The sequence below is a fragment of the Pantoea sp. C8B4 genome (assembly GCF_051336905.1).
Classification (GTDB): Bacteria; Pseudomonadota; Gammaproteobacteria; order Enterobacterales; family Enterobacteriaceae; genus Pantoea; species Pantoea rwandensis_B.
In genome coordinates this window covers 173,015-230,168 of sequence record NZ_JBGMNK010000002.1, presented here as the reverse complement: position 1 = coordinate 230,168, position 57,154 = coordinate 173,015, and the positions used below count along the sequence as shown (strand labels likewise).

The 57,154-nt window shown below is 54.6% G+C and carries 55 protein-coding genes (1 of these 55 only partly in view); 31 read left to right on the top strand and 24 right to left on the bottom strand.

Annotated features, from left to right (window positions below):
* Window positions 1–171: 171 nt before the first annotated feature.
* Window positions 172–1,125: a hypothetical protein gene (locus tag ACCW76_RS03840; RefSeq protein ID WP_436337800.1), complete on the top strand. Its 954-nt coding sequence runs from the start codon at window positions 172–174 to the stop codon at window positions 1,123–1,125.
* Here ACCW76_RS03840 and ACCW76_RS03835 read toward each other — a convergent pair.
* The 17 genes from ACCW76_RS03835 to ACCW76_RS03755 form a co-directional block, all read right to left on the bottom strand.
* The gene (locus tag ACCW76_RS03835) at window positions 1,117–1,440 is read right to left on the bottom strand and encodes a gamma-glutamylcyclotransferase family protein (protein ID WP_038644788.1); all 324 of its coding nucleotides are present in this window, start codon (window positions 1,438–1,440) and stop codon (window positions 1,117–1,119) included. The genes ACCW76_RS03840 and ACCW76_RS03835 overlap by 9 nt on opposite strands.
* 118 nt (window positions 1,441–1,558) lie before the next feature.
* The gene (locus ACCW76_RS03830) at window positions 1,559–2,098 is read right to left on the bottom strand and encodes a fimbrial protein (RefSeq protein ID WP_436337799.1); all 540 of its coding nucleotides are present in this window, start codon (window positions 2,096–2,098) and stop codon (window positions 1,559–1,561) included.
* Between the two features lie 8 nt (window positions 2,099–2,106).
* Entirely contained in the window at window positions 2,107–2,592 is a 486-nt protein-coding gene (locus tag ACCW76_RS03825) for a fimbrial protein (RefSeq protein ID WP_045814757.1), read from the bottom strand.
* A 9-nt stretch (window positions 2,593–2,601) separates the two neighbouring features.
* Window positions 2,602–3,120 carry a fimbrial protein gene (locus ACCW76_RS03820; RefSeq protein ID WP_052059356.1) on the bottom strand — a complete coding sequence of 173 codons (519 nt, stop codon included), beginning with the start codon at window positions 3,118–3,120 and terminating at the stop codon, window positions 2,602–2,604.
* On the bottom strand, window positions 3,113–3,733 hold the full coding sequence (locus ACCW76_RS03815) for a fimbrial protein (RefSeq protein WP_436337798.1): 621 nt from the start codon (window positions 3,731–3,733) through the stop codon (window positions 3,113–3,115). Before ACCW76_RS03815 ends, ACCW76_RS03820 begins: the two co-directional genes overlap by 8 nt.
* 16 nt (window positions 3,734–3,749) lie before the next feature.
* Window positions 3,750–4,526 carry a fimbria/pilus periplasmic chaperone gene (locus ACCW76_RS03810; RefSeq protein ID WP_436337898.1) on the bottom strand — a complete coding sequence of 259 codons (777 nt, stop codon included), beginning with the start codon at window positions 4,524–4,526 and terminating at the stop codon, window positions 3,750–3,752.
* A gap of 38 nt (window positions 4,527–4,564) precedes the next feature.
* Window positions 4,565–7,087, bottom strand: a complete 2,523-nt coding sequence (locus ACCW76_RS03805) for an outer membrane usher protein (protein WP_436337797.1) — start codon at window positions 7,085–7,087, stop codon at window positions 4,565–4,567.
* A 14-nt stretch (window positions 7,088–7,101) separates the two neighbouring features.
* Complete coding sequence (locus tag ACCW76_RS03800; protein ID WP_436337796.1) at window positions 7,102–7,653, bottom strand: fimbrial protein; 552 nt, start codon at window positions 7,651–7,653, stop codon at window positions 7,102–7,104.
* Between the two features lie 76 nt (window positions 7,654–7,729).
* Window positions 7,730–8,269, bottom strand: a complete 540-nt coding sequence (locus ACCW76_RS03795) for a fimbrial protein (protein ID WP_436337795.1) — start codon at window positions 8,267–8,269, stop codon at window positions 7,730–7,732.
* 532 nt (window positions 8,270–8,801) lie between these two features.
* Window positions 8,802–10,196, bottom strand: a complete 1,395-nt coding sequence (locus tag ACCW76_RS03790; RefSeq protein WP_436337794.1) for an MFS transporter — start codon at window positions 10,194–10,196, stop codon at window positions 8,802–8,804.
* Between the two features lie 284 nt (window positions 10,197–10,480).
* On the bottom strand, window positions 10,481–11,134 hold the full coding sequence (locus ACCW76_RS03785; protein WP_436337793.1) for a hypothetical protein: 654 nt from the start codon (window positions 11,132–11,134) through the stop codon (window positions 10,481–10,483).
* 319 nt (window positions 11,135–11,453) lie between these two features.
* On the bottom strand, window positions 11,454–12,722 hold the full coding sequence (locus ACCW76_RS03780; RefSeq protein WP_436337792.1) for a c-type cytochrome: 1,269 nt from the start codon (window positions 12,720–12,722) through the stop codon (window positions 11,454–11,456).
* Between the two features lie 10 nt (window positions 12,723–12,732).
* Complete coding sequence (locus tag ACCW76_RS03775; protein ID WP_436337791.1) at window positions 12,733–14,502, bottom strand: GMC family oxidoreductase; 1,770 nt, start codon at window positions 14,500–14,502, stop codon at window positions 12,733–12,735.
* A gap of 18 nt (window positions 14,503–14,520) precedes the next feature.
* A complete protein-coding gene (locus ACCW76_RS03770) occupies window positions 14,521–15,249 on the bottom strand; it encodes a gluconate 2-dehydrogenase subunit 3 family protein (RefSeq protein ID WP_045814749.1) in 729 nt (242 codons plus the stop codon).
* Window positions 15,250–15,843: 594 nt separating this feature from the next.
* Window positions 15,844–17,103: a glycerate kinase type-2 family protein gene (locus ACCW76_RS03765; protein WP_436337790.1), complete on the bottom strand. Its 1,260-nt coding sequence runs from the start codon at window positions 17,101–17,103 to the stop codon at window positions 15,844–15,846.
* 2 nt (window positions 17,104–17,105) lie between these two features.
* Window positions 17,106–18,194, bottom strand: a complete 1,089-nt coding sequence (locus ACCW76_RS03760; RefSeq protein WP_436337789.1) for a tartrate dehydrogenase — start codon at window positions 18,192–18,194, stop codon at window positions 17,106–17,108.
* Window positions 18,195–18,208: 14 nt separating this feature from the next.
* Entirely contained in the window at window positions 18,209–19,519 is a 1,311-nt protein-coding gene (locus ACCW76_RS03755; protein WP_200679810.1) for an MFS transporter, read from the bottom strand.
* Between the two features lie 130 nt (window positions 19,520–19,649).
* Here ACCW76_RS03755 and ACCW76_RS03750 point away from each other — a divergent pair, with 130 nt between their 5' ends.
* Window positions 19,650–20,558: a LysR family transcriptional regulator gene (locus ACCW76_RS03750; RefSeq protein ID WP_045814745.1), complete on the top strand. Its 909-nt coding sequence runs from the start codon at window positions 19,650–19,652 to the stop codon at window positions 20,556–20,558.
* A 7-nt stretch (window positions 20,559–20,565) separates the two neighbouring features.
* Here the strand turns inward: ACCW76_RS03750 and ACCW76_RS03745 are convergent, their stop codons facing one another.
* Entirely contained in the window at window positions 20,566–21,609 is a 1,044-nt protein-coding gene (locus ACCW76_RS03745; protein WP_038644805.1) for a LacI family DNA-binding transcriptional regulator, read from the bottom strand.
* A gap of 240 nt (window positions 21,610–21,849) precedes the next feature.
* Here ACCW76_RS03745 and iolG point away from each other — a divergent pair, with 240 nt between their 5' ends.
* The 15 genes from iolG (at window position 21,850) to fabF (ending at window position 36,412) form a co-directional block, all read left to right on the top strand.
* Window positions 21,850–22,881, top strand: coding sequence for an inositol 2-dehydrogenase (iolG, locus tag ACCW76_RS03740; protein WP_045814743.1), 1,032 nt, complete (start codon window positions 21,850–21,852; stop codon window positions 22,879–22,881).
* Window positions 22,874–23,668 (top strand): SDR family oxidoreductase, encoded by a 795-nt coding sequence (locus ACCW76_RS03735; RefSeq protein WP_436337788.1) that lies wholly within the window; start codon window positions 22,874–22,876, stop codon window positions 23,666–23,668. The genes iolG and ACCW76_RS03735 overlap by 8 nt, the downstream gene beginning before the upstream one ends.
* Window positions 23,669–23,716: 48 nt before the next feature.
* Window positions 23,717–24,646, top strand: a complete 930-nt coding sequence (locus ACCW76_RS03730; protein ID WP_045814741.1) for a sugar ABC transporter substrate-binding protein — start codon at window positions 23,717–23,719, stop codon at window positions 24,644–24,646.
* Window positions 24,647–24,849: 203 nt separating this feature from the next.
* The gene (locus tag ACCW76_RS03725) at window positions 24,850–25,812 is read left to right on the top strand and encodes a LysR family transcriptional regulator (protein WP_436337787.1); all 963 of its coding nucleotides are present in this window, start codon (window positions 24,850–24,852) and stop codon (window positions 25,810–25,812) included.
* Window positions 25,813–26,223: 411 nt separating this feature from the next.
* Window positions 26,224–27,678, top strand: coding sequence for an NAD(P)-binding domain-containing protein (locus ACCW76_RS03720; protein WP_436337786.1), 1,455 nt, complete (start codon window positions 26,224–26,226; stop codon window positions 27,676–27,678).
* Window positions 27,675–28,157 carry a CMD domain-containing protein gene (locus tag ACCW76_RS03715; protein ID WP_436337785.1) on the top strand — a complete coding sequence of 161 codons (483 nt, stop codon included), beginning with the start codon at window positions 27,675–27,677 and terminating at the stop codon, window positions 28,155–28,157. Before ACCW76_RS03720 ends, ACCW76_RS03715 begins: the two co-directional genes overlap by 4 nt.
* Window positions 28,154–28,720, top strand: a complete 567-nt coding sequence (locus ACCW76_RS03710) for a peroxidase-related enzyme (protein ID WP_045814738.1) — start codon at window positions 28,154–28,156, stop codon at window positions 28,718–28,720. Before ACCW76_RS03715 ends, ACCW76_RS03710 begins: the two co-directional genes overlap by 4 nt.
* Before the next feature lie 12 nt (window positions 28,721–28,732).
* Window positions 28,733–29,470, top strand: coding sequence for an amino acid ABC transporter ATP-binding protein (locus ACCW76_RS03705; RefSeq protein WP_436337784.1), 738 nt, complete (start codon window positions 28,733–28,735; stop codon window positions 29,468–29,470).
* A 20-nt stretch (window positions 29,471–29,490) separates the two neighbouring features.
* The gene (locus ACCW76_RS03700) at window positions 29,491–30,306 is read left to right on the top strand and encodes a transporter substrate-binding domain-containing protein (RefSeq protein ID WP_034823325.1); all 816 of its coding nucleotides are present in this window, start codon (window positions 29,491–29,493) and stop codon (window positions 30,304–30,306) included.
* Window positions 30,307–30,385: 79 nt separating this feature from the next.
* Window positions 30,386–31,075, top strand: a complete 690-nt coding sequence (locus tag ACCW76_RS03695; RefSeq protein WP_436337897.1) for an amino acid ABC transporter permease — start codon at window positions 30,386–30,388, stop codon at window positions 31,073–31,075.
* A 16-nt stretch (window positions 31,076–31,091) separates the two neighbouring features.
* Window positions 31,092–31,784: an amino acid ABC transporter permease gene (locus ACCW76_RS03690; protein WP_038644824.1), complete on the top strand. Its 693-nt coding sequence runs from the start codon at window positions 31,092–31,094 to the stop codon at window positions 31,782–31,784.
* 210 nt (window positions 31,785–31,994) lie between these two features.
* The gene (locus ACCW76_RS03685; protein WP_038644826.1) at window positions 31,995–32,540 is read left to right on the top strand and encodes a winged helix-turn-helix transcriptional regulator; all 546 of its coding nucleotides are present in this window, start codon (window positions 31,995–31,997) and stop codon (window positions 32,538–32,540) included.
* Window positions 32,537–33,577, top strand: coding sequence for an HlyD family secretion protein (locus ACCW76_RS03680; protein WP_200536705.1), 1,041 nt, complete (start codon window positions 32,537–32,539; stop codon window positions 33,575–33,577). The genes ACCW76_RS03685 and ACCW76_RS03680 overlap by 4 nt, the downstream gene beginning before the upstream one ends.
* Window positions 33,574–35,127, top strand: coding sequence for a DHA2 family efflux MFS transporter permease subunit (locus tag ACCW76_RS03675; RefSeq protein WP_436337783.1), 1,554 nt, complete (start codon window positions 33,574–33,576; stop codon window positions 35,125–35,127). The genes ACCW76_RS03680 and ACCW76_RS03675 overlap by 4 nt, the downstream gene beginning before the upstream one ends.
* Window positions 35,128–35,137: 10 nt before the next feature.
* Window positions 35,138–36,412, top strand: coding sequence for a beta-ketoacyl-ACP synthase II (fabF, locus tag ACCW76_RS03670; protein ID WP_436337782.1), 1,275 nt, complete (start codon window positions 35,138–35,140; stop codon window positions 36,410–36,412).
* Window positions 36,413–36,478: 66 nt separating this feature from the next.
* On the opposite strand, the gene uxuA is transcribed toward fabF, so the two are convergent.
* Window positions 36,479–37,543, bottom strand: a complete 1,065-nt coding sequence (gene uxuA, locus ACCW76_RS03665) for a mannonate dehydratase (protein WP_436337781.1) — start codon at window positions 37,541–37,543, stop codon at window positions 36,479–36,481.
* A gap of 294 nt (window positions 37,544–37,837) precedes the next feature.
* On the opposite strand from uxuA, the gene ACCW76_RS03660 reads away from it, so the two are divergent.
* The 8 genes from ACCW76_RS03660 (at window position 37,838) to ACCW76_RS03625 (ending at window position 44,542) form a co-directional block, all read left to right on the top strand.
* On the top strand, window positions 37,838–38,584 hold the full coding sequence (locus ACCW76_RS03660; RefSeq protein WP_160868822.1) for a GntR family transcriptional regulator: 747 nt from the start codon (window positions 37,838–37,840) through the stop codon (window positions 38,582–38,584).
* A 1-nt stretch (window position 38,585) separates the two neighbouring features.
* Window positions 38,586–39,452 carry a class II aldolase gene (locus ACCW76_RS03655; protein WP_436337779.1) on the top strand — a complete coding sequence of 289 codons (867 nt, stop codon included), beginning with the start codon at window positions 38,586–38,588 and terminating at the stop codon, window positions 39,450–39,452.
* The gene (locus tag ACCW76_RS03650) at window positions 39,433–39,906 is read left to right on the top strand and encodes a PTS sugar transporter subunit IIA (RefSeq protein WP_436337778.1); all 474 of its coding nucleotides are present in this window, start codon (window positions 39,433–39,435) and stop codon (window positions 39,904–39,906) included. Before ACCW76_RS03655 ends, ACCW76_RS03650 begins: the two co-directional genes overlap by 20 nt.
* Window positions 39,903–40,187 (top strand): PTS sugar transporter subunit IIB, encoded by a 285-nt coding sequence (locus tag ACCW76_RS03645; protein WP_436337777.1) that lies wholly within the window; start codon window positions 39,903–39,905, stop codon window positions 40,185–40,187. The genes ACCW76_RS03650 and ACCW76_RS03645 overlap by 4 nt, the downstream gene beginning before the upstream one ends.
* A gap of 78 nt (window positions 40,188–40,265) precedes the next feature.
* A complete protein-coding gene (locus tag ACCW76_RS03640) occupies window positions 40,266–41,624 on the top strand; it encodes a PTS galactitol transporter subunit IIC (RefSeq protein ID WP_436337776.1) in 1,359 nt (452 codons plus the stop codon).
* Window positions 41,617–43,146 (top strand): FGGY family carbohydrate kinase, encoded by a 1,530-nt coding sequence (locus ACCW76_RS03635; RefSeq protein ID WP_436337775.1) that lies wholly within the window; start codon window positions 41,617–41,619, stop codon window positions 43,144–43,146. The genes ACCW76_RS03640 and ACCW76_RS03635 overlap by 8 nt, the downstream gene beginning before the upstream one ends.
* Window positions 43,115–43,384, top strand: a complete 270-nt coding sequence (locus tag ACCW76_RS03630) for an HPr family phosphocarrier protein (RefSeq protein ID WP_166933587.1) — start codon at window positions 43,115–43,117, stop codon at window positions 43,382–43,384. The genes ACCW76_RS03635 and ACCW76_RS03630 overlap by 32 nt, the downstream gene beginning before the upstream one ends.
* A 210-nt stretch (window positions 43,385–43,594) precedes the next feature.
* The gene (locus ACCW76_RS03625) at window positions 43,595–44,542 is read left to right on the top strand and encodes a diguanylate cyclase domain-containing protein (protein ID WP_436337774.1); all 948 of its coding nucleotides are present in this window, start codon (window positions 43,595–43,597) and stop codon (window positions 44,540–44,542) included.
* Window positions 44,543–44,644: 102 nt separating this feature from the next.
* Here ACCW76_RS03625 and ACCW76_RS03620 read toward each other — a convergent pair whose 3' ends face one another.
* Window positions 44,645–46,513 carry an amidohydrolase gene (locus ACCW76_RS03620; protein ID WP_436337772.1) on the bottom strand — a complete coding sequence of 623 codons (1,869 nt, stop codon included), beginning with the start codon at window positions 46,511–46,513 and terminating at the stop codon, window positions 44,645–44,647.
* 19 nt (window positions 46,514–46,532) lie between these two features.
* Window positions 46,533–47,093: an antibiotic biosynthesis monooxygenase gene (locus ACCW76_RS03615; RefSeq protein ID WP_045831758.1), complete on the bottom strand. Its 561-nt coding sequence runs from the start codon at window positions 47,091–47,093 to the stop codon at window positions 46,533–46,535.
* A 129-nt stretch (window positions 47,094–47,222) separates the two neighbouring features.
* Between ACCW76_RS03615 and ACCW76_RS03610 the strand changes: the two genes are divergently transcribed.
* Window positions 47,223–48,131 (top strand): LysR family transcriptional regulator, encoded by a 909-nt coding sequence (locus ACCW76_RS03610; RefSeq protein ID WP_436337771.1) that lies wholly within the window; start codon window positions 47,223–47,225, stop codon window positions 48,129–48,131.
* A 7-nt stretch (window positions 48,132–48,138) separates the two neighbouring features.
* Here the strand turns inward: ACCW76_RS03610 and ACCW76_RS03605 are convergent, their stop codons facing one another.
* On the bottom strand, window positions 48,139–49,728 hold the full coding sequence (locus ACCW76_RS03605; RefSeq protein ID WP_436337896.1) for an MFS transporter: 1,590 nt from the start codon (window positions 49,726–49,728) through the stop codon (window positions 48,139–48,141).
* A gap of 216 nt (window positions 49,729–49,944) precedes the next feature.
* Here ACCW76_RS03605 and ACCW76_RS03600 point away from each other — a divergent pair, with 216 nt between their 5' ends.
* Entirely contained in the window at window positions 49,945–50,769 is an 825-nt protein-coding gene (locus tag ACCW76_RS03600) for an alpha/beta fold hydrolase (RefSeq protein WP_045814726.1), read from the top strand.
* Between the two features lie 122 nt (window positions 50,770–50,891).
* Here ACCW76_RS03600 and treF read toward each other — a convergent pair whose 3' ends face one another.
* The gene (treF, locus tag ACCW76_RS03595; protein ID WP_436337895.1) at window positions 50,892–52,550 is read right to left on the bottom strand and encodes an alpha,alpha-trehalase TreF; all 1,659 of its coding nucleotides are present in this window, start codon (window positions 52,548–52,550) and stop codon (window positions 50,892–50,894) included.
* A 317-nt stretch (window positions 52,551–52,867) separates the two neighbouring features.
* A complete protein-coding gene (locus ACCW76_RS03590; protein ID WP_436337770.1) occupies window positions 52,868–53,722 on the bottom strand; it encodes an SDR family oxidoreductase in 855 nt (284 codons plus the stop codon).
* 101 nt (window positions 53,723–53,823) lie between these two features.
* On the opposite strand from ACCW76_RS03590, the gene ACCW76_RS03585 reads away from it, so the two are divergent.
* From ACCW76_RS03585 to ACCW76_RS03570, 4 genes are all read left to right on the top strand, one after another.
* Window positions 53,824–54,195: a winged helix-turn-helix transcriptional regulator gene (locus tag ACCW76_RS03585; protein WP_038644852.1), complete on the top strand. Its 372-nt coding sequence runs from the start codon at window positions 53,824–53,826 to the stop codon at window positions 54,193–54,195.
* A 259-nt stretch (window positions 54,196–54,454) separates the two neighbouring features.
* Entirely contained in the window at window positions 54,455–55,807 is a 1,353-nt protein-coding gene (locus ACCW76_RS03580) for an MFS transporter (protein WP_286191942.1), read from the top strand.
* A complete protein-coding gene (locus ACCW76_RS03575; protein ID WP_038644856.1) occupies window positions 55,807–56,502 on the top strand; it encodes a GntR family transcriptional regulator in 696 nt (231 codons plus the stop codon). Before ACCW76_RS03580 ends, ACCW76_RS03575 begins: the two co-directional genes overlap by 1 nt.
* A gap of 11 nt (window positions 56,503–56,513) precedes the next feature.
* A protein-coding gene (locus ACCW76_RS03570; RefSeq protein WP_436337769.1) for an alkaline phosphatase family protein crosses the window boundary here: on the top strand, window positions 56,514–57,154 show its 5' portion. Its footprint extends 1,135 nt past the window's final position; 641 of the gene's 1,776 nt are visible here — the first part of the coding sequence; its start codon is at window positions 56,514–56,516; the stop codon falls past the right edge of the window.

Sequence of the window (57,154 nt, the reverse complement as noted above, 5' to 3'; positions counted from 1 at the left end):
CATGATGATTGTTTGTGAAAATATTTTTCACGACTGTGATCGGTGCTGTAATTTATCGTTAACATAAGTGGGATTTGACCCTTACAGCGGTGAAATCGCTGAAAAAAAACTCACACTGAAAAATATTTTCATGCATGATGAGTGTTCGCAACGAGAGGATGTGGTGAGCGGATGGATATTGTCTGGCAACTGCGGCAGCAGTCGGCACGCGCGGATGCGCCTGAATCTAAGCTGGCGCGTTTTATTCTGGAAAACCTGCATGTCAGCACGCAGGCGACAATGGAAAGTCTGGCAACGCAGGCAGGGGTGAGTCCTGAAGTCCTGCGCCGCTTTGCGGTATCGGCAGGTTGTCGCGATTTGGATGATTTTCTACATCAGGTGCGCAAAGCAGGGCAGCAGGAAGGGGCATTTATCGATGTCATTCGGCAGCGCCAGTCATCGCTGAGTCAGCAGGAAAATCGTGTTGCAGTGGCGATCCTCAACGATATTGCATTTGCTGCTTCGGCCACCATCGAGCAACTAGCCGGGCGCGCTGAGGTCAGTGCTGCCACCATCACCCGTTTTGCCCGTTCTGTGGGTTGTGAAGATATTCGGGAATTGCGTATGCGGCTGGCGCGTGCCAGTTCTGTGGCTTCGATCCCAACCGCGCAGGGTATTCCGCAGCTGGAGGCGATACATCAGGCGCTGGCACAGCAGTGGTCATTGGCGGAAACGGCCACCTGGGAGCGGGCAGCACGGGCGTTACGCCAGGCGCGTAGCGTGCTGTTGATTGGTGCGGCAGGACAAAACACGCCGCTGGTGGCTGAAGTGCACCAGCGATTAACGGCGACGGGTCTGGCACTGGCATGGATTCAGGATGATAACCTGCTACGTATGACGTTGAGCCGATTACAGCCGGATGATTTGCTGCTGATCCTCGCGCCGGATGCGGTGAACAGCAGCGTGCTCAGTGCCGTACATCACGCACATATCCAAAAAACGGCGGTCATTGCGATCTGCCCAACCAGGCTGGATCTGGCGAGTCAGGCCGACATTTGGTTGCCGCTGCCGGATGATCCACAGGCGCGCAGCTATGGCACTCTCTGCGCGTTGGATCGGCTGGAAATGGCGCTTACGTCATTTTAGCGCGTAGATTTCTGACATCAGCGTGCTGCCATCTTGCAGCACCACTTCAACGGGTACACGCTGATAGCCTTCGCCTTCAAACTCATCAAGCATTGACCAGTTTGCCGGAAGATTTTCCGAACTGAAGACAAAGCCGTTGACCTGCGTGCCTTCAGCAGAGAGTTCAATACCTGGAAAACCCATCGCTGCGCCCCAGCCTGCTTCACGCAAATTGCCGAGCACATAACCTGGCTGCCAGCTTCCGCCGATATTTTCCATAATATGTGCATTAGGACGGCCGGGACCGAGCGTGCCGTAAACGAAGAGACTATGCATTAACTACCTCAGCAATAAGGGAAAGGCTTTGAATCTATCGCGGGAGGCGAGGTAAGCCAATGGCGTGTAACGTCTGCCCGTTTGTTGTTGAGTAAAGCAGACGTTACAGTCACTTGATTTACAGGTAATTCAGTATGAAGGTGGCGGTCGCCGTGAATTGTCCATGTCCAATTCGTCGGTTAAGGATGGCATCGGGCTCTCCCTGCACATAGGCCTGGAATGCCAGCACCATATTGCCTGCTTGTAATGCTTTTGCCGGGGCAGGTTTATTAATTTTCACGGCAGATCCATCTAAACCCTCAATGCCGATGGCAACACCACGTGCTGTGCTACCCGCATCAAGGCGCAATAATCCAGGTAACGAGAAATTCTCTGTGCCTTGAAACGTTACTTCGACTTCTTTAAATACGCTGACATCGCAGTCTTCTAAATGAATAAGCAACGGACGACTGGGGGTGCGGGTGTAGCGATAAAGAAACTTATCAATGACCTCTTCAAAATCAAGTTTAATTAAGTCGTCACCCGGCCGTATAAAACAAGGTGCATCGACAAGGCTGCCACGCATAATGAGGTTTTCCGCGGCCTTGACCGCAGAGGATGTGAGCATTCCACAGCTTAACGTGAATAGGATGCTTAACAATGTGATGATTCGCTTCATGGTTAATCCTATTGGTAATCTGCAATGATTGTGGCTCGCGACGTAAAGTCACCGGCATCGGGCAACGCTGCTGGATTAGCAACAGGAACAACCGTTAAGGTGGGGGGGCGCAAAAGGTTGATGGCAATATATTGGTTTATACGCAGCGGAGAACCATTCTGCTCAACCCTTATTCCCAAACCACTTTTGTTAGTCACAACGGCGGTGTTATCAAAGCTTGCTGGCGTTCCTTGCACGCTTAAACGAACGCTTCCGGTACCCGTGCAGGCCACTGAATAAGGCACGGGACGACGGTATTTATCGCCATCGATACCACGAATAATTAAGGTGTCGAAATCGATGGTAATCGTTCCGCCGCTATTTATTTCGCAGGGAATAGATTCCACAAGTGTGCCCTTAAAGGTGACATCTGTTGCTTGTGCTGATGGAAGCGCCATATATAAACAAGCCAATAACATTGCCTGCTGTCCTTTAAGGCATTTGACGTATCTCATTGTTCTTCCCTATTGATACTCAACCAGCAGCGTTGACGTCGCGGTAAATGTCCCACCTGTGACAGCACCGCTGCGATTTTTGACTAATACCGCGCTAAGTAACGGTCTTGCGGGGTCGGTGAAGTTATGCCAACTGTTAACCGCCATCTTGGTACCGTTGCTTTTTAATTCAATCGCAAGATTGGCTTTACTGGTACCCAGGACGGTGGTGTCGAATGAGGCACCGCCTCCGCGTAATTGCATTTTTAGCGCTTTTGAAGTGGCTGCTGAGCAATCAAGTACATAAGGTATTGAGCGTTCATAAATCCGGCTATCAATTCGCGAAATAATAATGTCATTGCCAAAGTCGATCGGTATATCCCGATTACCATTAACGATACAGGGCGGCGCTAATACTTTGACCTTCACCGTGGCGGTGGTTGAAAATGCTTGCACAGAACCGGTCAAAGGAATAAAGGCGAGTGATATCGCCAACGCGCTGCTTAAAAGCAGCGCATTTGTTCTTTTGTTTGAACGTGAATTAATCATAATTCAACCTAAAATTCACATTGGCGGAATAACTGCCGGCGCGCAGATTATCGCGTGTGCGCTCTGGAGCAATGTAATAGATCACTACGTTGCTGGCCGGTTTCAATGTTAGCGGTTTACCCTTTTGCCCAAGCACGACGTTTTGGCGAAACGCATCTTTCAAGCGCAATCCCATGCCGTCCACGCCCTGTGCTTTTATCAGTTGCGGGTTCGCATCATCTTCAATTCCGGTAAACGTAAAGGATGCTGCGGGCTGTGAGGCACTCCAGACTAAGTTTCCTCTCACATCACGGTTTGCCGATGACGTGCGCAGGCAGTCATGCAAATAGAGTGCAACGGGGACTAAGTTGCCATTATCACCCGGAAGCTTTAGCTTGCCCGTGGCAATATTACCTAAGTCAACAGACTGATCGGCTGAACGCATATCCAGCCGGCAGGCGCTTTCGGTTAAAGTGCCGTGAGCACGAATAACACCGTAGTTGCCATCCACCAGGCCATCATCGAAACCTGCCTGCGCCATTGAAGAAAATAGCAATGCGCAGGACAGCAATGCGGATCCCTGAATCTTTCTACATCCCGTTACTGAATGTGCAGCGATGATTATCTTTCGCATCTGATCACTTCCCTGATTATTTTGGCGTTGCGCGTTTGCTGGTATCAACAGTGCAAACATTACCGCTGCATTTAAAAGTCAATGCGGTTTGTCCGCCGTAATCATTGACGTAAACCAATACCGGCGTTGGGCCTAACGCTGCGGCGCTCCCGCCTAATTCCGCCTGACTCTTTGGTGAAACCATCAATGCATCAAATCCTTTAATAACATCGCCTTCCTTTTTCGCGCTGGCACCAATCAACGTGACGTAATAAGGCGTCGGATTGATAACGGTATATTTATCACCACTTTTACTTAGCGTGATTTTTTCCTGGAATGGCGACGCATGTTGTGCCGCCGCCGCTTCTGCTAATGCAGCAGGGCGATAAAACATTTTGATGCGTGTTTGCAGGGCGATTTGTAATACATTGGGCTTATCACTTTTTGGTGGTATCTCTCGCAGGTTGAAATAAAACAGTGATTCCCGATCTTGTGGCAGTTTTTTAAAGGCTTCAGAAGAGGAGAGAGCCTGAATTTTAACCTGGCTTTCTGCTTTAGGCTCGATGCGTTGTACTGGCGGAACCACTGTTAATGGGCTGCTGTTATCCAGTTTTTCACCTTGCTCATCCTCCAGCCAGCCCTGAGCGAGATAAGGTAATTCGGTGTTTTGGTTGCTGACGGTCAAACTCACCGATTTCTCTGAGCCGGGAAAAACAACGCGCGTTCTGTCCAATGAAATGGCAGCGGAAACCGAGTGAGCAATAAAGCTCAATGCTGTTGCAGTGAAGACGTTAAGTAATATTTTTCTTTTCATCATTGACCTACAGAATAAAATGACTGGTTTATGTTTATTTATAAGCTTGCGATTTCTTCGCAAGGGAGTAATAGATTGTTCATCATATTTTCAGGCAGATTCTTTGGCAGAGAAATTTTACATTGCTCTGCATTATTCCAACGCACCGTCATGCTATCGCCTGCATTGATTCCGCTCAGATACACACTGCCATCATCATTAACGATGCCCGTTTCCTGGTTTTTTATATTCAGCACGGTGGCCCCAAACGGCGGTGCACTGCCATCAGCCAGGCGTATCACCGCCATGGCTTTTTCACCGGAGATGACTTTGAATTTACGATAGCCAATCGCGCCTTCCGTCAACGTACCTTGCACCACGGATTGGCTGGCTTCGACGTTATCTGCCAACTTATCGAGGTTGATTCGCACGCTGTTGCGGTAGTAACTACTGACATCGCTCACCACAGCGTTACCGTAACGGTTGGTGTAAACCGGATTGCCATAACCGCCGACAGGCACACCGGCAACGCCATCGGTGTCCACTAACATCCTTGTCCCGCCCATAATATTGCTGCGATGTAATGCACCGCCTTTAGGGGTAAGCGTTGCACCACCCTGCATGGAAACACCTAAGGCGCTGTATTGACCTTCGCGATAGCTGGCCGAGGTGTTTACCTGTGCCAGCGTGCCGTTATGGGTGTAATAGCCACTCAGATCCGCGCCCTGGCGAGCCACTCCGGCACTCACCTGATATGAGTCCGACTCGCCCACGCGGCTGTAGTAACTCGCACTTTGACGGTTATCCCCTTTGGCATAGGAGCCGTTGTAACTCACTGTTCCGGAGGCGCCCCAGGGCAATGACAGCGACATATACATGCCGTCATCATTGGTGTTATTGAATTTGTTGCGATAGGCCGTCAGCGAAAGACTCAGGTTTCTGAAGCGGCCAAGATCGAAATATCGAGAAAGTGATAAGTCATAGCGATCGTTAGCTGGCTGGTTCCAGTACGTCTGATGGTTGTAATTCAAATACGCGGTCAGATTCAGCGATTCAAATTGTTGATTCAGCGAGATGGTGTACATCTCTTTGCTGCGCCCAGCGGTGATATCGCCATCCAGTGAATCCAGGTATTCGGCCATGGAACGGAAGCCGCTATCAGAAAAGCGATAGCCAGCGAACGTCACCTGACTTCCGGTTTGATCAAAACGTTTGGCGTAACTCAGGCGATAAGACCCTCCGCGCTGCGTATCCTGAGCCGGTACCTTAGCTTGCGACATCGTGACGTCTGACGAAATAGCGCCAAATGCCAGCAGATCACGGCCTACACCAACGGAAAGGGCATTGTAATCTTCTCCGCCAATGCCGCCGCCATACAGTGACCAGCCATTACTCACTCCCCATGAAAGCTCACCGGTGGCAAACATCGGGCCATCGACACGGTGCTTCCAGTCCGATGGTTTACCCACGGCGGTTTTAAAACGCATTTGTCCTGGTCGGGTGAGATACGGAATGGTGGCAGTGCTCACCTGATATTGCTTTACGCTGCCATCCTGCTCTTCAACGCGCACATCGAGATTACCGGACACCGCACTATCAAGATCCTGAATACGGTACGGACCCGCAGCGACCTGAACCTCTTTGATAATGCGGCCTTGCTGGCTGATCGTAATCCTGGCATTACTGTTTGCGACACCGCTGACTTCAGGCGCATAGCCACGCAAGTTGGGAGGCAGCATGTTGTCATCGGATACCAGGCTGAATCCGGTAAAACGGAAGCTGTCAAAGATTGCCGAGCTTAGGTAATCCTCACCCATGATAAACCTGGCGCCGAGTTTGCTCAGGGCGCGATATGCGTAGAATCGGCTCCAGTCCCAGCTTCGCGTTCCCGATTCGTGATTATTGCCGCTGCGGCGATCGTAGCGGGCCTGCCAATCTGCGCGTACACGCCAGGCGTCAAAGTTGGCGCCCGTTGTGCCGTTACCCGATAAATTGGTGCCGCTTCCGCCTCCAGCCCCGTTTTGCTGCAAAGATTGCAGGCTGAGGTTGTAGTCAAATAACGCTCCGGTAATGCCTTCTTCCCAGCGAGCAGGCGGATCCCAATAGGGGCTGCTGTACTCTAAATAAGCTTGTGGAATACTGACGAACAGTGCTGACTTGCCTAAATCACCACGAGCTTCCATACCCTTTATGCTGTCCAGATTGAGACATTGCTTGTTATGCCACCACGTGAGGCCCGCCAATGCGGTCTCTTTCAGGCCAAACTGTTCCACCATCTCCGGTGAAATGCAGGCTACGGTCTCATTAACGTCATTCTCTGCGGGATAAAAGTGAATCTGACGCTCAGGCAATGTGTTCGCATTAAGATTAATCGCGAGGGTATAGGCTCCCGGTAAAATAAAGCCCTTACGCGAAAACTGGCTTAAATCGATATTGCTTCGATCTTTGAGATCAAGGACATCTGTATTGAACTGCACATCACTGGCAGCATTAGAGTTCGATAATTTCCCGATGAATAATGTTGTCCCAACTGCGGTGATGAAAAAAAGAGAAGCCGCATTGCGCGGAAAACGTAACAGCATGATGGCGTGCCCCGTTAGTTATAATCTATTCTGAAACGGATAGTTAATTGATGATCGCCAGCTTGTAATATTTCCTGGTTACCGACTAAGTTAAGCGTGTACTTAAGGTGCATATTCTCAGCGATTAGATCGCCATCAGGCAGATGTACACCTGGCGTTGCAATATTTCCATTAAGATCGCTTATTTTGACGGAAACCCCGCTAGCTGTTCCTGCTGTTTTGAAGTGGCCTTTGTCATTTTCACCATCAAACATGACTTTAAAGTTTTTCCAGTCTGGCTTACTTGGATCCAGGCGGGTCAGGACGCAACCAAATAAACGAATGGAGAATTCTTTTTTCGGCCCTTGCCCATCCCTGATAATTTTACTAATTGGATGGTTTCCCATATACAGGGTCTGATCGCGATCGCCAACTTCAATTGCACAAGGCGTTTCTACAATTGAACCTGACATATTTACACGACCAAAACCTTCGTTATTCGCGAAGGTGAGTTGGGGTGTGCCCAAAGTGCTGCACAATACCAGGAATGGGGCCGCATAACGTAATAATAAGGGCTTCCAATACATCAATATGCTCCAGAATACGGTACAGATTAAAAAACCTGCGACAGGCACGCCGCAGGTAAATAGATAATGCGTATTATTAGATGTAATTCAGTACAAAATTAGTTGGAACCTGGAAAGTGCCGGGTACGATTGTGGCAAGTGCACCACCGCCCTTGACACTGGCTGCAAAGGCCAGAGTGTTTTTACCATTAATGACTGTCTGGCCCGTAGTGGCGGTATTGAGTTTAACTTTGGAGCCATCACCGGCGGTAAGAACAATCGATGCGCCACTTGCATCGCCGCCCACTAAGGCCAGACTTTCTGCATCATGTGGGGAGGCCGTACCTGTAAAGGTCACGGAAACTTTGTCTTTAGTGCCTGGAGTAGTGATGACGCAATCTTCAAGTTCAATGTGGAAAGGCTTAGGGCTGGAAGAACCGGTATTGGCGTTGGCTGCCAGTGCCACATTTGAAATAGCACCAAGAGATACCGTTTGATCCAATGAACCCGGTGCAATAGAGCAAGGTGCATCAATAATCGAGCCGGTAAAGGTGACTTTACCTGTGCCTCCTGCAGCGTAGACAGACGAAGCGGTAAACAGGCTTAGCATAGATAAGGCAATAATACTCTTTTTCATTTAATGTCTTCCATTTGGTTTAGTACCCATATTTTTTATTATTGATAAATATGGTGTTCACTAATATTGCATCAGGCGCATGCGCGATGATTTACGCTTTTGATTTGATAAAATATTAGTATTTGCACACTGCTATCAGGTGCTCCTGGAACATGCAAATACAGATCTGCATGTTTCATTCTGCTCAGCCTTTTATTTATTTTTAGTGGCGTCGTTGGAGGGCATTATGGAGGGAGGGTTGCTTGATGAAAATAAGATTTGTTTTGTGTTGGTGTAGTGAGTTAATGGGCTATTTGTCAGGGATGTATTACATGTGAAGAAATAAGGGGGCTTTCTTAGGGTTTTGAATAAGAGTGAACGATGGAACCCATTGATAAAAACTATAACATTGCGAAATGAGTGTTACTGTGAGCAGTGTCGTAATTATTACGAGAGTAATTAATGATTATTGCTAATAATATAAAAATATCTTCACTTGCTGAATCTTAACAGGAATGCCCACACCCATACCCCCGTGTGGGCAGAGTGGCTGTTATCGGCTCAACACCTGCGCACCGGCGTTTTTCTCCAGCCGCCAGACATCGAACAGAGACATCAACACCAACAAAGCCACACCCGCGAAAGCGATACGAATATCGCTCTGTTGAATGTTGGCATGCTCCTGCCACAGCATCGAACCCCGCAAGAACAGAGCGGCTAATGCAATGCCGGCGCTCATGCTGAACTGGAAGAAGATGCTGAACACCACGGAGGCATCACTCATTTTGGCTTGAGGCACATCAGCAAAGCCTAAACTGTTATAGCAGCTGAACTGAAGCGAGCGCGATAACCCGCCAATAAAAAGAATCGCAGCAATCGCGAAATAGCCAAGGGAAGGACTGAGCAGCAAGCAGCCCAACATCGCTGCCAGACTGATGACGCCATTAACCATCAATACCTGGCGGAAACCAAAGCGTTTCATCAGCCAGGTGGTGGCCGGTTTCATTGCCAGATTCCCGGCAAACACCCACAGCACCATGGCACCCGCTTGTGCCGCGCTCCAGCCGAATCCCAATTGGAACAAAAGCGGCAGAAGAAAGGGCACAGCGTTGATTGATGCGCGGAAAAACGAACCACCCACCACCGCGTTGCGGAAGGTGTTAATGGTGAGGGCACTGAACGGCAGCAGCGGTTGCGGATGGCTGAAGCTATGACGATAGGCCAGAATGCTACTCAGTATCCCGACCAACAACAATGGGATACCGAGGCTGAGATGCATTTGACCGAGGGCTTCCAGCGCGATAATCAACGCGGTACAGGCGGTGGCCGTGAGGACGAAACCTCGAACATCAAAAGGGCGTAACTGCTCTGATTTGAACTGCGGCACCAGATAACCAGTGGCGATAATGGCGAGGATACCGAGAGGAATATTTAGCCAGAAGATCCACGGCCAATGCCCGTAAGTCACAATCAACCCACCCAGTGGCGGGCCGAGTACGGGGGCGATCAATCCTGGCCAGGTAATAAAGGCGATGGTTTTCACCATGTCTTTCTTTTCGGTGACGCGTAGCACTACCATGCGCCCCACTGGCACCATCATCGCGCCGCCGATGCCTTGCAAAATACGGCTCAGGGTGAACATCGGTAAGGTGTCGCTGAGGCCGCACAGCACCGAGGCGAGGGTAAAGATCAAAATGGCGCAAGCAAACACGGTACGTGCGCCGCAGCGCTCCGCCAACCAGCCACTCATGGGAATACCTACGGCGACAGCCAGTAAATAGGCACTGACTCCCACATTCAACGCCACCGGGCTGGACGTGAAATCCCGTGCCATTTGTGGGATCGCAGTGGTAATCACCGTGGCGTCGAGGTTTTCCATAAAGAAAGTCACTGCGACTAGCAGTGCCAGCAGCATGGTGTGATGCAGCTTAGTGCCAGGTTGTGTCATAACGTCCCTGAATATTCGATAAATTGCGCGAGTGAAGGTGTATTATTTTTGAGCACAACTGTGTCACTTGCAAGCAACATATTGTGAAAAACCCGGCGGTTGCCGGGTTGCGAGGGGGACTATAAAAATATGAATTATAAAGTGAAAATTGTTAGAGAAGATTTATCACAATCGTACCGCTGCCGCTCTTGTCGCCAGGCGTTGGATTGGTCGCTTTGAGCGTAGAGGCGATAGTATGGGCTGACGTACCGCTGGGTAAAGAGATCGTTCCAGAACTGCGGCCATCAAAGGTGAGGGTTGATGTCACCCCCCCCCCCCAAATTGATGGTGCCGCCCAGGCTTGCAATGGTGGCAGAGGTTGCCCGATTGCAAATCACATTGATTGAGACGCTATCCTGTTTGCCGTTAACCTGGCCCGCTTGCAGTGTGCCATGGTCGATATTTGCTGAACCTGAAAACGAACAACTGGTGGGTACGGGAGGAGCGGAGGCCGTCCGGCAAAAGGTACCGGGCTGATTTTGATAATCAGTGCCGCCGGGGAAGGATGCGCTGGGTGCACCAGCGCCGCCAACACAAACTTCATAGGGCGGCCCTCCATGAACATAATAATCAACCGTACCGCTGCCTGGATGCGCCCTTAAAAATGCGCTGTTGGCCTCCGCCCAGGTCGCCCTGGGGGATACGGAAACGTAGCGCACGGCTCTTACGGAGCGCGCTGAGCTGCCAGAATAATCAATGATCCAAATGCCAAACCAACACGCCGTCCCCCCCATTCGGCAAATGGGTCCAGTGGTGGGGTTTCCACCTGACGTGCTGCTATAGCCAAAGGTCACCGTAAAACTATTATTGTGCGAGGCACTGGTGATGGATATGACAGCATGAGCGCTGAATGAAGAGAGTAAGAAAATGAGGGAAAATAAAAAGGGTATTTTTTTCATTTTAATCCTAGTTAAAATTTAAATAAGTTATCAATATGTTGATATTTTTTTGATTTTTCGGGGGGGGTATTTAACTGATTTATTCTGGCGGATTTCTATTTATCAATCTGGCAGGTGGGGATCTTATTTGAGTACTACTATTCTGTTTCTGGTGTAATGCGTTCCCTACAATCGAGAGACGGTTTCATTTAACTGGAAAATTTAGCGTATGAATTTGTGAGGAATGGATGGTGTGATGCCATCATGTTTTTAAGAAGAGCAATGTTCAGAATATTTAAAAAGCGTTTACGCCGTTTCAGTAGCGTAAACGCATCATACCTTACTTCTTATCCGCAGACAGTGACTCGCGTACCTTCTTCACCTCTTTTGCCGAAACTGCCGGCGCATCATTGCTCCAGCCGCTGCGTACAAACGTAGCCAGTTGCGCGACTTGCTTATCACTCAGACGTTCTGAGAAGCCCGGCATCGCCATTACAGAAGGCGCTTTCGGCGTAGACGGGGTCTGCGCGCCCTGCAGGATAATGTTGATGAGTCCGGTAGGATTATCTGCTGTCACGATGTCGCCGCCGTTTAGGCGTGGGAAGATGCCTTTCGCCCCCTTGCCATCGGTCCAGTGACAGGCTTCGCAGTTGTTCATATACAACATCTGGCCCGCGTTCAGATTATGTCCCTGCGTCAGGAAGTCAGCGGTTTTCTGTGTTTCCTGATCGACAGCAGCACGACGGTTTTTCACCGGCACATCCGCAGGCAATGACTTAAGATAGCGGGCAATCGCCTGCAAATCCGCATCATTCATATGCTGCATGCTGTGTTCCACCACACCCGTCATCTCGCCGCCGACGGAGGCAAAGTTGTTGCGCCCGGTCGCCAGATAGTCGGTGATATCTTTCACGCTCCAGGTCGGCATGCCGCGCAGAGCAGGCACCGGCCAGCCGTTGAGTTCGCCACCTGCCAAATAATGCGGGTTGGATTCGTTGAGCGCTTTTTCCTGCATGCCGATACCGCGCGGCGTGTGGCAACTGCCGCAGTGACCCAGGGTCTCCACCAGATACTTACCACGATTCAGTTCTTCAGGTGCCGTTGGCAGGGGGGTAAAGGGCTTATCTTCGGTAAACGCTTTATTCCAGAACCACATACCCCAGCGCTGACTGAAAGGAAACATCAGCGAGGTTTCCGGCGCTTTTTCCGCTACCGGCTGGACGCCCTTCATAAAGTAGACATACAGCGCATGGATATCTGCATCGGTCACGCCGCGATAGTCGGGATAGGGCATGGCCGGATAGAGATTTTTACCATCGCGGCGCACGCCTTTGCGCACGGCATCGGCAAACTCCTGCTCGGTGTATTCACCAATACCCACTTTAGGGTCTGGGGAGATATTGGTGGAATAAATCACGCCCATTGGGCTGGCAATCGCCAAACCGCCGCCGAAGTCTTTCCCACCGGCCACGGTGTGACAGGCGGTACAATCACCGGCGCGCGCCAGATATTCACCCTGGGCAATGAGCGCCGCGTCGGATGAATCTGCCGCCTGCGCGGCGCTGCTCAACAACCCGGCAATCAGCAGATAACGCAGTTTTAGTTTCATGGTTATCTCCTTATGCCTGCACCAGCGGACCGGGGTTATTCAGATACTGTTCGCGAATCGCTTTCGCGGACCAGTAAGCCAGGCCTGCCACCATCGCAGAAGGGTTGGCGTAGAAGTTCTGCGGGAAAGCGTTGGCACCCATCACGAAAACGTTGTGCACATCCCAGCTTTGCAGATAGCGGTTGAGCGCCGAGGTGCGCGGGTTGTCACCCATGATGGCGCCACCCGCGTTGTGGGTGTTGACGTAGTTCGGTGAACTGGAGAAGTGGCTGTCCATTTTCAGGATGTTGTGCGAATACTCGCTCGGATTAAGATGCTTAGTGATCGCTTCCATCTTCTCTTTCATGAACTGCAGCATGCGCAGGTCGTTCTGCACGTAGTCGTAGGTCACGCGCAGCAGCGGCATGCCGAAACGGTCTTTATAAACCGGGTCGAGATCGAGATAGTTGCCACGCGTTGCCATATTGCTGCCTTCCAGCTTCACGCCCATTGAATGGCCGTAGCTGCGCTTCAGTCCTTTCTTCCAGCCACTGCCCCAGGCGGGTGCGTCTTTGCGCACCGGGGCGGCCATTGGCGTACCGGTGGGCTGCGAGCTGTAAATTTTGGCGCCGCCGATAAAGCCCAGCGCGGCGGTATCAATATTGCCGGTGCCAAAATCGCTGATCACCGTACCGGTCGGTCCGGCGGTGGCGAACGGGTTGAATTCGAGATCGTCAAAGAACAGCGTAAAGCCACCGCCGTACTGGTGGGTGTAGTTACGGCCAATCACGCCCTCCTCGGTAATCGGGTTGTAGGGCTTGCCAATTGAAGAGTTAAGCAGCAGGCGCACGTTATTCAGGCCGAAAGTCGAGAGGATCACGATACTGGCCGGCTGGAAAATCTCGTCGCCGTTTTCGTCGATATAGGTTACGCCCGTCGCGGTTTTACCATCGGCATGTTTCTCCACGCGAATCACGTTGGCACGGGTTTTATAATCGAAGTTTTTGAACTGCTTCAGGCGGTCAAGGATCGCCGTTTGCGGTGAGGCTTTGGAGTAGTTGAGGCACGAGTAAAACTGGCAGAAGCCGCAATAGTTGCAGGGCGCAATCTGCTGACCATAGGGGTTGGTATAGGGCACCGACACCGCCGCGGAAGGCATAGAGTAGGGGTGATAGCCCATCTCCTGTGTGGCCTTGCGGAACATCGTGGCGTTAAGACTGTCTTCCAGCGGTCGGTTAGGGAAGGCGCTGGAACGCGCGCCCTCAAAGGGATCGCCACCTTGCTGGATCTCACCACGCAGGTTGCCGGTTTCGCCAGAAGAGCCACAAACTTTATCGAAGAAATCCATATGCGGTTCAATCTCTTCCCAGCTCACCGGAAAATCTTCGATACGCAGTTCTTCATCCAGTTCGCCGCGTTTGAAATGGGCATCGGCGTAGGTTTTCATTTTCAAATCGATCGGCGTCGGTCGGGTAATCATCCCCGTCCAGTGCAGTCCGGCACCGCCCACGCCATCACCAAGACGGAAAGCACCCAGTTCGCGCATCGGCAGCGCGGTTTCCGCTGCGTTATGGCGGATGGTGAAAGCGGCATCATGCGGGCTCTGCATGATTTTATGGCGTTTGGTGAAGGCCAGTTCATCTGCGGGTTTTGGATAGGCATAGTCGCTGTTAAGACGATCTTCTCCACGCTCCAGCGCGCGCACTTTTAATCCGGCCTGCGCCAGCTCAATTCCCATAATTGAGCCCGCCCAGCCGAGGCCCACGATGATGACATCAACGTGGTCGTTGGTTTTTTTCATTTATTTTTCCAGCAAGAATCAGGCTTGTTCGCCGCTCAGTGACACCGGGCCAAGGGGATATTTAATATTGTGGATTTTGATCCACTGCGGATAACTGGCACGCGCACCGGGAAAATTAATCATTTTCCACGCCGCCATGTTTTTATTTCCGCCATATTGCGGATCGGCCAGATAGCCTTCTTTGGTATTTTCCAGCAGGCGGGTAAAGAAATAGCCAGCGTTAAGATCGGCTTCACCAAACTGTGAAAAATCCACCGTGTTTTTTTGCAGGTCGGTGAGCACGTTGTCTCTGACTTTTGCCGGTAAATCGCTGAAGTTTTGGTTGTACTTCATGCGGGTGTACTGGTTGGTCAGCGCGATGCCTTTGCGATACAGCACCTGTAACGGGAACGGCATCTGGTAGCCAAACAGCTTGCTGGCGTGGCTGTCAAACGGTCCGTCCATGTACCAGTCATCGCCTTTGCCGTAAGGCGTAAGCATCTGCTTATCAATAAAGACCGGCACGTGGGTGTCCAGTGCGCCAGGACCTTCGTGGTCTGAGGGGATCAGGCGATCGCAGGCGGCCATGATGAATTTCCACTCATCGGCAGAAAAGAATTCGGGCTGGTAGCGATCTAATTCATCTGCGGGGCTGGGCACGGCGGCAAATACCGAACTGACGCCGCCTTTCATGCCCAATGTGGCAATTCCAATTAACGAGCCTATGATAAAAGGCCGTCGTCCAATGCGACATGTTTCATCTGCCATGGATATGTGTTTCTCATTATGGTGTTAATAATGGTGAAGCAGCCTGGTGTGTTATTTCGGGTGAAATGAGTGCTGCATTTAACCTGGTGAATAATGTTATTGGCTTGTAACGGCGCATAGTATGCACTTCCCGTTACGCTTATCATTAGCGCTGGTTTATATAAACTATTTGAATAATCCAATTTAAATAAAGTCATTGCCATTCATGATGTTAAATCGATTATCAAATAATGCGGTTACAGATTGTTATGTTTTGAGATCTTTGAGACATATTTATGCTGAGTAAATGATCAATAAAATAGGCTAGGCGAATTAACAACGGGTTAATTAATGCATTATTTTGTGGCGGGCTGTCAGTGAGCCGCTGCGCATGAATGCGCACCTTATGAAAAGCGCGCACGTTCCTAGAAGGAGTGTCATTTATGGTGACCGGAAAGCGTGCACGTCATCGTAGGGTTGCCATTCATGGCGACCGGAAAGTATGCACGTCATCGCAGGGTTGCCATTTATGGCGACCGAAAAGTACTTAGGCGACTCGAATTATCTGGCTTGTTGCGCCGCCACCGCCTGTCTTTCCAGACGGTAGCGGCGATATCAGGCTATCAATATGGCGCGAATATCATTCACATTGGTGAGCGTCGGGCCAGTAATCACTAAATCCCCGGTGGAGTGAAAATAGCTGTAGCTGTCATGGGCTTCCAGGTAGGCCGAGGCGCTTAGGCCGTTGAGCTTGCCGCGCGCCAGCGTATCGGGATACACCAACGCACCCGCCGCATCTTCGGTGCCATCAATACCATCGGTATCACCCGCCACCGCCCAGATGCCACTTTCGCCCTTTAATGCGCAGGCCAGGCTGAGCAGAAACTCGGTATTGCGTCCGCCTTTGCCCGCCCGCCCGTTTGCCACAGTGACCGTGGTTTCGCCGCCGGAAAGCAGCACAGCGGGCCCGACAACGGGATGACCGTACTGCTTTACCGATCGGGCAATACCGGCCATCACCACCGCCACTTCACGGCTTTCCCCTTCGATGGCATCGCCGAGAATCAAGGGGGTCAGGCCATGCGCGCGGGCGGCCAACGCTGCTGCCTGCAACGCGAGTGCGGGCGCCGCGATCAGCCTGACTTCACTGTTCGCGGCATTTTCCACTGGGCGGGTCGGCTGGCTCAGTACCTTACGCACCGTTTCCGTTACCGCAATGCCATAGCGCTCCAACACCCTGAGCGCATCGCGCGGCGTACTCTGGTCGGCGACGGTAGGGCCAGAAGCCACATCCGTCGGGTTATCACCTGGCACATCGCTGATAATCAGTGACACGATGCGTGCGGGTTGGGCCAGCGCCGCCAGCTTGCCGCCTTTCACCGCCGAGAGATGACGACGAACCAGGTTCATCTCTTTGATGTTGGCGCCGCTGTGCAGCAGGGCGCGGGTAATCGTCTGCTTATCGGTCAGCGTTAATCCCGGTGCGGGCAGCGCCATCAGCGCCGACCCTCCACCGGAAATCAATGCCAGCACCAAATCATCCGGGGTTAACCCGCGCAGCGTCTCCACAATCAGCATCGCGGCAGTTTCGCTCATGGCATCAGACACCGGATGTGCTGCCTCAAGAATACGGATGCGTCCCGCGGGTACGGCATGGCCGTAACGCGTCACCACCACGCCCGAGACATCCACATCTGGCCAGGCCGCATCCACCGCTGCCGCCATCGCAGCGGAGGCTTTACCGGCACCGATCACCACGCAACGTCCGCGTGGCTTTTCCGGCAGGTTGGGGGGGATCACCGGTCCGGCGCGGGCGCTGTCGACAGCGTGCTGAAAGATATCGCGCAGGATTTCTGCGGCCTGTTCATTTCTCATGATTATGCGGTCTCGGCGACGTTGGCTTTGGCTTCGATGAACTGCACGACAGCACGCGTCACGTCAGCGGTATTGGCGGTGCCACCGACATCGGGCGTCAGAATGCCCTGTTCGCACACGTACTCAATGCCTTCCATGATCAGCGCAGCCGCATCGGGTTCGCCCAGGTGCTCCAGCATCTGCACCGCAGTCCAGAAGGTGGCAATCGGGTTAGCGATGCCTTTGCCGGTGATGTCAAAAGCCGAGCCATGAATCGGTTCAAACATGGAAGGGAAACGGCGTTGTGGATCGATATTGGCGGTCGGTGCCACGCCCAGACTGCCCGCCAACGCACCGGCCAGATCGGAGAGGATGTCGGCGTGCAGGTTAGTGGCGACAATGGTGTCCAGCGTCTGCGGATGCAGCGTCATGCGGTGCGTCATCGCATCGACCAGCATTTTGTCCCACTGCACATCCGGGAACTCCAGCGCCACTTCAGCGGCAATCTCATCCCACATCACCATGCCGTGACGCTGGGCGTTAGATTTGGTCACCACGGTCAGCAGTTTGCGTGGACGCGACTGCGCCAGTTTAAAGGCGTAACGCATGATGCGGGTGACACCAACGCGGGTGAAGATCGCCACTTCGGTGCCCACTTCTTCCGGCAAGCCACGGTGCGCACGACCGCCGTTACCGGAATATTCACCTTCTGAGTTCTCACGCACGATAACCCAATCCAGATCGCCTGGACCACGGTTGCGTAGCGGCGAGGTGACGCCCGGCAGAATTTTGGTTGGACGCACGTTGGCGTACTGGTCGAAGCCCTGGCAAATCGGCAGACGCAGGCCCCACAGCGTAATGTGGTCAGGCACATCCGGTGCACCTACCGCGCCGAAGTAAATCGCATCGAATTTTTTCAGCGTGTTCAGGCCATCTTCCGGCATCATCACACCATGCTTTTTGTAGTAGTCCGAGCCCCAGTCAAACTTTTGCACATCGAACTTCAACTGTGGATTTTGACGCGTCAGCGCCTGCAGCACTTCCACGCCCGCTGAAATCACTTCCGGGCCGATACCGTCGGCAGGAATCGCGGCAATTTTGTAGTTACGCATAGTTAATTCTCCAATCAATGAGTATGAGGATGTGGAATCTCTGCCGTTTGCGGTTTGTTAGCCTTGGCAGAAAGAATCAGAACGACGAGGGCAGAGAGCGCCAGCAGTCCGGCGACGAAATACAGGCCCCAGGTGTAGCTACCGGTTTGCTGGCGGATGACGCCAATCATCATCGGGCCGACAAAACCGCCGAGGTTGCCGATGGAGTTAATGGTGGCGATACCCGCTGCGGCGGCCGGGCCGCTGAGGAACAGGGTTGGCATGCTCCACAGTGGCGGTTTCGAGGCGCTGATCCCCACGGTGACCAGCGTCAGGGCGATAATCACGGCAAACAGCGTGCTGACGTTACCGGCGTAAATCAGCCCGACAGCGGCCAGTAAACAGGCACCAATCACGTGCCAGCTGCGCTCTTTGGTGCGATCGGAATGACGTGCCCACAGGATCATGGCGATGACGCCGATCACTGCCGGGAAGGCGTTAAGAAAACCAATCTCCAGCGAGGAAGCACCAAAGCTGCGGATAATTTGCGGTGACCAGATGCCGAGAGTGTACAAGCCTGCGGAGGTGCCGAAGTAGACCAGCGCTAATGCCAACACACGCTTATCCGCCAGCCCACGCCAGGCGCTGCTGTGGCTCTGTTTTGCCGCACGCGCCAGCTCCTCAGCCTGCATGGTGTTTTCCAGCCACGCCCGCTCTTCGTCCGTCAGCCATTTGGCTTTGGCCGGACGATCGGTAAGGAAGAACAGCACCACCACGCCGAGCGCCAATGCTGGAATGGCTTCTAGCACAAACATCCACTGCCAGCCTGCGTAGCCCAGGAAGCCATGCATCTCCAGTAAGGCAGCGGAGATAGGCGATCCCAGCGCGGTCGAGAGTGGCGCCGCAGCCATAAAAATGGCCGTGACCTGCGCCCGTTTAGCCGCCGGGAACCAGTAGCTGAGATAGAGGATGATGCCGGGGAAGAAGCCGGCCTCCGCCACACCGAGCAGGAAACGCAGGGTGTAGAAGCTGGTGGTGCCTTGCACAAAGGCCATGCAGCCGGAGACCAATCCCCAGGTGATCATCACGCGGGCAATCCAGATCCGCGCACCGACTTTATGCAGAATTAAATTCGACGGGACTTCGAACAGGAAATAACCGAGGAAAAAGATTCCCGCCCCCAAACCAAATACCGTGGGCGAGAAACCTAAATCCTGATTCATGGTTAACGCGGCAAAACCAATGTTGACGCGATCGAGAAAGGCGATGAAGTAGAGCAGCATGATGAAGGGCACAATGCGTAACGTCACTTTACGCATCACCCTTTTTTCGAGGTGAGAGTTCATATTAAAGTGCTCCAGATTGTGTAGGGTGGTGTTATTTTTTTGTAATCGAGTTCAGTATGCAGTTTTGACTTGGCGGATCATCAAGAGTGGATTATATAAAGTATTTGAATAATCGAATGGCGAGGGAAATGTGGATATAAATCAACTGCGTTGTTTTGTGGCAGTGGGTAAAGAACTCCATTTTGGTCGGGCAGCCCAAAGAATGGAAATGATGCCTGCGTCACTTTCTCGCTTCATTCGATTACTCGAAGAGGACCTCGGCGTACGTTTGTTGAACCGTTCAACACGCAACGTTTCTTTAACGGCAGAGGGCGCGATATTTTTTGACGAAGCCAGCAAATTGATCGATCAATTTGATGCGCTGGCCCTGCGTTTTAAAGTGGGATTAAAAGATGAGCGCCGAACATTACGTATTGGTGCGATAGACAGCGCGGCGCGAGGATTAGTGCCCGCCTTGTTAAACTTATTTATCCCACTGCATCCCACCAGCGATATTCATATTATCGAAGATAAAACCATCAATCTGATCCCGAAATTAAAATCCGGCTGGTTGGATATGATTATTATTCGTGCGCCGCAGGTGATTGATGCCTCACTGGCCATGCGCTTTATTACCCGCGAAAGCTGCGTGCTGGCGGTGCCACGCAATCATCCGCTGGCGGGGAGAACGCAAGTCGCCGTGGAAGATTTTCAGCATGAAGCGATGATTATCCCTGACCGCCGTACCCGACCACACAGTCACGATCTCACCATGAGTTTATTTAAACAGGCGGGATTAACGCCTCACATCGCGCAGTTCGCTGAAGAGAAACAGACCATTTTAAGTTTGGTTGGGGCGGGATTAGGGCTGGCAGTGGTGCCCGCATCCTATCGCACCATGAACAGCGAAAGCGTCAGCTATATTGCATTGGCCTTGCCAGAGCAAATAAAAGGTCTGCCGCTGAGTATTGCCTGGCAAAAAGGCAATGAAGATGATTATCTGCGTGAGATGCTGCGCCTGTTAAATGACAACAAGCGCGAGCTGACTGAAAAACTGTGATGAATGCTTAACTAAATTCCGATTCCGGCGGGCAGTTCTCGCGAATATATATATTAAACGGCGTATAGCTGCCCGGACTTTTATCACTTTCCACCCGATTGAAATGCACGGCAATAATTTCCAGCGCACGGCGTGCTTCTTCATGCGGATTCTGGTCGATAATCACATCGATGACCCCTTCACGCAGCATACGACGACGCTCGGTAGTCAGTTCATGGGTAATTAATACCATTTGCTGTTCCAGCCCAAGGGATTTAATCGCTTGAGTGATATTGGTATTACCTGCTGAAACATTATAAATGCCGCGAATATTCGGATTGTTTTGTAATGCTCTACGCACCACTTCACCGGCACGGGTTTGATCTTCACCACTCTCCAGTGTTTCGCTGATCGCAAATAACGGGAAGCGCTCACGCAGCACTGAGCGAAATCCCATCTCGCGCTCCTCGTGCCCAATCATGTGCTGCATCCCCAACACCACCAACACCTCTCCGCCCTGACTGCCGCAAAAGCGGCCCATGAGTTCCCCGGCGGCGCGGCCCATTTGACGGTTGTCCGGCCCCACATAAGCGATTCGCCCGCTGGTGGGAATGTCCGTCACCAGCGTCACCACCGGGGTTTTGGCGGATATCTGTCTTAGCGCCTCTGCAACGTCAGGATCGTTGGGACAGACCACAATCATCGCGTCATTCACTGAGGCAATCTGGTGAATCTGCTTGATGGTGCCCTGCGGTTTAGTCAGATCGAGATAGTGAATAAAACAGTTAAGACGCATTTCCGACAGCGTGGCGCCGATATCGGCGAAGGCATTACGCAGGCCGCGATAAAAGGGATTCTTCGGCGACTGCATCAGTACCGCCACGCGCAGCATCGGCAAATAACCGCGAAACAGCACGCGATCCACATTGAGCTTATTGGCCCACTCCAGCACTTTGGCTTCCCGCGCGGGTGAGACACCGCCACGTCGGTTCATCACCCGATCAACGGTACTTAAACTGACGCCTGCGGCGGCAGCTATCTGATCCAACGTGGTTTTTTTGATGTCGCTCACATTAATTATCCGTTTTGAAGGGAAACCATCATTGCGTGAATGTTTACCGCCAATTCAGCATTTGATCAACAGTTATGCATCAATTAATTTCAAAGGGTGATGTGCGTAGCGTTTATTTAACGATTCGATGAATTTCTCATGAAAATAATCAGCGCAGAAACCTGTCTTTATTTAAAAGGTAAAGATAAAAGTGCGTGAATTATTCAGCCAATGCCACTCTTTTTATTTCAGGAGTTAAACATGACGCAATTAACAGGTATTGCGCTGCTCGGTGCGGGCCGGATGGCGAAAGTACATGCGGCAGCGATTCGCCAGGCGGGTGGGCAGATTGTGGCGGTGTACGATCCGGTTAGCGCCGCAGCAGATGCGATGGCAGCAGAAACCGGGGCGGCAGTGGCATCAAGCGCGGCAGCGGCCATCAGTCACCCTCAGGTCAGCGCCGTGGTGATCGCCACCTCGTCAGATACCCATGTGGAACTGATCATTGCGGCCGTCAATGCCGGTAAACCGGTACTGTGTGAAAAGCCGATCGCCAGCAGCCTGGCGGATGCGCGGCATTGCATTGAGATCATCGGCAGCGAGGCCGCTCAGCGGGTGTTTCTCGGCTTCAATCGCCGCTTTGACCGTGGGCATGCCTCGGTGCGCCATGCGGTACAGGCCGGTGAGATTGGTCGTCTTGAGCAACTGACCATCACCAGTCGCGATCCCTTCCCGCCACCGCTGGAATACATTCCACGCTCCGGCGGCCTGTTCCGCGACATGATGATCCACGATTTCGATATGGCACGCGGCATTGTCGGCAAAGAGTTTGTCAGTATCACCGCGCACGGATCGTCGATTATCGATCCCGAAATCGGTCGCCTGGGGGATGTGGATACTGCCAGCGTGACGTTACTGGCGGAGGACGGCACACTCGTCACTATCCTCAACTCCCGCCGCTGCAGCTATGGCTTCGACCAACGCATTGAAGCCTTTGGTGCCAGCGGCATGGTGATGTCCGATAACCCGCGCCAGTCTGGCTTTACCCGCTATGCACCAGATGCGCCGGGCTGTGCCGCACCGATTCTTGAATTCTTTATGGAGCGCTACGGGCCAAGCTATGTGGAGGAGATGCGGCTGTTCCTGGAGTGTGCACAGAGCGGCAAACCGATGCCGGTCAATGCATTGGACGGACTGAAAGCCGCACTGCTCGCAGAAGCCGCCACCGAATCACTCAGACTTGGTAAAACCCTGCACCTCACTGGATTAGATCAGGAGTTCCATCATGCATAACACTGCTGGCCGACATACGAATACCATTGCCATCGTGACTGGTGGCGCACAGGGCGTGGGTTTTGCCATCGCACGTCAACTGGTACTGGAGGGGTGCACACGACTGATCCTTGCCGGGCGTGATGCAGAGAAGGGCGCGCGTGCCAGTGCCGAACTGGCTGAATTGGGCGCCACGGCGCAGTTCGTCGCGCTGGACTTGCAGGATGTGGATGCGTGCCTGGCATTAACCGAGCGGGCGGTCGCTGCCTTTGGCGACGTGAACGTGCTGGTAAATGCCGCCGCACTGGGCGCACGCGGCACGCTGGTGGATACCCCAGTGGCACTCTGGGATCAGATGTTCAATACCAACGCGCGCGCACCTTTCTTTCTGATGCAAGGCTTTGTGCGCCATCGGCTGGCTCAGGGCGGCAGTGGGGCGATCGTCAATATCCTGTCGCAGTGCGCGCACTGTGGGCAATCCTATCTGGCACCCTATTCCGCCTCCAAAGGCGCGCTCGCCACGCTGACTAAAAACGTAGCCAATGCCTATCGCGGCAACCGTATTCGCTGCAATGCCATTTTGCCCGGCTGGATGGACACGCCAGGCGAGGATCTCACCCAACGAAAATATCACGGCGCGACAGATGGCTGGCTGGAACGTGCCGAGGCCTCGCAGCCGATGGGACAGCTTTGTAAGCCGCAGCAGTTGGCAAGCCTCGCCAGCTATCTGCTCAGTCAGGAAGCCGGTGTGATGACCGGTGCATTAATCGATTACGACCAGAATGTTGCCGGTGCTTATCCCGAGTAAGGATGCACCGATTCTGCCCCCTACAAATCAATACAATAAGGTCAGATTATGCAATTAAAAAAACACCTTACCGCGCTGGCACTGCTGTGCGCGTTACCCGTGAGCGTGATGGCGAAAGATCTCAGCATTGGGGTCAGCATGGATCACTTCGACGATAACTTTCAGACCATCCTGCGCCAGGCGATGGCGAGCAAAATGAAACAGCTCGGTGATGTTCAGGGACAGTTTGAGGATGCGAAAGGGGATTCCGCACAGCAGTTGCAGCAGGTGGAATCCTTTATCGGTCAGGGCGTTGACGCCATCATCGTCACGCCTACCGATACCCAGGCAATGAAACCGATTATCGCACTGGCACAGCGATCTAACGTGCCGCTGGTATTTGTTAACCGTCGGCCAGAAACCCCGTTGAGTGATCGCATGGCCTATGTTGGATCGGATCCACGTCTGGCCGGAAAAATGCAGATGGAAGCACTGGCGAAGAAGATGGGGGATAAAGGCAACGTGATGATCCTGATGGGGAATCTGTCGGGCGAAGATACCCGCGAACGCACCAAAGGGGTAGAAGAGGTGATTGCGCAGCATCCGGGCATGAAGGTGCTGGATAAGCAATCCGCGCTGTTCTTCCGCAAAGAAGCCAATGATGTCACCACCAACTGGCTGCTTACCGGCCAGGATATCAACGCCATCGTCGCCAACAATGATGAGATGGCGATCGGTGCCATTCTGGCACTCAAGCAGGCGGGTGCGAAGAACGTGCAGGTAGCGGGCATTGACGGCACACCGGATGCGCTGCAGTTCATCAAGAGTGGTGAGATGAGCCTGACGGTGTTTCAGGATGCCAAAGGCCAGGGCGATGGTGCTGTGCAATCGGCGGTTGCGTTGGTGAAAGGCGAGAAGGTGGCGAAGGATACCTTTATTCCTTATCAACTGATTACCCGGGAAAATTACAGTGAGTTTGCGCAGAATAAGGTGCGCTAAATATTAAGGTGCTGTTTCCGGTGCGCAGTAATGCGCACCCTGTACGACACCAGACTGCGTTATCACCCGTCGCTTAACTGACGAGCATGACGACCACCACGCAGTTTTTCCCGCAGTGGCTAATTCACGTAACTCTCTCTATGATGGATTTTTTCCCGCGTGATTGTCGGGAACGATCAATGACTTAGGGAAGTAACCACGCGATGACTCTGTTAAACGACCTCGATCTGCGTCAGCTGGAAGCCTTCTCGGCGGTAATTTCAGCGGGCAGCGTGACGGCGGCCGCCAAAGCGCTCAATCGTTCGCAGCCCGCCGTCTCCCGCCTGATTCAGGAGCTGGAGCAGTCGCTGGGTTATCCGCTGTTTATCCGCAACGGCCCGCGTATTCACCCCTCCGAAGAAGCACTGCAACTGCATCAGTATGTGCAGAAAGCGCTGCTGTCATTGCAGCAGATCCGCTTGCGCGCGCAAGAGATCGCCCATCAGCAGCATCGTCCGCTCAGTATTGCCGCCACGCCGGCATTGGCCGCCGGGTTGCTGCCCCAGGCGCTGGCGGCATTGAACCTGCAAAACAAAGTGCAGATTATCAGTGAATCGGCGGAGCAGACCGCGCATGCGGTGATCACCGCTGAAGCCGATATTGGATTATGTAGCTTGCCGCTGGAGCATCATGCGGTGGAGTTGCACTGGATTGGGCAATCACAGTGCGTGATTGCGCTGCCGGAAGAGGATGAACTGGCGGCATACAGTACGCTCTCGCTGAGCCAGCTTGCTGGCCGCCGTTTGATTGCGCCATGGAGTCCGCAACGCCTGCGTGGCCGTTACGAAAAAGCGCTGAAGAAAGTCAAAGCCCCTCTGCTGGAAACCATCGAAACCAACTCCTCGGCGAATATTCTGGGCTGCGTGCGTGCCGGATTGGGCGTGGCGATCCTCGAACCGGTGACAGGCTGGGGCATGCCGCTGGCTGGGGTGGCAATCCGTCCGATTCAGGAAGACATCCCTTACTTCTTTGGCGTGATCACGCCGCAAGGTCGGCAGATTTCCAGCGCGGCCCAGGCGCTGGTGGAAGCGCTGGCAGACGTTGCGGCCGAGTTGCTGCCAGGATTTGAACGCCTGCCCGCCAGCGAACATCCGCGCATCATGCGAGTGATAAACCAGGAGTCATAGCGGGGCAATTGAATTCATCCAACAGCATTAGCGCTTCAACAAGAGATGAAGCGCCGCTACGCATCAGAACCGAATGCATCACGTCACGCAGTAGCCCAATTTCGCTACAGCGACAAGATATAACACAGCGTCTTCCTGACTCACCAGGCGTGATGAATCCCTTCATTTTCAACGCTTATAACTTTTTCGGCATAAGATATAAGAAATCCATTGGTCAAATCCTGAGCGAAAATCTTGACTCACATTTAGGGCAAGAGGATTATGCGAAAACTTAGCTCTTATTATGCGTATTGATGATTGTTAGCTACCTATTATGCGTTTTATAGATAATAAAAAAGGTAGGGTCATCGGCGTGTTTTCATCGTTTTCGCTCGCTCTCAACGCGATCGCTGACACCAGGGAAATCTCTCAATGACATATGCCGCCAACGGTCTTGCCGCATTAGAAGCTCAGCTTCAGCAGGATCTGGAATTTCTGGAACTGCCCGCCAAATCCTGGGTACCGGAACGCACCTTTCAGAGTGCGCCGGTCCGCGATGTGGTGGTGATTGGCGCAGGCATGTGCGGTCTGGCGGCACTCGCCAAATTGCAGTTCACCGGCATCAGCAATGTGGTGGCTTATGACGCCGCACCCGCTGGGCTGGAGGGGCCGTGGATCACTTTTGCGCGTATGGAAACCCTGCGCTCACCGAAAACGTTGCACGGCCCGGCACTCGGTCTCGCACAGCTGACCTTCCGCGCCTGGTTCACGGCGCAGTGGGGCAAAGAGGCATGGCAGGAGCTGGACAAGATCCCTAAAGCGCAGTGGATGGATTACCTGATTTGGTATCGCAAGGTATTGAATCTGCCGGTACAGAACAATGTGCGCGTCACCCATATCCAGCAGGCCGGGGATTTGATTGCGCTGGATCTGGACGGTGCCGAAACCGATCGGGTTTACACGCGTCGCCTGGTGCTCGCCACTGGACGTTCTGGTCTCGGTGGTTTCGCTGTCCCGGATTTCCTGCAGGGCATTGATCGTCAGTTCTGGGCACACTCCGCTGATGACATCGATTTCACGGCCTTAAAAGGCAAGCGCATTGCCGTGATTGGCGCAGGCGCATCGTCGATGGACAACGCGGCTACCGCGCTGGAGCAGGGCGCGGGCGCAGTGGATCTGCTGATTCGCCGCAAAGAAATGCCACGCATCAATAAAATGACCGGCATTGGTAGCCAGGGCGTGGTGCACGGCATGCATCAGTTGCCAGACGCGTGGAAATGGAAATTCGTCGATTACACCGCCGCCACCCAAACGCCACCGCCGCGTTCTTCAACCCTGCGGGTATCACGCCATGAAAATGCGCGCTTCTTCCTCGACTGCGGGATTAACGCCGTCAAACAGGAAGAAAACGGACTGGTGATTGAAACCACCCAGGGTGCACTGCACTACGATTTTTTGATCGCCGCGACGGGCTTCACCAACGATTTCCACGGCCGCCCGGAGTTTGCCGCTATCGCGCCGCATATTCGCAGCTGGTCTGACGGTCGCTATCAACCTGAGATGGGCAATCCGCGCCACAGCCTGCTGGAAGCGCCGGATCTCGGCCCTTCGTTCGAGTTCCGCGAATTGACGCCTGATGGCTGCCCGATGCTGGCACACATTCACTGCTTCAACGATGCCGCGATGCTGACGCACGGCAAAGTTTCCGGCGATATTCCTGCGGTGAGCGCCGGGGCCGATCGCCTGGTGCGCGGTATCACTGCCTCACTGTTTGCCGAGGACGTCGAGCAGCACTACGCCAACTTACAAGCTTTTGACACCCCTGAACTACAGGGCGATGAATGGGTGGATTCAACCCCGTTACTAAAACAGGAGAACGCGTTGTGAGCGACGCTATTGATCAAGCAGCTGGATTAACACCAGAAGAGGCGTTGTATCAGACGCGCCGCCTGCGTCCCGAATTTGTTGAGGGTGCGGAAGCGTGCCGTGTGTCTGTACTTACGCCGGAAGACGATCAGGGTTTACCTGCGGATCTGCGTCTGGCACTGGCGCAGCGTATGGCGGTGTTGAACTACGATGCGCCACTGCAACGTGATTACCAGGCGCAGCTGGCGGCGTTAAATCCGTCTGAAGTCCTGCTGGCGCTGGCTTCGGGTTGCGCCGTAGCGGAAGAGCCGCTGGCCACGATTGCGCGCCATGCTGACATGGTCACGCAACAGCCCATTCAGGCTACCGAACAGCATATTCGCTTGCTGGAGCAGGCCGGTTTGAGCAACCCGCAAATTGTTGCGCTCTCTGAGCTGATCGCCTTTGTTAACTTCCAGACGCGCGTGGCGGCTGGCTTACGTTTGATGAGGTCCGCATGATTCCGTCGGTAAATCTCAAGCCGCTGCACTGGCATCCGTACATCACGCCAGTCGATGTAGAACAGGCGACACCGGCGCAGCTCGATGCGATGAAAGTCACGCCGTCCAACAAGAAGATCTCCGAGTACGTGCGCACGCTGGTGCACGATCCCGAGAGTTACACCGCACGTACCGGGCTGTTCAACGCCATTATGTATGTCGAAGGTGGCCTCGATCGCGCCGATCGTGAGCTGGGCGCGCTGGGAGCTTCGATCGTCAACGGCTGCCGTTATTGCGCGGTGGTGCATGCGCGCCGTCATGCACAGTTAGCTGACAGTGACGCCGTGGTCAGTGCCATCTATTTTGATAGAGCGGATGTATTAGGTGAACGCGATGCGGCGATCTATCGCTTTGCTCGCCGTTTATCGGTTACGCCTTCTGAGGCCACACCGGAAGATGTGGCGGCACTGCGTGCCGTCGGCATGAACGATCAGGAGATTATCGATCTGATCCACGCCATCGCCATTTTCGGCTGGGCCAACCGTCTGATGCATGTGCTCGGCCATGCTGACCTGAACAAATAAGGGCTGCACCGGATGTTAGAACTCAACAATATTACGCTCTCTTACGGCAGCAATCCGATCCTGAAAGGGGTTGATCTGTCGGTAAAACGCGGCGATGTGGTATCGATCATCGGGCCAAGCGGCACCGGTAAAACCACGCTGCTGCGCTGCATCAACTATCTGGCGAAGCCATCAGCCGGGACGATTCAGCTGGATCAGATCCACATGGATTATCAGTCACCGGATAAAGCGGCGATCCAGGCGATCCGCTTGCGCACCGCCATGGTGTTCCAGCAGTTCAACGTATTCAAAAACATGACGGTGCTGGAAAACGTGATGGATCCGCTGATCGTCATCCAGCGTAAAACCAAACAGCAAGCGCGCGACATCGCCGTGCAGGAGCTGGAGCGCGTGGGTCTGGGTGCCAAGCTCGATCACTATCCGTCTCAACTCTCTGGCGGCCAGTTACAGCGTACCGGTATCGCCCGTGCTTTGGCGGTGCGTCCGGATGTGATGCTGTTTGATGAACCGACCTCATCGCTCGATCCTGAGCTGGTGGGTGAAGTGCTGAAAGTGATTAAAGATGTGGCGTCATCCGGCATTACCTCGCTGCTGGTGACGCATGAGATGCAGTTCGCGAAAAGCATTTCGAATCGCATCGTGTTTATGGATCAGGGCGTCGTGGCCGCGCAGGGCAGTCCGGCAGAGATGTTTGATAACCCAACCCTGCCGCGCCTTGCACAGTTCCTCAGTTCAGAACGAGCATTCTAATAATTAAAGGAATCAAAGACATGCCTGCAATCAAAACCACATTACGTCGCCTGGCCGCGCCTGGCATCATCGCCCTGGCACTGATCAGCGGTAACAGCTTTGCTGACGCCGTTCGCACCATCAAAATCGCCACCGCTGCGGAATCCAAACCGCTGTCATGGGGCGCGATCGGTCACGAACCTGAGGGTTACGAGCCGGACGTGCTCAAAGCCATCAACGCTAAATTGCCACAATACAAATTTGTGATGGAAGGCGCGGCAGATATCGCGCAGGAAACGGGCCTGGTGACCGGCAAGTACGACATGGCGACTGGCGGTTACTACAAAGCGCCAGCGCGCAGCAAACAGTTCCTGATCCCGGATGCACCGATCGGTGCCAGCCTGATGAAGATCTACAGCCGCAGCGACAGCAATATCAACGGCATGAAGGATCTGGTCGGTAAGAATATCGTGCCGGTGACCGCAGGCGGCGGCGTGTATAAATTCGTCACTCAGTGGCAGCAGGATAACCCGAACGACAAAATCACCATCAAAGCGTCCAGCGCGGGCGTGCCTTATCCGGATCGCCTGAAAGAAGTGCAGAACGGGAAGTACGATGCGCTGATCCTGCCTTCAAACCTCGGTGAGCAGACGGTGATCGACAACCAGAAACTGGCGATCAAAGCCAGTGAGCCAGTGGTGATTAACAACACCTATGTACTGATCCACCGTTCTGCTGAAAACCAGGCTCTGAACGATGACGTGAACAAAGCGCTGAAAGAACTGAAAGATGACGGCACGCTGGATAAGCTGGCGCAGAAGTGGTTCGGCGAAGAAGTCACTAAGTACATGAAGTAATAGATTCACTGCGCCCGGTGTTGAGCCGGGCGCATGCTGTCCTTTTTAGCAGGAGTGTTTCACCGTGAATCTATCCTCCATGATTCCAGAACTGCTGTCGGCGCTGCCACTGACGCTCGGCATCATGTTTGTCGCGATGATTGCCGGGTTCTTTCTGGCGCTGATCGCCACCGTTTTTCGCGTGCGCCGTATTCCCGTGATCAGCCAGCTGGCCGATCTCTATGTTTCCTACGCGCGCAGCGTGCCGGTGGTTTTACAGCTGTTTGTCGCTTTTTACGGCATGCCGCTGATTACCGATAATTTTGGTTTTAGCGATTTCTTCACGGCCAACGTGGCGGCGATGATTGGCTTGAGCCTTTACCACGGCGGCTATCTCTCTGAAGTGATGCGCCCGGCGTATCTGGCGGTGGAGCGCGGTCAGCACGATGCCACTGACAGCCTCGGCTACAGCTTCCGCCAGAAAATGCTGCGCGTGATTGGGCCGCAGGCGGTGCATTTTGCGCTGCCAGGCTACGGCAATGCGATTATCTATCTGATTCATAACGTGGCACTGGTGATGTACATCGGGGCGGCGGATGTGATGGCAACCGCGCACCTGATCATGGAACGCGATTACAACCAGTATCAGTTCGGCACCTATCTGGTGCTGGCCGTGCTCTATTCACTGCTGTGCGGTGTGGCGTGGCTGGTTATCCGCTTCTTTGAACAACGCCATGCGAAGTACAGCTCGAAGTCTGCGCCGCGCGTGAAGTTCACTGCCAGCGTCTGAGAAGGGGAGACAAACCATGTTTGATGCTGAGGTTTTGCTGCCGGACTTCTGGAGCATTCTCGATGCGGTACCGGTGACGCTGTTGATGGCGGTCACGGTCTTTATCTGTTCGACGCTGTTGGGTGGGCTGTTTGCCTTTATTGAGCATCGCCGCATTCCGCTGCTGCGCCAGTTGGTGATCACCTACAAAATCGCTTTCAAAGGCGTGCCAATGGTGGTGGTGATTTTCCTCGCCTATTACGGCTTGCCACCGGCGCTGCACTTTGTTGCCACGCTGTTTGGCGTCGAGGTGAATGCCCACTCACTGCCGAACTGGGTGATCATCATTGTGGCGCTGAGTGCCTGTGTTGCGGCATTCCAGGCCGAAGTGTGGAAAGGTGCACTGAACTCGTTCGACAGCGGACAATCCGATGCGGCTTTATCGCTGGGCTACAGCGGCGGACAGCTGTTCCGTCGGGTGATGTTCCCACAGATTATTGTGGCGGCGATCCCCGATCTGGCGAATGCCTTTATGGTGATCATGAAAGCCCTGTCGCTGGCGTTTGCCATCGAAGTGGTGGATATCTTTGCCCAGGCGCAGCTGACGGCGGCACTGAACTTCTATTACCTCGAGGCCTTCCTGATTGCAGTGGTGTTCTATATGGTGATTGCCTATGTGGTCACTAAGATCGCCGACAAGATCGAGGCGGCGCTGCGCGTGCGCACCTAGAGATTGCTCAGTTGTGATGAAACGGCAGCCTAGTGTGGCTGTCGTTTTTTTTGGCAAATTTGCGCGCTACCGGGCTTGTTGCTCTCTGATAGCGGCGCAATGTTTTGCGTTTCACAATGAACACTCCTTGCTTTCATTTTGCAAGTTACTTGCAAAATGAAAGTCACTCTGCAACAGTATTCCGCATCAGACCTTTGCGGAATACTTCCCATGAAAAACGAACCGCTTTACCACATGCCTTGTCCTATCGCCCGCAGCCTGGGCCGCGTCGGCGATGGCTGGAGCATGCTAATCATGCGCGATGCACTGGCTGGCTTCACCCGCTTTGATGAGTTCCAAAAAAGCAGCGGCGTGGCACCTAACATTCTGTCACGTCGCCTGAAAGAGCTGGTGGAAGACGGTTTGCTGGAAAAGGTGTGCTACAGCACTACGCCCGCTCGTTACGAATACCATCTCACTCCGGCCGGACGTGATTTTCGCGGTGTGATTCTGGCGCTGGCCGAGTGGGGCAGCAATCACTTCTCGCCGGAAGGACGTCAGATGCAGTTGGTGGAAACCGCCACGCAACGCCCGGTGAAGCTGCAACTGGTCGACAGTGAAAACGGCCAGCCGTTGACGCTCGACAAATACCAAATGGTGCCGGGTCCAGCGGCGGTACCAATGATGCACTATCGCCATGATTACCTGCAGAAAAAACGTGCCGGCGATACCACACAGAAATTCGCGCCGCCCGCGCTGTCAGAGAAACAATCATGACGCTCACCCGCAAAAAATCGGCGCTGTTGCTGGCACTGACGATCGGCGGTTTAGCGGCGGCAGGTTATGGTTATTACTGGTGGCACACCGCGCGCTTTATGCCTTCCACCGATGATGCCTATGTCGGTGCCGATATCAGTGCCATCTCGGCGAAAGTCTCCGGCTATATCCACACGCTGGCGGTGCAGGATAACGCATGGGTGAAAAAGGGTGATCTGCTGGTACAACTGGATAACCGGGATTATCTGGCCGCGGTGGATCAGGCCGCAGGGGAAGTGGCGGCACAGCAAGCCGCGTTAAGCGACATTGCTGCCACGCGCCAGCTACAGCTCGCGACCATCGCCGGCACGCACGCTTCTCTGCTGGCGGCGCAGGCAGTGACGCTGAAAACCACCTCAGATCAGCGCCGCTACAGTGCGCTGGCCAGCAGTTCAGCGGTCTCACAGCAAATCCGCGATCATGCGCAAGCGGACTACCATCAGGCGATGGCGGAAGAGAGCAAAACCCGTGCGGATAAAACCGTCGCCGAGCGTCAGTTGCAGGTGCTGGATGCGCGTGAGCAGCAGGCCAAAGCAGCGTTGACCCAGGCACAAGCGGGATTGGCGATGGCGAAGCTCAATCTCGAATACACCGAGATCCGCGCCCCTTTTGATGGCGTAGTCGGCAATCGTCGTGCGTGGTCAGGTTCCTTTGTCAGCAGCGGTACACAATTGCTGTCGCTGGTGCCAGCGCAGGGGCTGTGGATCGATGCCAACTTCAAAGAGAGCCAGCTGGCCAATATGCGGCCCGGACAAACGGCGCATATCGTGGCGGACGTTTTACCCGGCCGTACCTTCGACGGCCATGTTGGCAGCTTATCACCGGCCACCGGCTCGCGTTTTAGCATTCTCCCGGCGGAAAATGCCACCGGCAACTTCACCAAAATCGTCCAACGTGTGCCGGTGCGCATTGTGCTGGACGGTGATGCGGCAGTGCTCGGCCTGTTACGGCCGGGTCTTTCCGTCACGGTGACGGTGGATGAGAGAAGCGCGCGATGAGCAGCGTCGCCGCGCTGCTGGCACCGGCGGAGATGCCGATCAGCAAAAAGGTCTTTGCTTTCGCCACGATGTGCATCGGCATGTTTATTGCCTTACTGGATATCCAGATTGTCTCCGCCTCGTTACGGGATATCGGCGGGGGGTTGTCGGCGGGCGATGATGAAACCGTGTGGGTGCAAACCAGCTATTTGATTGCGGAAATCATCATTATTCCGCTTTCCGGCTGGCTGGCGAGCGTGATGTCTACACGCTGGCTGTTTGCCGTCTCCGCCTGCGGATTTACGGTCATGAGTTTACTTTGTGCCTGGGCGTGGAACATCCAGAGCATGATCGCCTTTCGCGCCCTGCAGGGACTGGCGGGCGGCTCGATGATCCCATTGGTGTTCACCACGGCTTTTGCCTTTTTTCAGGGCAAGCAGCGGGTGATTGCGGCCGCCACCGTGGGGGCGTTGGCCTCATTAGCACCGACGCTGGGGCCGACGGTCGGCGGTTGGATCACCGATAACTTCAGCTGGCACTGGCTGTTTTATATCAACATCATCCCCGGCATTTATATTGCCATTGCAGTGCCGATCCTGGTGAAGATCGACAGCCCCAACCCTGACCTGCTACGTGGAGCGGATTACTTCAGCATTCTGTTACTGGCGCTGTCGCTGGGCTGTCTGGAGTACACGCTGGAAGAGGGGCCGCGCTGGGGCTGGTTTGACGATAGCACCATCAGCACCACGGGCTGGATCGCCTTGGTGTGTGGCGTGCTGTTCGTGATCCGTACCCTGAATCACGCGAAGCCGATCATGGATCTACGCGCACTGAAAGATCCGGGCTTTACCCTCGGCTGTTATTTCTCATTTATGGCTGGCGTGGGGATCTTCGCCACCATCTATCTCACGCCGCTGTTTCTCAGCCAGGTGCGCGGCTTTAGTGCGCTGGAGATCGGTTTAGCGATCTTCTCTACCGGCATCTTTCAGATCCTGTCGATCCCGTTTTATGCCTGGCTGGCGAATCGCGTCGATCTACGCATTTTGCTGGCGTTTGGCCTGATAAGTTTTGGCGTATCGATGTTTTTCTTTGTGCCGATCACCCATGACTGGGGGGCGAAAGAGCTGCTGTTCCCGCAGGCGTTTCGCGGCATGGCACAGCAGTTTGCCGTCGCGCCTACGGTGACGTTGACGCTCGGCAGCTTACCGCCCGCACGACTAAAATTAGCCTCAGGACTGTTTAATCTGATGCGTAATCTCGGTGGCGCTATCGGCATTGCGCTGTGCGGCACCGTGCTGAATAACCGCACCAATCTGCACTTCAGCCGCCTGGCCGATCATCTCAACAGCGCCAGTTTGTCTTTGGGCGACTATATGCAATCGCGTACCGCAGCCCTGATTTTCAACGGACTCAGCCCGGATGCGGCGCACACGGCGGCGCTGCAATCGCTGGCTTCACTCACGCTGCGTGAGGCGCGCACCCAGGCCTTTTCGGACGCATTCTGGCTGATTATGGTCGGATTTTGTATCGCTGCGCTGCTGGTTCCTTTTATGAGAAAGCCCGCAGCTTAAGGAGTTATCAATGAAACGTATTGTGATTACAGGTATGGGCATGGTGTCTCCGCTTGGCTGCGGCACAGAAGCCGTGTGGCAGTCACTGCTGGCAGGAAAATCGGGCATCAGTGCCTTGCCGGATGAGATGGTGCAAGACATCAGCTGCAAAGTCGCAGGACAGGTGCCCACGCTGGAGCAAGATCCTCAGTATGGCTTCGATCCCGAACGCGTGATCGCACCGAAAGATCGCAAGAAAATGGATCGCTTTATTGAGTTCGCGCTGGTGGCGGCGCACGAAGCCCTGACGCAAGCCAACTGGTTCCCGCAGGATGAGACGCTGCGCCAGCGGACCGCCACGGTGATCGCCACTGGAATCGGCGGCTTCAACGAAATTGCCAATGCGGTGGAAACCACCGCCAATCGCGGGCCGCGCCGCTTATCGCCGTTTACCATACCTTCCTTCCTCGCCAATCTGGCGGCGGGGCATGTATCGATTGCCCACGGCTTTCGTGGCCCGATTGGCGCACCCGTCACAGCCTGTGCGGCAGGCGCGCAGGCGATTGGCGATGCGGCACGGCTGATTCGCAGCGGCGAAGCGGATATCGCGCTGTGCGGCGGTACAGAAGCGGCGATCCATCGCGTGAGTCTGGCGGGCTTTGCCGCTGCGAAAGCGATGTCGGGTGGTTTTAACGATCATCCCGAACAGGCATCTCGTCCGTTTGATCGCGATCGTGATGGCTTTGTCATGGGAGAAGGCGCTGGCCTGCTGGTGATTGAATCACTGGAGCATGCGCTGGCACGCGGTGCGACACCGCTGGCTGAGTTAGTCGGCTATGGCACCAGCGCTGATGCTTATCATCTCACCGCCGGACCGGAAACCGGTGAAGGCGCTCGTCGTGCAATGGAGACTGCACTGGCGCAGGCGGGCATCACCCCAGCAGAGGTGCAGCATATCAACGCGCATGCCACCTCCACGCCGGTGGGTGACAAGGGCGAGCTGGCGGCCATTCGTACGCTGTTTGCGGACAGCAATGTGGCGATCACCTCGACGAAATCTGCCACCGGGCATTTGCTGGGGGCAGCGGGCGGCGTGGAGGCGATCTTCTCAATCCTTGCGCTGCGCGATCAAATCGCCCCGCCGACGCTCAATTTGCTGCACCCCGATGAAGCCGCCGCCGGACTGAACCTGGTGGCGCTGCAACCACAGCCGATGGCGATGCAGTATGTGCTGTCAAACGGCTTCGGTTTTGGTGGCGTGAATGCCAGCCTGCTGTTTAAGGGTTGGGATGAGGTTTCCCGTTAACGTGCTGGGAAGACTGACGGCAATAAAATAGGCCGCTGTTAACAGCGGCCTGGAGAGCGGGGGGAATTAGCGCTTATCCAGCGCTTCCCACAGACCCATCAGGTAAGTGGTGCCGAGTGCACGGTCATACAGACCGTAGCCCGGACGTCCGGTTTCGCCCCAGATAAAGCGGCCATGATCGGAACGGATGTAGCCATCGAAGCCGTTGTCGTGCATCGATTGCAGCACTTTGTACATATCCAGCGAGCCGTATTCGGTCGGGTGTGCACACTCGTAGAAATCTTTGTCCTGAATAATCTTGATGTTACGCACGTGTGCAAACGGAATGCGTTTGCGGCGCGAGAACTCGGCCAGAATACCGTACACATCATTCTGCGGATCTTCCGCAATCGATCCGGTACACAGCGTGATGCCGTTAGCCTCCGAATCCACAACGTTACAGATCCAGTCGAGGTCTTCGCGATTCTTCACAATGCGTGGCAGACCGAAGATCGAGTACGGTGGATCGTCAGGATGGATCGCCATCTTCACGCCCACTTCTTCACACACCGGGATCACCGCTTTCAGGAAGTATGCGAGGTTTTCACGCAGCTTGTTGTCATCAACGTCTTTGTATTGCGCAAACAAATCCTGCACCTTCGCCAGACGCTCTGGCTCCCAACCCGGCAGGGCGAAACCGTTTGAGTTGCCCAACACCTCCTGCACCACTTCGTCGAGGCTCTTATCAATGCCTTTCTTCTCGAACGCCATGGTGAGTGAGCCGTCTGGCAGCACGTAGTTCATGTCGGTCTTCATCCAGTCAAATACCGGCATGAAGTTGTAGCAGATCACTTTCACGCCCACTTCGGCGAGGTTGCGGATGCTCTGCTTGTAGTTCTCGATATATTGATCGCGGCTAGGCAGGCCGATTTTGATGTCGTCGTGAATGTTGACGCTCTCGATCACTTCCACCGTCAGACCGGCGGCATGCACCTGATCAACCAGCGCTTGAATCTTATCTTTCGGCCAGGTTTCCCCGACCGGCACGTCATACAACGCGCCCACCACGCCACGGACACCCGGCACCTGGCGAATATATTCCAGCGAAACTTTATCTTCTTTGGGACCAAACCAACGCATTGTCAGTTGCATAATCTCATCCACCGTCATCGTGTTGCTGCGATAACTGTTAAACTACCATTCTAGTAAACATGATCCCAGCATCGACTCGTGAATATCTGTTGATCCGCGTCACAGAACACAATTTCTCCGGCGAAAGCGCATAGCACGGTTTTCTTGTGAGAGGCCGATCACACTTTATTGTCACAGATCCGGTACGCGAAAACGTGACTGCCCTCGATCCCTCGCCAGACGCAATTCCCTACTATAAGCCTCGAAGTTGTACATGATTGTCCATAGACAACTCTGAATGTTCAGGTGCGCGCCATGAAAACATTGAGTAAGAGTTCGCAGGTTCCGCTCTATCAGCAGGTAGTGGAGTGGATTCGCGAGAGTATCTATACCGGCGATCTGGTGGAGGATGACCGCATTCCTTCGGAGTTCCAGATCATGGATATGCTTGACGTCAGTCGCGGTACGGTGAAAAAAGCCGTGGCGCAGTTAGTCAAAGAAGGTGTGCTGGTACAAGTGCAGGGCAAAGGCACCTTCGTTAAGAAAGAAAACATTCGCTATCCATTGGGCGAAGGGTTGCTCTCTTTCGCCGAGTCACTGGAAAGCCAGCAAATTAATTTCAGCACGCAGGTGATCGCCACGCGGGTTGAACCGGCCAACCGTTATATTGCCGAAAAATTACGCATTAAACCGGGGCAGGAAATTCTTTATCTGGAGCGGTTACGTTATATCGATGATGAAAGAGTGATGCTGATTGAGAATCGCATCAATATGGAACTGGTGCCCGGCATTGCCGAGGTGGACTTTAATCACAATAACCTGTTTCCCACCATCGAACGATTATCGCAACAGAAAATACGTTATTCCGAAAGTCGCTATGCAGCGCGCTTAATCGGTAATGAACGCGGACATTTTTTGGATATCAGTGAGGATGCGCCGGTACTGCATTTAGAACAGTTGGTGTTTTTCTCACGTGAATTGCCGGTGGAATTCGGCAATGTCTGGTTAAAAGGGAATAAATATTATTTGGGCACCGTTCTGCAACGAAGAGAGGTAAGCTGACATGCCATTAGTCAACGGTCATCAATTTATTCGTCAACTGGAAAATAAGCGCGTGCTGGCCGGCGCCTTTAATACCACTAATCTGGAAACCACGCTCGGCATATTAAATGCGATTGAACGCAGCAAAGTGCCGAATTTTATTCAAATCGCACCCACCAATGCGCGTCTGTCCGGCTATGACTACATCTATGAAATGGTGCAGCGCCGTGCCGCACAGATGGATGTGGCGATCAGCCTGCATCTGGATCACGGCCGCAATATGGATGATATCCGTCAGGCGGTGCGTGCAGGATTCACCTCGGTGATGATCGATGGTGCGGCGCTGCCGTTTGAAGAGAACATCAAGCTGACGCGTCAGGCCGTGGAGTTCTGCCAGAACTACAACGTGCCGGTGGAAGCGGAGCTGGGCGCGATTTTGGGTAAAGAAGACGACCACGTCAGCGAAGCGGATTGCAAAACTGACCCGCAGCAGGTGGTGGAGTTCGTGCGTGAAACCGGCTGTGACTTGCTGGCGATTTCGGTCGGTAATGTGCACGGACTGGATGACATTCCCCGCATCGATCTGCCGTTGCTGGCGGAAATTGCTCAGATCACGCCCATTCCGCTGGTGATCCACGGCGGTTCCGGTATCGCGGACAGCATTTTGCAGCAGTTTGTTAATCATCGCGTAGTGAAAGTGAACATCGCCAGCGATCTGCGCCGTTCCTTTATCACCAGCGTCGGTCATGCATGGCAGAAGAATCACAACGAAGCCAATCTGGCGGCGGTCATGTCCGATGCGCGTCAGGCGGTGGAACATGAGGTCTACCACAAGATTCTGCGTTTAAATGATATTAGCGAGGCCGCCTATGCAGGGGATCCAGTTTAAGCCGCACTATGTGCAGCACCTCACGGAGGGGCTGAGTGTCGAGCAGGTCATTCGCCAACTGGCACAGCCGCTGGTGGATGAAGCGTTGGTGGTCGCGGATTTTGCCGAGCATGTGCTGGCGCGTGAGCAGGATTTCCCCACCGGCTTACCGACGGAACCGGTCGGCGTAGCGATTCCGCATACCGACCATCGCCACGTGCGCCACAACGCCATCAGTATCGGCATTCTGCCGCAGCCGGTGACCTTTGCCGATATGGGCGGCGAGCCAGAACCGGTGCCGGTACGCGTGGTGTTTCTGCTGGCGCTGAGTGAAAGTAACAAGCAATTAAATGTGTTGGGCTGGATTATGGAACTGATTCAGGATAGCGATTTTATGCAGCAATTATTGCAGCTAAACGATCAGCAAATTTATCAACGCATCACAGAAACCATGACCGAACGAGGTGAAGTATGAGCCAGACGATATTATTTGTATGCGCTACCGGCATTGCCACATCCACAGCCGTGACAGAGAAAGTTATGGAATATTGCCAGGAGCACGGTCTTAATGTGAATTACTCACAAACCAATGTGGCTTCATTGCCGAATAACACTGACGGCGTAGCACTGGTGGTATCCACCACTAAAGTCCCTTATGAATTAGATATTACGGTGGTGAATGGCTTGCCGATTATTACCGGGATAGGTGAAGAGAAAGTGCTGGAAAAGATTGTCGAAATTTTGAAAAACCAATAATTAATTTTTTATTTAATCCGATTGCCATAATGGGGCGCTAACGCCAGGTACGTTTACGCCCGTCATAAGGGGTCTGCCATGAATGAAATCGCTCATAGCCTCTACACCGTGGTGCAATATATATTGGGTTTTGGCCCAACCGTATTATTGCCGCTGGTGCTGTTTATCCTTGCGCTGTGCTTTAAGGTCAAACCGGCCAAAGCCTTGCGCTCATCGTTAACTGTAGGCATCGGCTTTGTCGGGATCTACGCCATCTTTGATATTCTCACCAGCAATGTTGGGCCGGCGGCGCAGGCGATGGTGGAGCGCACCAGTATTAACCTGCCGGTGGTGGATCTCGGTTGGCCGCCGCTTTCTGCTATTACCTGGGGATCGCCCATTGCGCCCTTTGTCATCCCGCTGACGATTCTGATCAACGTCGCGATGCTGGCTATGAACCGCACCCGCACCGTCGATGTAGACATGTGGAACTACTGGCACTTCGCGCTGGCCGGTACGCTGGTTTACTACAGCACAGGCAGTTTCTTCTTTGGATTGCTGGCCGCCGCCATTGCCGCCATTGTGGTGCTGAAACTGGCTGACTGGTCCGCGCCGATGGTGCAGAAGTATTTCGGCCTGGAAGGGATTTCACTGCCGACGCTTTCCGCCGTGGTGTTCTTCCCGGTGGGCTTGCTGGTGGACAAAATCATCGACAAGATTCCGGGTCTCAATCGTATCCACATCGATCCACAAACGGTGCAGAAGAAGCTGGGCATCTTTGGTGAGCCGATGATGGTCGGCACCATTCTGGGCTTGTTGCTGGGGATTATTGCCGGATATGACTTCAAGCATATCCTGCTGCTCGGTATCAGCATCGGCGGCGTGATGTTTATTCTGCCGCGCATGGTGCGCATTCTGATGGAAGGCCTGTTGCCGCTGTCGGAAGCGATCAAGAAGTACCTCAACACCAAATACCCAGGCCGTGACGATCTCTACATCGGGCTGGATATCGCGGTGGCGGTGGGCAACCCGGCGATCATCTCTTCCGCGCTGCTGCTGACGCCGATTTCTGTGTTTATCGCCTTTATTCTGCCGGGCAACCAGGTGCTGCCGCTGGGCGATCTGGCTAACCTCGCAGTAATGGCGTCGATGATTGCGCTGGCCAGTCGTGGCAACATCTTCCGCACCGTGCTGGCGGCGATTCCGGTGATCGTGGCCGACCTGTGGATTGCCACCAAAATCGCACCCTTTATTACCGGCATGGCGAAAGACGTGAACTTCAAGTTTGCCGAAGGCTCTAGCGGCCAGGTCTCCAGCTTCCTCGACGGCGGTAACCCGTTCCGCTTCTGGCTGCTGGAAATCTTCAACGGCAACGTGATAGCGATTGGCCTGGTGCCAGTGGTGGGTCTGGTGCTGTGGGGCATCTTCCGCCTGACACGAGGTGCCGTGTATGCCTGAGAACGCTGCGGCCATCGTCATTGATATCGGTACGACTAACTGTAAAGTCGCCTGTTTTTCTCGTCGGGATGCGTCCCGACTGGATGAGCGTAAGTTCGTCACACCCAAAATCACTTCGCCCACGGGTAACGTCGATTTCGATATCGATGCGCTGTGGCAGCAGGTGGTGGCGACGATGCGCAGCCTGATCGCGGCAACGGATTGCTCGGTGACGCATATCAGTATTGCCAGCTTTGGAGAGTCCGGCGTGTTTCTCGATGAGGCTGGCAATATCCTGACGCCGATGCTGGCCTGGTATGATCGTCGGGGCGAAGAGTATCTCGCCACCTTAACCGAAGCGGACAGCCAGCGGTTGTATCACATCACCGGTTTGCCGCTGCACAGTAATTATTCGGCCTTCAAGATGCGCTGGCTACTGGATAACTATGCACTGCGCGGGCGTCACGATTTGCGCTGGCTGCATGCGCCGGAGGTGCTGCTGTGGCGCTTAACCGGCGCACAACGAACCGACACCACGCTCGCCAGCCGCACGCTGTGTCTCGATCTCCAGCAGGGAAGCTGGTCGGCGCAGGCCGCCGATATTTTGCAACTGCCGCTCGATGCTTTTGCCCCTCTGTTGGCGCCGGGTGAAGTGGCGGGATGGGTGACACCCGCGTGCCGTGAGGCACTGGGTTTAACCCAGCCGGTGTGCGTCACGCTGGCAGGACACGATCATATGGTGGGCGCGCGGGCATTACAGCTGCAAACGGGCGAGGTGCTGAACTCTACCGGCACCACCGAAGGCATTTTGCTGCTGCAACCTCAGCCGTTGCTCAATGAGCAAGCCCGTCGTGACAAACTCGCCAACGGGCGCTATTCGCTGGACAACCATTTCACGTTGTTCGCGTCACTGCCGGTGGGCGGCTTTGCGCTGGAGTGGGTGAGCAGCACTTTTCGGCTATCACGCGAGGAGATCGATGCCGCACTGGTACAAGCCACGCAGCGTTATCTGGCTGATGAGTGGCAGCCGGAAGGATTACCGCTGTTTATCCCGCATTTGCGTGGATCCGGCTCGCCTTACAAAAACCGCCATACGCGCGGGTTGATGTACGGTCTGAGCGATACATTGCCGCACGATGAACTGCTATTAACGGTGTTGCTTGGGCTGACCATGGAGTTTGCCAACTGCTTTACCTGTTTTGCGGTGCCTGCTGGCCCCACACTGAAAGTGATTGGTCCGGCCACACGCAATCCGCTGTGGCTTCAGCTTAAGGCTGACAGCCTGGCGCGAACGGTAGAAGCGATTGCCTTTGATGAAGCGGTATCCGTAGGCGCACTGCTGATCGCCTGCGCGGATGTGCCTCCACCGGAGGTGCGCGTGGCGCAGTGCTATCAACCCGACCCAGAGCGCAGCCGCGCGTTGCAGCGTTATCAGCAGCGCTGGCAGGCGTTCTATCAATTTAAATTGCAGCAGGAAGGCGTTATTTCCCCCACTAACCAGGAGAACCGTCATGTTGAGTCAAACCGTTACCGTGAAAAATAGCACTGGCATCCACGCACGCCCGGCGGCACAACTGGCCAAGGCGTTAAAAGGCCATGACTGCCGCGTCACGCTGCGCTACGAAGGCAAAGACGTCAATGCCAGCAGTATGATGAACATCATGCGCGCGGGTATCAAAGCGGGTGGCAGCGTGGAAGTGGTATGTGAAGGAGGCGATGAGGCGGGTGTGCTGCATCAGGTTGTCACAATGTTTGATCAGCGCTTTGGCGAATCGGAGTAGACCTACAGGGCGCTGGCCCCAGGCGGCTGGCGCGTTTTTCACTGCTTTGCAGGAATAAAGAAAGTTTTGTTAGCTGAAATAACCTCAATGCTTCGCCGTTCCCTCTGAGCTTGATGCAATTTTCCGCTACTGATCGGCTTTTCATTTGTTTTATTTATCAGAAACTTCCTGGCAGGCAGAATAACCCTTATTTCCTCTCCGTCAGCCATCATGTCCGAAGAAGCGCTGCGTCAGCAGATTCAGAACCTGAAAAAGCATAATGCGCGCTTAAAGCGCATAGCGCATGACGCGCGAAACAAGCTGAGTGCGGCGCTGGACGGAACCGGTTTATGTTTATGGCAGCTGGATATTCCCAGCGGCAAGCTGGTGATTTTCAATCGACGCTGGGGTTCGATGCTGGGTTTTCAGCCGAAAGAGACCAAAGCGCAGTTTGAAGTCTGGCGCGAACGCCTGCACCCCGAGGACGCCGATGAAGTGCTCAGGGCGTTTTACGATCACATCGAAGGGCGTGCGCCTTACTATGAAGCGCTGCATCGCATGCTGGGTAAGAACGACAAAATTACCTGGGTGTTGGATCGCGGGCGCGTGACCGAGTGGGATGAAGAGGGGAATCCGCTCAAAGTTACCGGCACGCATATCGATATGACCAAAGAGAAGCAGTATGAAGCGCAGCTCTCTTCATTGGCTCATCACGATCCGCTTACCGGTCTGACCAACCGCCATGCGCTGCAAACGCATTTCAGCAAAATGAAAACGCAGGGGCCGCTGTGCGTGGCATTTATCGATCTCGATAATTTTAAGCATGTTAACGATACGCTGGGCCATCGCAGTGGCGATGAGGTGCTGATTCAGCTCAGCCAGCGCATTCTTGACCAGGTGCCGCCAAACGTGGTGGTGGGTCGCCTGGGCGGGGATGAGTTTGTGCTGCTGATGCCGTTCCTGATCGATTTCCCCAAAGTGCGCATCATGATGCAGGCGGTGCTGGATGCCGCGCTGACGCCGTTCGATGTCGATAACGGCCATGCGCAGATTGGTGCTTCCATTGGCGTGGCGACGGTGCAGCCGCACTTTAGTTTTGATGAGGCGCTGATGCGTGCCGATGAAGCGATGTACCAGATTAAGAAGAACGGCAAGCAAGGGTTTGGCCTGGCGGGGTAATCTTTTGCGGTTGGGGAAACAGACCCGCGCCAGCGCCAAAGTCGGTGTCCCAATTTGCAGCAAAGCCCTCTCACCAGGAGAGGGCCCTAAACCGCCTTTAACTCAAAACGCGAAGCACGAACAGCCCAGCGCACCCCAGAAGGCATGGTTATCCGACACCGGCACCGAAGACTGGCGTGCCACATCGTGCGAGTGGCTGTGTACACCACAAGGGCCGCTGCACTGGTGCACTTTCGGCATCATCGCCGCACGACCACTGGCTTGCGGTGGCGCGCTACGGTAGTGGCCCGGCACGGTGACCACCGGAGACCACTCTGGCAACACTGGCACCGGTGGCGGCGACAGCGGCGTGAAGCCGCCTACGGCATACACCACTTCGCCATCGACCAGCGTCAACACCGATTCAATCCCTTTAATCTCCTCTTCCGGCACGCTGAAGAAATCTTTCGACAGCAGCACCAGATCCGCTAACTGACCCACTTTGATTTCACCTTTGGCGTTTTGCTCGCTGGAGAACCAGGCGCTGCCTTTGGTCCACAGCATCAGCGCGGTTTCACGGTCAATACGCGCATTGTCATCGTACAACTGCATGCCGCCGACGGTGCGGCCAGAAACCAGCCAGTAGAGCGCGGTCCACGGATTGTAGCTGGCGACACGGGTGGCATCAGTGCCCAAACCGACGGGCACTTCCGCATCCAGCATGCGCGCCACTGGCGGCGTCTGTTTGGCGGCTTCTTTGCCGTAGCGATCGACAAAGTATTCACCCTGGAACGCCATACGATGCTGCACGGCCAGCCCGCCACCCAGCGCTTTGACGCGCTCAATATTGGCTTCGGTGATGGTCTCGGCGTGGTCAAAGAACCAGTGCAGGCCGTTAAACGGAATATCGCGGTTTACTTTTTCGAACACGTCCAGCATGCGGCTGATCGATTCGTTGTAGGTGGCATGCAGACGGAACGGCCAGCGATGCTCAACCAGATGGCGCACCACGCGCTCCAGTTCATCTTCCATGCCGGGGGCCAGATCGGGGCGCGGTTCGAGGAAGTCTTCGAAATCTGCCGCCGAGAACACCAGCATCTCGCCCGCACCGTTGTGACGCAGGAAATTGGTGCCCTGGCCCGGCTTCAGCATGTCGGTCCACTTCTCGAAATCTTCCAGCTCATGGCCGGGACGCTGGGTAAACAGGTTGTAGGCAATGCGCACCGTCAGCTGCTTTTTGGCGTGCAGTTCCGAAATCACATCGTAATCATCGGGATAGTTCTGGAAGCCGCCGCCCGCATCAATCGCGCTGGTCAGGCCGAGGCGGTTCAGCTCACGCATAAACTGACGTGTGGAGTTAACCTGCTGCTCCAGCGGCAGCTTCGGTCCTTTCGCCAGCGTGGCGTACAGCAGCATGGCATTCGGACGCGCAATCAGCATACCGGTGGGATTACCATTGCTGTCGCGCTGGATTTCACCGCCCGGCGGGTTCGGCGTGTCTTTGGTGTAACCCACCACCCGCAGTGCGGCGCGGTTCAGCAGGGCGCGGTCATACAGGTGCAGAATAAACACCGGAGTATCGGGCGCGGCGGCGTTGATCTCATCCAGCGTTGGCATGCGGCGTTCAGCAAACTGGAATTCGCTCCAGCCGCCGACGACACGGACCCACTGCGGTGAAGGGGTGCGCAGGGCCTGCTCACGCAGCATGCGTAGTGCATCGGCCAGCGACGGCACGCCCTCCCAGCGCAGCTCAAGATTGTAGTTGAGGCCGCCACGAATCAGGTGCAGGTGCGAGTCGTTGAGGCCGGGAATACCGGTGTGACCCTTGGCATCAATAATTTGCGTATCGCTGCCGGCAAAGCGCATCACTTCCGCTTCGCTGCCCACCGCGAGAAACTTGCCGTCTTTGATCGCCACAGCGGTGGCTAAAGGGTTGGCGCGATCCACGGTGTGGAATTTGCCGTTGGTAAAAATCAGTGAGGCCGTTGTCATTATCTCTTCTCCAGTTAGATTACGCGTTGCGGCCAATAAGCCACTGTTTTAAAACACGAGTTACCATCGGCATCCACAAGAACACCACCAGTGCCACCACGCTGGCATCATTCAATAAGTGGCCCCACAGCGTGCCGTGCGCGGCGGGCAACACCTGATTCCATAACCACGGCACCAGGTTGGTAGAAGGAAAAATGACTCCCAGTGTCAGTAAGTATTGTTTCCATTTCGCCGGTTTGACCTGGCCTTTTTGCGTGGGGGTGAACCAGAACGCGGCGCCAGGACGCACTTCAATATGTTCCGGCTGTGCCAGCATCGTCGGCAGGTCTTGGATTAACGCGTTGCGTTGGTCCGATTTCAGCCAGGCGTACAGCTCATCCAGCCCGGTAAAGCGAATCAGCACGGTGTAAGCGTTGTCGCCGTGCACCGGGCGCAGCACGTTGACGCCGAGATGGCCGGGAAAGCTCGCGGCCTGCGGCATAATGGTGTCGAGCCACAGCTCATAACGGGCCTGCTGTTCTGGCAGGATGCTGTGGGTAATCACCAGCGTCACATGGTTGGCTTGCTGTGAGTAATTCATCGTAAGTTCCTGAGTTTCCGCTGGTGAAAGTGCTTGCGTCGTTGAGTAAAAAAATACGAAATGAGAGCGTTTATTGATAACGGATAGATTTTGGGTTGTTGTTCAACAATTTTTGGGGAGGCATGGGGAATGCGTTTAAACCTTGAGGCGCTGCTGATTTTGGATGCGTTGGATCGCCACGGCACCTTTGCCGCTGCGGCTGCGCGACTGTTTAAAACCGCATCGGCGTTGAGCTATACCGTGCAGAAGATGGAGAGCGATCTCAAGATCACACTGCTCGATCGTTCCGGCCATCGCGCCGCTTTCACCCCAACCGGGCGTTTGATGCTGGAAAAAGGCCGCACTCTGCTTCGCGCGGTCAACGAGTTAGAACAACAGGCGCGCTATGTTGAGAGTGGCTGGGAAAGCCAGCTGGTGATCAGCGTGGATGCTTCACTGCCGTTTCGTATTCTCACGCCGCTGATTGATCGGTTTTATCAGGAGCATCCGCATACTCAGCTGCAATTCCGTCAGGACGTGCTGGCTGGCTGCTGGGAAGCGCTCAACTATGGCGAAGCGGACATTGTCTTTGGCGCGGTGCAGGAACCCGCCATGCGCAAAGAGATTGTCTGCCAACCGCTCGGCTGGCTGGATTATGTGTTTGCTGTCGCGCCGGATCATCCCCTCGCTTCAGCACCGGAACCGCTGCTGCGTGAGCAGATCCGCCAGTACCGCGCGGTGACGGTTCACGACTCGTCTCGTCATGGCGCAGGCATCGATTTACGCGTGCTGGATGAGCAGAAAACCCTGAGCGTGCATGACTTCCCGGCGAAACTGCAGGCGCAGCTGGATGGTTTAGGCTGTGGCTATCTGCCGCTGTACCTGGCGAGACCGCACCTGGAGAGCGGCGCGCTGGTGGCACGCCAGCTGGATAGCGAATGCCGTCGCGATATGGCGTATCTGGCGTGGAATGAGAGTGCTACCGGCAATGCTGCCACCTGGTGGCGTGAGCACCTGCTCACGCTGCCGGGTTTACAGGAGATTTATTCTCCCGCGTAAAGCGTCGTTATATCGCAATGTGATGACTGACCTGCGGGGCTTCCTCGCCTTGATGATATTGCAAAACCGCTTGCTGCAACTCAGCATCGGCGTGCGACACACGCTGGTGCTGACGCATATGCTCCTGCCAGGACTCCACCATAAACCACTCGAGCAATGCGGTCGGATCGTCGGTTTGTTCCATCAGGCCCCATGAATAGGCGCCATCACGACGGCGTGACTGTGCCAGTTTGTGAATCGCTTTTTTGAACGCGGCGCGATCTTCCTGTGGTATGCGGTAGCGAATCTGAATCAACACCGGCCCATGACGCACATCGACATCGTTGTGCACCACCGGTGCGGCCCAATGTTCAGCGGGTTGCAAATCCGCTTCGCCTGCAGGCAGCGCCAGACGTTTCAGTAGTACGCCAGTGATCACCAGACCGGCCCCGGCAATCATCAGCGTGGTGGCCAGACCGAGCTGCTGTGCGATCAAACCCCAGGCCAGACTGCCACCGGCCAATGTGCCGTTAAACACCATCAGATACACCGCCAGACCACGACCGCGCACCCAATCCGGCAATACCGCCTGCGCTACGCCGTTCAGTGTGGTCAGCGCAATAATCCAGCCGACGCCCAGCACCAGCATCAACAGCAGCGCCAGCCACTGCGGCGGGCTCATCGCTAATGCCAGCATGACCAGCGCGCTCAGCACCGCAGAGAGCAGCAGCAAACCATCGTTGCTCAGTTTGCTGCGCAGACGCGGCAGCAGCAGCGCACCGGCAATCGCACCAGCGCCCACCGCACCCAACAGCAAGCCGTAAAAGCCTGCGGTACCGTGCAGCATGGTGCGTGCCACCAATGGCAACAGCGCCCAGATGGCACTGGCAAAGGCGAAATACATTGCTGCACGCAACAGCACACGGTGCAGCTCGCGGCTGGCTTTGACATAGCGCAGGCCAGCACGGAAGGCGCCAAAGAAGTGCTCATTCAGCTCGGTCTTGGCTTTCGCCGGGCGTTTCCAGTACAGCAGGGCAGCAATAACGAAAAAATAACTCGCCACATCGGCACCGTATGCCGCCATGGCGCCTAAACTTGCCAGCAGCAAACCGCCGGTGGCAGGACCGATGGCGCGGGCAATATTGATGCCTAGCGAGTTAAGCGCTACCGCGTTTTTCAGCTCATGACGCGGCACCAGTTCCGGCACAATCGCCTGCCATGCTGGGCCGAATAGCGCTGCGCCGATACCGCCGACGAAGGTCAGGCCGATCAGCCACTCTACGGTAAGCCAGTGATTATGCGACAGCACCAGCAGAGTGCCGCTGACGCTGGCCATCAGGATTTGCACCACGATGAGTAATCGGCGGCGATCGACAATATCAGAGAGCACACCCGCTGGCAGTGCCAGTAAAAACACCGGCAGGGTGGCCGCCGTTTGCATTAACGCCACGGCGGTCGGGTTATCGGATAATCCGGTCACCAGCCAGGCGCTGGCAACGTCGCGGATAAAGCTGCCGGTATTGCCGAGTACTGAGGCCGTCCAGATTAAGGCGAACAGCCCGTAGGCGAAGGGAGAAAAAGCGCCGCCGCGTGGCGTCGTAGGGTTTTGCTGGCTCATCATCGTGTTCCTGTAAATGTGCGATGTATGCACCTTACGAAGCCCGTGAGACGCTTGATAGCGGAAAAAATCGGCCAACTTGTTCAGGCTTTTTTGACAGCCTCGCAGGGCAAAAATCTTTGAACAAGTTGTCAAAATCTCTGCTTTAGGTTTTTCAGTTAGCCCGATGTAGTTTGATTGGCAGACACAACATCACTCACTAACGGAGTTAAAAACATGAGCACATTCAAAGCGAAAGACGGCGTTAACCTCTACTACAAAGATTGGGGCAAAGGTCAGCCAGTCCTGTTCAGCCACGGCTGGCCGCTGGACGCAGATATGTGGGAGAGCCAGCTCAATTTTCTCGCTGAACGTGGCTATCGTGCCATTGCGTTTGACCGTCGCGGCTTTGGTCGCTCTGAGCAGCCGTGGGAAGGCTACGATTACGATACCTTCGCCGATGATATCCATGCGCTGATTGAGCATCTGCAACTGGATGACATCACGCTGGTGGGCTTCTCAATGGGCGGCGGTGACGTTTCACGTTATATCGGTCGTTACGGCACGGCGAAGGTGAAAGGGCTGGTGCTATTGGGTGCGGTGACGCCAATCTTCGGCAAAACCGATGATCATCCGGAAGGCGTTGAAAAAGCGGTATTTGATGGCATCAAAGCGGGCCTGCGTAAAGACCGGGCGCAGTTTATTAAAGACTTCGCCACACCGTTTTATGGCGCCAATGCCGGACAGACCATTTCTGAGGGCGTGATGACACAGACGCTGAATATCGCGCTGCTGGCCTCACTGAAAGGCACGATCGATTGTGTCACGGCCTTTGCGGAAACCGATTTCCGCGCTGATATTGCCAAAGTGGATGTGCCAACGCTGGTGATCCACGGCAGCAATGACCAGATCGTGCCGTTTGAAGCCACCGGTAAGCTGGTACACGAGATGATCGAAGGATCAGAGCTGAAAGTGTACGAGAACGGCCCGCACGGTTTTGCGGTGACGCATCAGGACCAACTGAACGACGACTTGCTGGCGTTCCTGCAGGGAAATAAATAATCGCAGGTTTCGATGCGCCGCGATTGATTGCGCTAACTGGCAGCGGTGTTGCTGCTATCAAATGCGCCATACATTGCGCGGCGGGTAATAAAAAAGGGCGCTGAGGCGCCCTTTGTGTTTTTTTAATCCGCCAGCAGATGCCCGTACATGGTCATCAACCGACGCGTCACGCCGTTGGTCCAGCCGAAGCCATCCTGCAACGGATACTCACCACCGCCACCCGGACGGGCACGATCGCCGCTGATGTCATACTTCTCCACCAGCTTGTGATGCAGTGAATAGAAGTTCTTCACCGTGGTCAGCCAGTTAACGGCAATCTCTGTCGCCAGCGTCTCTTCACCGTAATGATTCAGGCCCACCACCGCCATCCATTGTAATGGCGCCCAGCCGTTGGGTTTATCCCACTGTTCACCGCTCTCAACCATCGATGTCACCAGACCGCCCTGAGTCAGCAGCAGCTGACGCAGCGCCACCGCCTGCAGATGCGCTTGCTCCGGCGAGGCCAGGCCAAGGAACAGCGGTACCACAGCCGCTGCCGTGAAGGCACCAAAGCGTTCGTCACGCCAGTTGTAATCACGGTACACGCCTGCGGTGTCATCCCACAGGTAACGATGAATCGCCTGCTTACGCGTATCGGCTTTTTTCTGCCACGCCAGCGCCGTTAGCTCTTCACCTTTGGCGTGAGACAGCGTAGAGATCATCAGCTCCAGCTTGTAGAGAAACGCATTCAAATCCACCGGAATAAACTGGGTAGTGCGAATGCTGGCCAGACGCTGTGGATCGCGCAACCAGCGTGAGGAGTAATCCCAACCCGATGCGGCACCGGCGCGCAAATCGCGATACACCTCATTCGCCGGACGGCTGGATTTGCTGGCGGTTTCCACGTCTTCCATCCACGACTCATCACGCGGCGTATCGCGGTCATCCCAGTAACGGTTAAGCAGTGAACCATCCGGCATACGCACCACGTGGCGATACGCCTGATGTGGCATCAGCTCGCCCGCGCCATCCATCCAGAACTGATACTCTTTCATCAGCTGGTCGAGATAACGCTTGGCACCGCGAATCCCATCCTCTTCAAACAGCTCAACCATCAGGGCAAACACCGGAGGCTGTGAGCGGCTGAGATAATAAGTCCGGTTGCCGTTTGGCACGTGGCCGTAGTTATCGATCAGCCATGCGAAGTTATCTGCCATGTCGCGCAGCAAATCGTCACGCCCGGCATCGGCAAGGCCGAGCATGCTGAAATAAGAGTCCCAGTAATAGGTCTCACCAAAGCGTCCGCCGGGCACCACATAGGGTTTTGGCAGCGGCAGCAGCGATGAGTGCGGTAAATGCTGTTGCGGCATTTTGGTTAACACCGGCCACAGCTCGTCAATATGTTCCGTCAGCGATTTATCCGGATTGGAAACATAAAAACTTTCATTCACCTGTGGCAAATAAAAATGGTCGTGCACAAATTTTTCGAGATCGAATTCGGCCGAGCGACGAGTGCGACGATAGCGGATTAATATATCCAGCGGATCATATTTTGGCGCGCAGTCCGGGAATGTTTTTCCATCCGGAAATATGCGCGACATCTGCACGTGCTCGAACAGTTCAAGATAGCGATCGGCAGGGGTGAGCGCATCTGGCGCGGGCAGACCCTGTATCAGCTCCGGTTCCGGCTCGGAATCCTCCATGCCTTCGCGGATAAATTCGTGAGGATCGTATTGATACCCCAAATCAGCATGGGCTTCGTGTTCCCCGAAAGCTTGACGTTGCTGGTGGTGAGTATTAATAGCGGCCTCCTGAAATTGCCTGGTTGCTCAAAGCACAAATTATAGAGCTTTGAATAGCTGAGACAACAATGCGAAATATCTATGAACGTAATAAATCTTGTCGATTGATCCGGCTTTTTAGTGAATTTACAGCGATTACAACAAGCTATATTTCAGGAAGTGAAAGCAGTGTTTTAAATGGTGGTTCAAATCAGCGCACAGAATTATCTGTAAATAAGAAAATCGCCATTACTTGGCTTAAATAGCGCGCTTTGCTTTGATCATTTGGTGGCATACGAGACGGGAATCAGGCCAGCGTGCGCTGGCCTGATGAGGCATTACTTCGCCAGTGTGGCTTTAATCACTTCAGCATAGGGCGTGGTCGGGCGGCCAATCAGTTTGCTCAGTGCATGACTGTCATCGAACAATCCGCCTTGTGCAGCACCGGCATCAGAATCCGCCAGCAGTTCTGCTAATGCATCCGGCAAACCAGCCCCTTTCAATGCCGCCTCGAACTCAGCAGGCGGCAGGTTGATGTAATCCACTTGCTCACCAGACTGTTTAGCAATCTCGGCGCTGAACTCGGCCAGCGTATAGCTCTCATCGCCAGCAAGTTCATACACTTTACCTGCCTGATCGTCACGGCTGATCACTTCAGCGGCAGCAGCGGCATAATCCACGCGGGCGGCCGATGAGATGCGGCCTTCACCCACTGCACCAATAAAGGCGTGATGCACCAGCGCTGGGGCAATGCTGGCGGCATAGTTCTCGGTGTACCAGCCATTACGCAGCAGGGCATAGGGCACGCCTGAAGCCTTGAGCATCGCTTCCGTGGCGCGGTGCTCGACGCCCAGACCCAGCGTGGTGGTATCTGCATGCAGCAGGCTGGTGTAGGCGATAAACTTCACGCCCGCTGCTTTTGCCGCATCAATCACCGCCTGGTGTTGCGCTTCACGCTGACCCACTTCGCTGGAAGAGATCAGCAGCAGTTTATCGACGCCGCTGAACGCGCTTTTCAGCGTGTCTGGTTTACTGTAATCCGCCGCGCGCAACGTGACGCCCAGCGCTTTGAGATCGTCTGCTTTCTCAGGTGAACGCACTGCCGCAATCACTTCGCTGGCAGGCACTTTTTTCAGTAACTCATTAATCACCAAGCGGCCCAATTGGCCTGTGGCACCGGTAATCGCAATCATGATGTTCTCCTTCAGTTTGAGCTGGAATGAAATCAGCCTAAGGGATAAACTAACTTTTAGTAAGTACTTACAGATTTGTTAGTTTGGGGGAGGCAGCATAAATGTCTGAAAAATTGAGTAATAAATTTATCCGTGGCGAGCTGCTCAATGTAAATTGCCCTTCACGCGACGTGCTCAAGCGCATCACCAGCCGCTGGAGCGTATTGGTATTATTAGCGCTGCGCGAAGAAACGCTGCGTTTTAGTGAACTGCGCCGCAAGATCGGTGGCGTTAGTGAACGCATGCTGGCGCAAACGCTGCGCTATATGGAAGAAGATGGGTTTATCGAACGCATCGCCTATGAAGTGGTGCCACCGCATGTGGAATACCACCTGACGCCACTCGGGCGTGAAGTTGAAGGGCATGTGATTGGCCTGGCCGACTGGCTGGAAAGCAATGTGCACCGTATTGTGAAGGAAACGCCATCCGCCTGATTCGCAGGGTCGGCGCGCGGCGCTGACCCGATCATTTTTTCTCTTCGATCATCCTCACATTTTTTCCTGATCTCACCCTGAATCCCTCGATCCTTCTCACACTTTATGAGCAAAAAACAGCGGTTACCCGTAACCCCGGTGGCGCGCTCTCCAGCCTGTATCTACGTTGTATACAATCCGCATCCAATTTGAATGTGATGCGTTACGCGGCCGAAAACACCACGGCCTAAAGGTTCATGCTGTCGTCATGAGGTACGTCATGCCACAGGGACAATCTAAATCGATAATGCTGGATAAGGCGATCAGTGCACGCAGAACCAACGTGCGCTGGCTGGTGGTCGCCGTGCTGTTTTTTGTCACGCTGATTAACTATGCCGACCGCGCCTCGATCTCGCTGGCGGGGCCGGGGATGGCAAAAGATCTTGGGCTCAACGCCGTAGACATGGGCGTGATCTTTTCGGCATTTGGCTGGGCCTATGTACTGTTTCAGCTGCCGGGCGGTTGGCTGCTGGATCGCTACGGCTCGAAACTGATCTACAGCCTGAGTATCTTTTTCTGGTCGCTGTTCACCCTGATGACCGGCCTCGCGGGCTTTGTCACTGGCGCGGCGGCGGTCGTGGTGGTGTTTTGTCTGCGATTTTTAGTCGGTGCGGCGGAATCACCGTCATTTCCGGCGAACAGTCGCCTGGTGGCAGCCTGGTTCCCGGCTTCTGAGCGCGGCACGGCGGCGGCGATCTTTGCCTCCGCGCAATATGGTGCCACCGTGTTCTTTGCGCCGCTGATGGGCTGGCTGGCACATACCTACGGCTGGCACTCGGTGTTTACCGTGCTGGGCCTGATCGGCATCGCCTTTCTGCCGTTGTTCCGCAAACTGGTGCATGACCCGCTATCGCATCCGATGACGAACCAGGCTGAGCTGGATCATATGCAGCAGGGCGGGGCGCTGGTGAATATGGATGGTGATAAGCACAAGCCGCGTCTCAGCTGGCTGAAGCAACTACTCAGCAGCCGCATGATGCTGGGCATCTACCTTGCGCAATATTGCTTAAACGCGATTGGCTTCTTCTTCATCACCTGGTTTCCGGTTTACCTGGTGCAGGAAAAGCACATGACCATCATGAAAGCGGGGTTTGTCGCTGCCATTCCGGCAGTATGCGGATTCCTTGGCGGTATTATGGGCGGCTTCCTGTCAGATGTGCTGATTCGTCGCGGGATGTCGTTGTCACTGGCGCGTAAACTGCCGATTGTCTGCGGCATGCTGCTGTGTTGCGTGATGGTGTTGTGTAATTACACCGACTCAGAAACCGCAGTCATCGCGATTATGGCGGCCTCTTTCCTCGGCAAAGGTATTGGCGGCATGGGCTGGACGGTCAACGCTGACACCGCGCCAAAAGAGATCGCGGGCTTATCCGGCAGCGTGCTTAACACCTTCAGCAATGCGTCGAGCATCACCACGCCGATCATCATCGGCTTCATTCTGCAACTCACCGGATCTTTCAACGGCGTGTTGTGGTTCGTGATCGCGCATGCGGTGGCGGTGATCCTTTTCTATCTGTTCATGGTCGGCAAGATCAAACGTTTTGAACTGCGCGATGTTGGGGAGGAAGCGTAATGGAGAGTCCCGGCTACAAGCCTTCGCTCAGCGAAATAGCCTATCGGCGTATCAAAGAGATGATTTTGTCACTGACGCTGGCACCGGGTAGCTCATTGACAGAAATGGGATTGATTGACCAGTTGGGCATGAGTCGCACGCCGATTCGTGAAGCGCTGTATCGCCTGCAGCAGGAACGCTTTGTGGAGTTGACGCCACGCAAAGGCTGGTTCGTCAGTGAAATCAAATTGCAGGATATTCAGCAGTTGTTTGTCATTCGTGAGGCGCTGGAAGGAATTGCCACGCGGCAGGCGACGCAGCGAACGCCCGATCATGAGCTGGCGGTGATGGCGGATAAGCTGGCCGCGCTGGAACAGGGCCTGCGTGACGATGAACTGAATGCCACCGATGCCGGTGATGAGATCCATACGCTGATCTTTGCACACGCCGACAACCCTTACATCAGCAGCATCATGACGCTTTATCTGGATCGTCTTCAGCTATTTCACGTTATCGCGATGAATCTACCGGGCCGTAAATGGCAATCCTGGCTGGAGCATCGTCAGATTTTAGCGGCCATGCAGTCGCGCGATGCCGATGCGGCCGAACAGGCGATGCGACAACACATCCGCAGTAGTCTGCAAAGTATTCTGGAAGGGCTGATGCAGCAGCCCGGCTTCCCCTCTCCCGGCGTGCGACTCACGCCCTCTCTTTGATAGGAGACACGATGCGCAAGGCGATTATTTTTGGCGTTGACGGCCTGACGATGCCACTGCTGCAACGCTATGTGGCACAGGGCGCGCTGCCCCATATTGCCCGTATGCTACAGCAGGGCTCCGCAGCGGAGTTGCTGCCCTTTATCTCGGCATGGGGCGATGTCAACTGGGTGACCTTTCTCGCCGGGCAGAGCCCTGGCACCAGCTGGATTGGCCAGGGATTGCCGCCCGACAACCAGCAAAGCCGCAACTTACTGGCAACGATGCAGGAGGCTGGGCAGCGCGCGGCACTGGTGCATTTTCCGGAAAGCGTCAAAGCCGATGGCGATCACTTCAGCTTTGCGCCCTATTGGGGACGTGCACAGCCGTGGCCGGGCGAGATATTCCGGCCAATGGGACACACCACGCGCCTCACCGAACGTTTAGGCCAGGGTGGTGCGAAGCAACAAACGCTGGGCTGGCCACCCAAAAGTGCGCTGGCGTATCACAACAAAGGCGCCTGGCAGGCACTTGAGGCGAGCGAAGAGGGTTATGTCCTGTGGTTACGCGGCGGACATGGCGATGAGCTGGCGTTAACGCTGCGGGTTGAGCAGGGACAGCCATCCCTGCAATTCGGTGAACAGCGCGTTGTTCTGCCGATCGGGCAGTGGTC

Bases quoted from the DNA above. Each gene is read 5' to 3' on its own strand.
- ACCW76_RS03580 (WP_286191942.1), top strand. From the start codon at position 54,455: ATGCCACAGGGACAATCTAAATCGATAATGCTGGATAAGGCGATCAGT.
- ACCW76_RS03710 (WP_045814738.1), top strand. From the start codon at position 28,154: ATGATTCCGTCGGTAAATCTCAAGCCGCTGCACTGGCATCCGTACATC.
- ACCW76_RS03615 (WP_045831758.1), bottom strand. From the start codon at position 47,093: ATGAATTACTCACAGCAAGCCAACCATGTGACGCTGGTGATTACCCAC.
- ACCW76_RS03825 (WP_045814757.1), bottom strand. From the start codon at position 2,592: ATGAGATACGTCAAATGCCTTAAAGGACAGCAGGCAATGTTATTGGCT.
- ACCW76_RS03630 (WP_166933587.1), top strand. From the start codon at position 43,115: ATGTTGAGTCAAACCGTTACCGTGAAAAATAGCACTGGCATCCACGCA.
- ACCW76_RS03810 (WP_436337898.1), bottom strand. From the start codon at position 4,526: ATGAAAAGAAAAATATTACTTAACGTCTTCACTGCAACAGCATTGAGC.
- iolG (WP_045814743.1), top strand. From the start codon at position 21,850: ATGACGCAATTAACAGGTATTGCGCTGCTCGGTGCGGGCCGGATGGCG.
- ACCW76_RS03830 (WP_436337799.1), bottom strand. From the start codon at position 2,098: ATGAAGCGAATCATCACATTGTTAAGCATCCTATTCACGTTAAGCTGT.
- ACCW76_RS03720 (WP_436337786.1), top strand. From the start codon at position 26,224: ATGACATATGCCGCCAACGGTCTTGCCGCATTAGAAGCTCAGCTTCAG.
- ACCW76_RS03640 (WP_436337776.1), top strand. From the start codon at position 40,266: ATGAATGAAATCGCTCATAGCCTCTACACCGTGGTGCAATATATATTG.
- ACCW76_RS03805 (WP_436337797.1), bottom strand. From the start codon at position 7,087: ATGCTGTTACGTTTTCCGCGCAATGCGGCTTCTCTTTTTTTCATCACC.
- ACCW76_RS03585 (WP_038644852.1), top strand. From the start codon at position 53,824: ATGTCTGAAAAATTGAGTAATAAATTTATCCGTGGCGAGCTGCTCAAT.
- ACCW76_RS03680 (WP_200536705.1), top strand. From the start codon at position 32,537: ATGACGCTCACCCGCAAAAAATCGGCGCTGTTGCTGGCACTGACGATC.
- ACCW76_RS03590 (WP_436337770.1), bottom strand. From the start codon at position 53,722: ATGATTGCGATTACCGGTGCCACAGGCCAATTGGGCCGCTTGGTGATT.
- ACCW76_RS03775 (WP_436337791.1), bottom strand. From the start codon at position 14,502: ATGAAAAAAACCAACGACCACGTTGATGTCATCATCGTGGGCCTCGGC.
- ACCW76_RS03600 (WP_045814726.1), top strand. From the start codon at position 49,945: ATGAGCACATTCAAAGCGAAAGACGGCGTTAACCTCTACTACAAAGAT.
- ACCW76_RS03760 (WP_436337789.1), bottom strand. From the start codon at position 18,194: ATGCGTAACTACAAAATTGCCGCGATTCCTGCCGACGGTATCGGCCCG.
- ACCW76_RS03770 (WP_045814749.1), bottom strand. From the start codon at position 15,249: ATGGCAGATGAAACATGTCGCATTGGACGACGGCCTTTTATCATAGGC.
- ACCW76_RS03645 (WP_436337777.1), top strand. From the start codon at position 39,903: ATGAGCCAGACGATATTATTTGTATGCGCTACCGGCATTGCCACATCC.
- ACCW76_RS03790 (WP_436337794.1), bottom strand. From the start codon at position 10,196: ATGACACAACCTGGCACTAAGCTGCATCACACCATGCTGCTGGCACTG.
- uxuA (WP_436337781.1), bottom strand. From the start codon at position 37,543: ATGCAACTGACAATGCGTTGGTTTGGTCCCAAAGAAGATAAAGTTTCG.
- ACCW76_RS03605 (WP_436337896.1), bottom strand. From the start codon at position 49,728: ATGAGCCAGCAAAACCCTACGACGCCACGCGGCGGCGCTTTTTCTCCC.
- ACCW76_RS03620 (WP_436337772.1), bottom strand. From the start codon at position 46,513: ATGACAACGGCCTCACTGATTTTTACCAACGGCAAATTCCACACCGTG.
- ACCW76_RS03815 (WP_436337798.1), bottom strand. From the start codon at position 3,733: ATGCGAAAGATAATCATCGCTGCACATTCAGTAACGGGATGTAGAAAG.
- ACCW76_RS03675 (WP_436337783.1), top strand. From the start codon at position 33,574: ATGAGCAGCGTCGCCGCGCTGCTGGCACCGGCGGAGATGCCGATCAGC.
- ACCW76_RS03780 (WP_436337792.1), bottom strand. From the start codon at position 12,722: ATGAAACTAAAACTGCGTTATCTGCTGATTGCCGGGTTGTTGAGCAGC.
- ACCW76_RS03730 (WP_045814741.1), top strand. From the start codon at position 23,717: ATGCAATTAAAAAAACACCTTACCGCGCTGGCACTGCTGTGCGCGTTA.
- ACCW76_RS03575 (WP_038644856.1), top strand. From the start codon at position 55,807: ATGGAGAGTCCCGGCTACAAGCCTTCGCTCAGCGAAATAGCCTATCGG.
- ACCW76_RS03765 (WP_436337790.1), bottom strand. From the start codon at position 17,103: ATGAGAAATGAACAGGCCGCAGAAATCCTGCGCGATATCTTTCAGCAC.
- ACCW76_RS03685 (WP_038644826.1), top strand. From the start codon at position 31,995: ATGAAAAACGAACCGCTTTACCACATGCCTTGTCCTATCGCCCGCAGC.
- ACCW76_RS03835 (WP_038644788.1), bottom strand. From the start codon at position 1,440: ATGCATAGTCTCTTCGTTTACGGCACGCTCGGTCCCGGCCGTCCTAAT.
- ACCW76_RS03840 (WP_436337800.1), top strand. From the start codon at position 172: ATGGATATTGTCTGGCAACTGCGGCAGCAGTCGGCACGCGCGGATGCG.
- ACCW76_RS03795 (WP_436337795.1), bottom strand. From the start codon at position 8,269: ATGAAAAAGAGTATTATTGCCTTATCTATGCTAAGCCTGTTTACCGCT.
- fabF (WP_436337782.1), top strand. From the start codon at position 35,138: ATGAAACGTATTGTGATTACAGGTATGGGCATGGTGTCTCCGCTTGGC.
- ACCW76_RS03820 (WP_052059356.1), bottom strand. From the start codon at position 3,120: ATGATTAATTCACGTTCAAACAAAAGAACAAATGCGCTGCTTTTAAGC.
- ACCW76_RS03610 (WP_436337771.1), top strand. From the start codon at position 47,223: ATGCGTTTAAACCTTGAGGCGCTGCTGATTTTGGATGCGTTGGATCGC.
- ACCW76_RS03785 (WP_436337793.1), bottom strand. From the start codon at position 11,134: ATGAAAAAAATACCCTTTTTATTTTCCCTCATTTTCTTACTCTCTTCA.
- ACCW76_RS03700 (WP_034823325.1), top strand. From the start codon at position 29,491: ATGCCTGCAATCAAAACCACATTACGTCGCCTGGCCGCGCCTGGCATC.
- ACCW76_RS03660 (WP_160868822.1), top strand. From the start codon at position 37,838: ATGAAAACATTGAGTAAGAGTTCGCAGGTTCCGCTCTATCAGCAGGTA.
- ACCW76_RS03625 (WP_436337774.1), top strand. From the start codon at position 43,595: ATGTCCGAAGAAGCGCTGCGTCAGCAGATTCAGAACCTGAAAAAGCAT.
- ACCW76_RS03755 (WP_200679810.1), bottom strand. From the start codon at position 19,519: ATGAACTCTCACCTCGAAAAAAGGGTGATGCGTAAAGTGACGTTACGC.
- ACCW76_RS03695 (WP_436337897.1), top strand. From the start codon at position 30,386: ATGATTCCAGAACTGCTGTCGGCGCTGCCACTGACGCTCGGCATCATG.
- ACCW76_RS03705 (WP_436337784.1), top strand. From the start codon at position 28,733: ATGTTAGAACTCAACAATATTACGCTCTCTTACGGCAGCAATCCGATC.
- ACCW76_RS03800 (WP_436337796.1), bottom strand. From the start codon at position 7,653: ATGTATTGGAAGCCCTTATTATTACGTTATGCGGCCCCATTCCTGGTA.
- ACCW76_RS03725 (WP_436337787.1), top strand. From the start codon at position 24,850: ATGACTCTGTTAAACGACCTCGATCTGCGTCAGCTGGAAGCCTTCTCG.
- ACCW76_RS03735 (WP_436337788.1), top strand. From the start codon at position 22,874: ATGCATAACACTGCTGGCCGACATACGAATACCATTGCCATCGTGACT.
- ACCW76_RS03655 (WP_436337779.1), top strand. From the start codon at position 38,586: ATGCCATTAGTCAACGGTCATCAATTTATTCGTCAACTGGAAAATAAG.
- ACCW76_RS03690 (WP_038644824.1), top strand. From the start codon at position 31,092: ATGTTTGATGCTGAGGTTTTGCTGCCGGACTTCTGGAGCATTCTCGAT.
- ACCW76_RS03650 (WP_436337778.1), top strand. From the start codon at position 39,433: ATGCAGGGGATCCAGTTTAAGCCGCACTATGTGCAGCACCTCACGGAG.
- ACCW76_RS03635 (WP_436337775.1), top strand. From the start codon at position 41,617: ATGCCTGAGAACGCTGCGGCCATCGTCATTGATATCGGTACGACTAAC.